The organism is Archangium violaceum Cb vi76 (assembly GCF_000733295.1).
GTDB lineage: Bacteria > Myxococcota > Myxococcia > Myxococcales > Myxococcaceae > Archangium > Archangium violaceum.
Genome location: NZ_JPMI01000378.1, coordinates 113145 through 169780 on the forward strand (window position 1 = coordinate 113145; position 56636 = coordinate 169780).

The window sequence follows — 56636 nt, forward strand, 5'->3', positions numbered from 1 at the left end:
CGGGGCCTCCGGGCCGAGCGCCGGGTCCATGAAGAAGATGACCTCGGCGCGCGGAAGGACGGCATCCACGCCCTTGAGCCAGACAGCGTAGCTGAGGCTGCGCCCGCGCTCGTCCTGGTACGGGGTGAAGGCGGCCACGAAGAGGTCCACACCTTTCTCCTCGTAGAACTTCTCCAGTTGCTGCGTCTGCTCGTCGTAGTCGCGCGCCCGGGTGAAGAGCTCCAGCTTGCGGAAGTCCCCCCAGGCGTTGCTGAGCCGCTCCGGCATGAAGGGCACCCAGCCCGCGGGCGTGAGGCGCATGGCCCGGCCATCCAGCGCGCGCGGGGCCATCACCGCCTTCAGGGTCAGGGCGGCCACCTGGTTCAGTCCGTCCTCGTCCTCGGAGCCGGTGATGAGGAGCAGGTCGCGATGGGGCACGAGCACCACCGGCGTCCCCTTCACCGGGCAGCGGCGCACCACCTCGTCGAGCAGCATGCGCGAGGCCGCGTAGCTGTCCTCCCAGGGGGCCTTGCAGGTGCCGGGAGCGAGCTGCTCGAGGGGCTCGGTGCTGCGCGAGCGCAGGTTCTCCACGGCCATGCCGAGCGCCTGCTCGAAGGAGACGCCCCAGCGCGTCAGCTCGTCGGGCCCGAGGTAGCGCAGGGTGTCCGGTCCGTCGAAGGCCAGCCCCACGCCGAGAAAACCTCCCAACGGTTTCCACACGATGGGCGGCGACTTGCCCGGCGGGCCCTGCATCACCAGCCGGAGCTGCTCGAAGAAGGTGCGGCTGCGCACCACTGGCAGCAGGTTCGGCCGCGCCTCGGCGAGCGTCGCCGGCAGGCCCGGCATGCTCCGCACGCGGGTGATTCGAGTGAAGACCTCGTCCTGCCCCTCTGGCGGCACGGCGTGGTACTCGTCGAAGAAGTTGGCCAGGAACACCGTGGTCCCGTCCTTGTCCCCCAGCCGCAGCAGGAAGCCTTCGGCGTCGTAGTGGATGGGGCGTGTCTCGCCGGAGGCGCGCAGGGCCTCCATGGCCCGCCGGGCGAAGGCATCCCGCTCCGCCTGCTCCTGCTCGGGGGATGTCTCCTCCTGCCCCTCGGCGTGCTCCGAGAGCCGCGCCTCGGTGGCCCGCGCCTCCGGAGTGGACGCGCGCAGGGGCGCCGCGCACCCGCCCAGTGCCACGCTGCCCACGAGCGCCAGCCCCACGAGTCTCCGTGTCGTCCTCATCATCCCTGTCCTTCCTGGTGCTCGTGGCCGAGCGGCCGTGCCGGTGCGCGGGCATCGAGCTCGAGGAGCTCGAAGGACTCCAGGGGCGACTCGCGCATGCCGCCGTCGGTGAAGATGAGCACCGCCTCGCCGGGACCGGTGGGCGGTGGGGTGCCGAGGCTGTACCGGAGCGAGGTGCCGTCGGTGACGAGGTAGCGCAGCACACCGTCCCGGGTGCCCTCGCGGGGCATCGCGAGCAGCTCGCGGGTGCGCTTGTCGCGCGTGTGGCCCACCACCTGGGTGAGGCCGGGCGGGAGCTGGTGCGGGTCGAACCGGCGCCGGGGCGTGGCGGCACGGTGGGCGGCGTCCTGGGGGAGCAGGCTGGGGCGGTGGTAGAAGATGCCGCGTCCCTCGCCGTACGTGGCGCTGCCGGGTTGGTACAGCCCGGGCATGGAGAAGGGCCCCTCCTTCCAGGCCGCCACCGCGGTGTCGAGCGCCCGGTTCAGCGCGTCCGCCACCGTGGGCGCGTGGGCCCATTGGGACTCGGGCAGCCCCACCACGCGCAGGTCCTCGCGCGTGACGCCCGCGTGCAGCACGAGCAGGTGTTCCGCCCCGGCGTGGGCCACCCGGAAGCGCCCGGCACGCAGCAGGTACGCCACCCAGTCGCGCTGCACCTCGCGGAAGTTGCCGAAGTCGCGTGCCGCCAGCTCCACGTTGGGCAGCTCCGGGTAGCGGGTGAGGAAGTCGCGCTCGCGGGCCTCGTCGGTGTCCTCACCCCGATAGATGCCGTCCGCCTCCGCCTGGGCGGCGGCGAAGCGCGCGTCGGTGAAGCCGGCGAGCTCGCCCACGCGCCCCAGGTCGTGGTTGCCCAGCAGCAGCACCGCCTGGTCCGCCGGGTGCGCGGCCATCCACGCCACCAGTTGCAGCGCGCTCCTGGCCACCTCCTCGCGCTCGGTGGGCCTGCCCCAGTCGAAGTGGTCCCCCACCGAGAGCAGCCGCACCTCGGGCCGCAGCCACCCCTCCGGGCCGAGCAGGCCATGACGGTCGAGGATGGCGAGGAAGCGGGTGAAGTCCGCCTGCGGGTCCCCCATGGCGAAACGCCGGGTGCGGTGCTGGCCATCGGGCGGTGTGGAGTGGGGACCACGGCGGACGGCCTCGGCGGCGCGGGCGAGGGCGGACTGGACGAGGGGCGTGCTCACGGCCCCATCCTAGTCCCGCCCGCGAGCCGGTGCCCGGTTGCCCGCCCGGATCAGGAGGCCAGGAAGCACTTGGCGATGAGCGCCGAGCGGCTCTCCACCTGCGCCTTGGCGAGGATGCGGGTGACGTGCACCTCCACGGTCCGCTCCGCGCAGCCCAGGTGCAGGGCGATGGCCTTGTTGGACTCACCGCGCACGAGCCTGCCGAGCACCTCCATCTCCCGGGCCGTGAGTCCCCAGCCGGAGCTGAGCGTGTGCACGCGGGCGAGGGCCTGCTGGGGCTCGTTCTGGATGATGGCCAGGTAGTGCGCGGGGGCGCCGGTGAGGCGCAACGGGGAGAAGGTCAGCTCCGTTCCTATCGGCTCGCCCTTCAGGTGCCTCTTCAGGGCCTCCGCCACCCGTCCGGAGTCCTGCTCGAGCCGGGCCCGCCCCAGGCTGTTGGCGAACGCCACGCGGCCGGTGGACGTCACCACGTACGCCGCCTGGCCCAGCGCCTCCAGTGCCGCCTCGAGCGCCGCGTGGAGCATTCCCCCTTCGCGCAAGCGCGCGTCCAGCGCCAGCCTGCGCTGCATCGACGGAATGAGCTCGCGCAGCAGACGCAGCTCCCGCGAACTGAAGGGCTCCGAGCGCATCGCGCCCACCCACCCCAGCAGGGCCGGTCCTTCACAGACGAGCACGCGCAGGAACATCATCCGTTCCAGTCCGTACTCCTGGAGGACTCCACCCATGGAGGCGCGCACCTGGGCCTGGAGCCGTGCCTGCTCCTCCATGGGGACTCCGAGCGTCTTCCAGAGGGTGAACCGGTCGTCCCTCGGGGGCGCGGGGGGGGCCGTCTCCTCCATCCCGGGCGCGTGGAACTGCAGCTCCCGGTTGCGTTGGGAGGGTTGGGGGTTGGCGGGATTGAAGTACCCCCAGGGATCTCTCCGCGTTCCGACGAAGCCATCCAGTGACGCGTGGGCTACCCGCGGCTCCAGGGAGAAGCCGGAGTAATTCAGGAAGCTCAACTGGTAGCGCTCGGGCCCGATGTCCACGCCATACGCGAGGCTGCGCTCCGCGCGCAGCGCTTCCCGCAGGGCCTCCACCAGGGCGGGCAGGACGTCCACCCCCGGCTCGACAAGGTCGAGCCGGGCCCGCAGGTCCTCTAACAATCGCTGATCCTGCGAATCCAATGGTTCCAAGCTAAAACGGACTATAGGCGGCGCGGCTGGAATGCCAAGAACACCTTTCAATGACGCGAAGAGTTGCACTCGCGGTGGGAGTTTCTAAGGGATTTCCCGCATGGAATTGGGACACGCAGTCGCAGGGCCACGTGACCCGGTTCCGAGGATGTCACAGGCCGGGTCACGTGGCTCGTACGGCTAGCCCGCGGTGATTTCACGCCGGATGAAACGCCGCCGGTCCGCCTCGGGGCGCGAGTAGACGCCCGCCGCCGCGCCAATGAACGTGCCGAGCACGTGGAGCGCGGTCCACCGCCAGAAGCCAAGGCCATACATGAAATAGAGGAGGTCCGGCGTGTCGAAGCCGTAGAAGAAGGCGATGGTGGCCGGCACCGCCACCGATGTCAGGGCCGCCGCCACGAACGCGCGCTTCCACGTCCTGGCGAAGAAGCCTCCGAAGACGCCGCCCAGCATGCCGTTGAGGAAGGGCATCCAGAAGGTGATGAGGCTCACGAACACCATGGTGAAGGTGCCGATGACCTGGCCCCGGTTCTTGAGGACGAGGCCCTCGGTGGGCGTCTCGCGCACCAGGACCTCGTGGTAGCCGGTTTCCTCGATGTCGGGCAGGGGCTCGGCGGCGGTGGTGCGGACCTCACGGCCTCCCAGCAGACCCCGCTCGCACTGGCCGTCCTCGAGGACCTCGCGGCGCGTCTTGGGTTTGGGATTCTGGGGATCGATGAACTCGGACATGCGTGCTCTCCCGGTGGGTGGAGGCGGAAGGCTCCGCCGGTGGTACTGCCGTTGAAGATGTGGCATCCCGGGGCGGGAGACAGGGGAGGCCGCCCCATGGGAGGGCAGGCGGGCGGGCGTGACGGGACTTGGCGGCGGGAGGTTGGCCGGTATGCTGCGCCTCCCTCGTGCCCCTGTCTGGCCGGATGGAGTCTTCATGCGTTCGATGCGTCCCCTGCTGTGCGTTGCCCTGTTGTCCTTCGGTCCTCTGTCGGCCTGCGCGCTGCGCCCGTACTACCGGCAGGTCCTGCCGCCCGACATGTCCGCGATGAAGCCCGCGGCGGCCGCGGGCCAGGGCGAGGCGGTGCTGCTGCGGGTGGTGGAGCCGGGGACGGAGCGGCCCATTCCGGGCTCGCGCGTCATCCTGACCATGAACCGGGGGGCACGCGTGTCGCTGGTGAGTGACCAGGAGGGGCTGGTGCGGATGCCGGTGACGCCGGAGCTGCTCGCGGAGAATCCGCTGGTGGAGGTGGTGCTGCCCCCGGGAGTGCAAGGCTACGCGTTCCAGCCGGTGAAGCAGGAGCCCGAGGCCGCACCCGCGGGCGAGTCGGTGCCGCAGCCGACCCAGGATTGATGTAGGCTCCGCGTCCATGCGTCATGCGTGGATTGCCGGATGCCTGCTGCTGCTCACCGCCTGTTCGAACAAGGTCACGGACAGCGCGGTGGCCCTCACGGTCAAGTACCCGGGCTACACCCCCTTGTGCCTTCGGGTGACCGCCCTGGATGCGGCGGCCCCGGAGCGCCGGAGTGAGGAGCTCATCCTCCAAGCCAAGCTGGCCACGGACGAGGACCGGACGCTCGTCCTCGCCGTGTACCGGGAGAAGAGCTGGAGTCCGCAGCTGCAGGCCGAGGTGGCCTCCTACGACACGGCGGACTGCTCGGGCGAGGCCATCGAGACGCGCCAGCTGGCCTCGGCGGTGACGCTGCCCGCCAAGGGCTCCGTGCCGGCGGCGCTCGAACTTCTGGCGCGGGATGTGGACAAGGACGGTCATCCCGCCCGCGTGCCGGGGGACAGCGCCATCCGGGGCTCGGACTGCGACGATGGCAAGGACACCGTGCACCCGGGCGCCACGGCGGTGTGCGACGGGGCGGCCAACCTCGCCACGGACTGGAACTGCGACGGCAAGCTGGACTGCAACGGCGGAGGTTGCACGGGCGATGAGATGTGCGGCTCGGGCTTCTGCGTGGAGGGGATCTGCTGCAACAGCGCCTGCGATGCGCCGCCGTCGCAGTGCCAGGGCGTGGGGGTGTGCAGCACGGGCACCTGCGCGTATCCCGTCAACACCGGCGCTTCCTGTGATGACGGGAGCCAGTGCACCAGCGGCGATACGTGCAATGCCAGCGGGACGTGCACGGGCACGCCAGCGGTGATGTGCAACACGCCGCCGGGTCAGTGCCACGCGGCGGCGGGTACCTGTGTGCCCTCGACGGGCGAGTGCGAGTACGCGCCTCTCCCCGCCACGGCCTCCTGCGACGATGGGAAGGCGTGCACCCTCGATAACAAGTGCGATGGCAACGGGACGTGCGGGGCGGGCACGCCGAAGACGTGCAACACGCCGCCGGGTCAGTGCCGAGAGGGGACCGGCACCTGCGAGGAGCCGACGGGCGACTGCAACTACGCGCTCAAGCCCGCCGATTCGGACTGCGAGGATGGGAGCCTGTGCACCCTCGGCGACAAGTGCGATGTCAGCGGGACATGCATGGCGGGCACGCCGAAGACGTGCGACATGCCGCCGAGTCAGTGCCATGTGGGCACGTGCGAGCCCTCTTCGGGCTCGTGCAACTACTCGCCCAAGCCTCCGGCTACGGCCTGTGAGGACGGCAAGGACTGCACGTCGGACGCGTGCGATGGCATGGGGACCTGCGTCAGCACGCTCAACTGCTCTCCTCCGAGCATCTGCAAGAAGGCCCTCGAAATGTGTACCGGTGATGGCAAGTGCCAGTTCGAGGTGGACTCCACGCAGGTGGGGAAGATCTGCCGCGAGGGAGGAAGGTCGGGAACGTGCCAGGCGGATGGGGAGTGCCAGCCGCTCCAGTTCAGCTACACCGTCACGAACAACTTCGACCCGGTGGCCATCTCGTCCGAGACCATTGCCGACCTGGACATCACGTGTGGTGCCACCTTCGACTCCTCGGGGACGCCGACGTGGACGTTCGCTCCGGACTGCAGCTTCACGCCGCCCACGCATGTGGTGACGGGTGCCGACGTCGTGGTGATTCCGGTCCGGAACCTCACCGTGAGTCTCCCCCTGCGCGTGGTGGGCTCGAGGCCGGTCGTTCTGGCGGTGTATGGCGATGCCACGCTGGGCAACGAGGTCCTGGCCCACTCGGCGCGTGCCGAGTCGCGGCGAGGGGCGGGGAGCGGGGTGGAGTGCACGGGACGGATGGGCGGCGCGGGAGAGCTCAGCGGTGATGATGGAGGAGGCGGCGGAGGAGGCGGCCTCGCGACGACTGGAGGCCTGGGAGGCGCCAACGACGGTGGCAACGGGCCGGGCTCGAGGGGGAGCGCTCTGTCGACGAGTGGTTTCGTTCCGCTGGTGGGAGGCTGCCAGGGTGGAACGGGCGGCGGTATCGCGGACACGGCCCCGGGTGTGGGAGGCCAGGGCGGTGGGGCGTTGCAGCTCTCCGTGGCGGGCACGCTGACGCTGAAGAGCCTGGTGAGCGTGAGTGGCGCAGGAGGAGGCGGTGGTGATTCCAACACCGTCAACAACGCGGTGGGCGGTGGCGGTGGCGGTAGTGGTGGAATGCTGGTGCTCGAGGCCGGGACTCTCGTGATCGAGGACTCCGCGCGGGTCACCGCGAATGGCGGCTCGGGCGGTGAAGGTTCCGATGCCCAGGGCGGAACGCGGTCTCCGGGCGTCGCGGGAATGGATGGGAGTCTCGTGGACGCCTCCACGGTGGCGGGCGGTGACGGCGGCGCGGCCAACGGAGGTGGGGGAGGCTTCGGTGCGGCGGGAATGTTTGGTCCTGGCGATGGTATCGCGGGGACGGGCTCTGGCGGCACGCATGGCGCCGGAGGCGGTGGCGGTGGTGCCGCCGGCCGCATCCTCCTGCGTAGCGTGAGTTGCCCCTCCATTCCCTCGGGAGCCATCATCAGCCCGATGACATCTCCCACCTGCCCTTGAGGGGCGGGCCACCGCGAATCCTGGAGCGGCCCGTCCGCCGGGCCTATGGTGTGGAGCGTCTCCCCAAGGAACGGAGCGCTCCACATGAAGAAGCTTCTCATCGCCGCGTTGTGGGTGGTGCCCGGCGTGGCGTCCGCGCAGTTCGACGAGGCCACGCTCGCGAAGACTCCGGTGAAGTCCTCACCGGTGGCGGGCAACGTGCACATCTTCGAGGGCGCGGGCGGCAACATCGGCGTCTCGGCGGGCCCGGACGGCATCCTCATCGTGGATGACCAGTTCGCCCCGCTGGTGCCGAAGATTCGCGCGGCGCTCGGGAAGCTGACCAGGGGCAAGGACAAGACGCCCGAGTACGTGCTGAACACGCACTGGCACTTCGACCACACGGGCGGCAACGCCCTCTTCGGCCGCGAGGGCACCATCGTGGCCCACAAGCACGTGCGCACGCGGCTGATGAACGGGCTGGAGAGCGCGGCGATGGGCATCAAGATTCCTCCCGCGCCCAAGGAGGCGCTGCCGGTCATCACCTATGACCAGGGCATCTCCATCTTCTTCAACGGCGAGGAGATCCAGGTGACGCACCTGCCGTCGGGCCACACGGATGGCGACAGCATGGTGTACTTCACCCAGTCCAACGTGCTGCACCTGGGAGACCAGTTCACCGGGGACAAGTACCCGTTCATCGACCTGGAGAGCGGTGGCTCGTTGGAGGGCTACCTGCGCAACGTGGAGCGGGTGCTGCGGACGCTGCCGGCCGGGGTGAAGATCATCCCGGGCCACGGTGCGGTGTCGGGGCGCCAGGAGCTCGAGACCTTCGCGCAGATGCTGCGCGACACGGTGGAGCTGGTGAAGGGGAAGCAGGCCGCGGGCAAGACGCTCGAGCAGGTGAAGGCCGAGGGCATGCCCGAGAAGTACAAGAGCTGGGGTGACGGCTTCCTCAAGCCGGAGCAGTGGCTCACGGTCGCGTACCAGAGCCTGAGCGGGCAGAAGCCGGAGCCGGCGAAGAAGCCGGAGGCGCCGAAGAAGTAGGGCGCCCCGCTCCGAGTCCCTGGAGCCGCGGGAGCGTGGGGCCCGGATTGAATCAATCCGCGGGGGCCTCGTCTGAAGGAGCAAGAACGATTGGGAGGATAAGACGATGATGCTCCGGAACGGACTCTTCACCCTGGCTCTCTCCGCACTGCTCCTGGCTCCGGTGGCCGCTCGGGCCGATGACTGGGGCCGGCACGACGCCTCTCCGGTGGGTCAGCCGTCCCAGGGCGGGAAGCACATCCTCCCCGGGGGGAGCTATCGCCCGGCGCCGCCTCCTCCGGCCCATCCCCCGCGCTCGAACCGGCCGCACCAGGCGGGCCGCTATGAGCTCCAAACGGTCCGGAAGTTCGTGCCGGGCCACTACGAGCGGGTCTGGGTCGAGCAGAACTGCAAGTACCGTCCCCGCCGCAACGTGACGAAGTGCGAGGGCGGCCACTACGCGCAGCGCTGGGTGGAGGGCTACTACCAGTCCGTGCAGGAGTGGGTCTGGGTTCCCTCGCACCGGGGTCCCTACGGCCGCGGCTGAGACGCACGCCCGGTGGAAAAGCCACCCGGTTGCGAAGACGCGGTGGAGCCGCGGTCCGGCACCGGACAGGGGAGTCCGGGTCACGGACTGCCCCTGAGGCGGGAGCCGGGGTAGAGTCATGAACGTGTCTTCCCACGAGTCATCCCTCGGCGTCGTCCTGGTGCCCGCGGCCTCGGCCGCACGCGAGCCTCTCGCTCGCGCCGCGGCGCAGGCCGGCCTGCGGGTGGTGGAGACGCCGGAGCAGGCCACCCTCGGTCTGGTGGACCTCACCACGCCGGAGGGTGCCTCCGCCCTCTCCACGCTGCTCACCACGCCCGCGGGAGCCCGGCTCTCGCTGGTGGCCCTGGTGGAGCCGGACGAGGCCTCCTTCTCCGTCCTGGAGTCGCTCAAACCCGCGGAGGTGATGACCGCGGGATGCCAGCCCCACGAGCTCGCCTGGAGGTTGCGGCGCGTGGCCGAGCGCCACCGCGAGCGCCAGGAGCTCATGCGGCGGCAGCAGGACCTGTCGCTCCTGGTCGAGCTCACCGCGGACTACGCCGAGAGCTTCGACGTGGAGGCGCTGCTCCATGACGTCACCCGCCGGCTCGCCGAGCGGCTCGGTGTCAGTCGCGCGGCGCTGGTGATGCTGGACAGGAACGGGGATGGCGCGCGCGTGGTGGCCGCCAGCGACGCTCCCAACCTGGAGGACGTCCGCATCGACCTGGACCGCTACCCGGAGGTGCGCGAGGCGGCGCGCACGGGCAAGCCCGTCGTCGTGGAGGACGCCTCGCACCACCCGCTGCTGGAGGGCGTGCAGAACGAGGTGGCCGCGCGGGGCATCCAGGCGCTCGCGGCGCTGCCCCTGCACATCCGGGGCGAGGTGCGCGGGGTGCTGTTGCTGCGGGCCTCGGGCGGGGACCGGCGCACCTTCGCGCCGGATGAGATCGACTTCCTCAACACGGTGGCGCACGCCACGGCGGTGGCCCTGCGCAACGCCTCGTTGCTGCTGACGGTGCGCGGGCAGACCGAGCGCGAGATGTCGGCGCGCATCGCCGCGGAGGCCAAGGCCGCCTCGCTCGAGACGTACCACCTCTTCTTCGCCAACGTGCGCGAGGGCGTGGCCATCCTCGATGACAAGGCGTGTGTGCTCAGCCTCAACCCCGCGGGCGAGGCCATCCTGGCGACGCCCGCCGAGGGCGCGTATGGCCGCCACCTGGTGGACGTGACGCAGCCGTTGGACGAGTCGGTGCTGATGGAGCTGGTGACGGCGGCCCGGCGCGGCGAGTCGCGCTCGGACGTGGACCTGATGGTGCGCGCGCCCGATGGACGGCGCCTCACGCTGAGCTTCTCGGCGGCACCGCTGGAGGACGGCCGCCGGGCCATCATCCTCTCCTTCCGGGACGTGACGCAGGCGCGCCATCTGGCGGACGAGCTGCGCCACACCAAGGACTTCCTGGAGCGGCTCATCGACTCCTCGGTGGACGCCATCGTCGCCGCGGACATGCAGGGCCGCATCATCCTGTTCAACAAGGGAGCCGAGGCCCTCTTCGGCTACGGCGCTCCGCAGGCGCTGAGCGGCATGTACGTCCACCAGCTCTACCCGGACGGGGTGGCCCATCGCATCATGAAGCAGCTGCGCAGCCTGGAGTACGGTGGGCGGGGCCGGCTGTCGGTATGCCGCCAGGACGTCGTCAACCGCACCGGGCAGATGGTGCCGGTGAACATGACGGCCTCCATCGTCTACGAGGGCGGCCGCGAGGTGGCCAGCGTGGGCATCTTCACGGACCTGCGCGACCGGATGGAGCTGGAGCGCAAGCTGTCGGACGTGGAGACGCGTCTGGAGGAGAGCGAGAAGAACGCGGTCATCGTCGCCCTGGCCGGCACCGCCGCCCACGAGCTCAACCAGCCCCTCACCTCGGTGATGGGCTACGCGGAGCTGCTCAAGCGCCGGCTGAAGGAGGAGGACAGCTCCTACAAACCGGTGGACATCATCTACCGCGAGGCCGAGCGCATGGCGGAGATCGTCCGGAAGATTGGCCGCATCACCCGTTACGAGACGAAAGCCTACATGGGGTCCCAGCAGATAGTGGACCTCGACAAAGCCAGCTCCCATGACGACTGAGTCACGTCGCCTGCCCTTGCCGGAGGTTCCCTCCGCCGAGGCCTTCCGGGCCTTCTTCGAGACGGTGGAGCTGCCCGCGGCGCTCTGCGATACGCGGTTGCACCTGCTGCTGTGCAACAACGCGTTCGCGCGCTTCTGCTTCGACCATGGGCTGACGGTGGAGCAGATGATGGAGGGGCTCGCGGACGCGCGGGTGCCCGAGGACGGAGCGGCGTGTGTGGTGGAGGTGCCGCTGCCGCAGGGGGGCGTGGTGGTGATGGAGCTGGCGCGGCGGGGCGAGTCCGTGTCGGTGGTGGGGCGGCGCGAGTCGGAGCTGATGCGGGGCCAGTTGGTGGTGGTGGAGCAGGCGCTGCTGGAGCAGGCGCGCACGGAGGGGGTGCTGCTGGACCTGGGGCGCAGCGTGGCCGAGGCGGGCAGCGAGGAGGAGCTGGTGGCGTCGGTGGCGCGCGGGGTGAAGGAGCTGTTCCCCGGGCGCTCCTTCTGCATCCGCATCATCGACGCGCGCACCGGCGGGCTGACGAGCCTGTACGCCGAGGGCCGGTTGAAGGAGGGCTCCCGCGAGCCGCTGGTGCTCAAGCGCACGGCGGTGGAGAAGATGCACCTGACGGCGGAGAGCATTCCGGCGGGCAAGGTGGTGGTGGCCGCGCTGGTGCCGTTGCTCTTCGAGAGCAGCACGGGTGGGGTGAGCGCGCCGCTGGTGGCCAGCGGGCAGCTCTACGGCGTCATCAACCTGGAGTACCCGTCCTCGCTGCGCGAGGAGCCGGATCCGATGCAGGACGAGCGGGTGCTGGTGCAGCTGGCCAACCAGGTGGCGGTGGCGGTGAAGAACGCCAAGCTCATCGACGAGCTGACGTTCGTGCGCAAGTACCTGGAGGAGCTGCTGGAGAAGGCGAACGCGCTCATCCTGGTGGCCAACCGGGACAAGAAGGTGGTCGTCTTCAACCAGGCCATCAGCCGCCTCACGGGCTTCAGCAAGGAGGAGGTGCTGGGGCAGGACGTCTTCACGCTGGTGCCCGAGGACGAGCACATGCGGCTGGCCTCGGTGCTGGCGGCGGCGATGCGGGGCGAGGCGGTGCCCAACTTCGAGCTGCGGTTGCGCACGCGCATGGGGGAGGCGCGGGCCTCGTTCGCGACGTCCTCGGCGCTCGCCTCGCAGGGCGAGGTGGAGGGGGTGATGGCCATCGGCCAGGACGTGACGGTGGTGGCGCAGCTGGAGCAGCGGGTCATCCACGCGGAGAAGCTGGCGTCCATGGGGCAGCTGGCCGCGAGCGTGGCGCACGAAATCAACAACCCGATGACGGCGGTGGTGGCGTACTCGGAGTCGCTGCTGCAGCGGGCGATGATGATGGGGAGCGCGGGGGCGGCGGACTCGGAGAAGCTGCGGAAGATATTGGAGAGCGGGCAGCGGATTCTCCGCTTCACCAGGGACCTGACGTCCTACGCGAGGCCGGCGAAGGACAAGGTGGAGCGGGTGCAGCTCAACGCCCTGTTGGACAAGGCGGTGGGCTACTGCGAGCACGTGGTGGCGCAGGCGAAGGTGAAGGTGGAGCGCGACTACGGGGAGCTGCCGCCGTTGCACGCGGTGCCGGCGAACCTGGAGCAGGTATTCGTGAACCTCATCACGAACGCGTGCCACGCGATGAAGCCGGGCGGTCAGGTGTGGCTGCGGACGAGGCGGGAGGGGCGCGAGGCGGTGGTGTGGGTGAAGGACACGGGCAGCGGCATCGAGCCGACGAACCTGTCGCGCATCTTCGAGCCCTTCTTCACGACGAAGATGGAGGGGAACGGGACGGGGCTGGGGTTGTCCATCGTGCAGCGCATCGTGGAGAAGCACGGGGGCAAGCTGAGCGTGGAGAGCGAGCTGGGCCAGGGCACCACCTTCACCGTGCGCCTGCCGCTCGCGGACTGAGCCACCTTCCGCTCAGTTCCCCTCCTCATCATCCAGCTCGCGGGTGAACTCCTCGTTCGTCAGGAGCCCCTTGCGGGCCATGATGCGCATGAGGGCCCAGAACTTGCGTTCCAGCTCCTCGACCCGGTCCACGGGCTCGGCGGGGGCCGACTCGCCGAAGAGCGAGTCCAGGTCGGCGCTGACGTCACCGCTCGAAGGCCTGGCACTGGCTCTGCTCTGTCCGCGCTTGCTCCGCCGCTGCTGCTCGCGCTCCTGGATGAGCTGCTCGAGCGAGACGCGGCGCGTCGTCTCCCCGGGGGGCAGCTCCTCGCCGACGATGATCTCCTCGACATCCTCCTCCTGGGCGTCGGGGAGGGACTCCGGGGCCCGGGTGGGGATGGGGGCCGGGGTCGTGGCGGGGGGAGGCCGGTGGTAGTAGCGCTGGATGGCGGAGCGCACGGCGGACAGCGGCGCCACGCGGGGGCTCACCTTCAGGCCGGTGGTGAACTCCATCTCCTGGAGGCCGGCGGTGTCGAGCGGGTCGGCCATGGCCACCACCAGCAGCCGGCGCCCGCCCACGTTCTCCAGGGCCACGGGGAACAGGTCGTGCTGCTCGCAGAATCGCGAGCGCAGCAGGTGGATGGCGCTCCAGTCCGGGGGCCGGGTGCCCAGGTCGATGACGGGCACACCCAGGGCCTCGCTCAAGGCGTGGGCCAGGGTCTTCTCGGTGATGGCGCCCAGGCACACGAGTGCCGCCCCCAGCCGCTGCCGGGTCCGTTGTTGCGCCTGGAGCGCCACTTCCAATTGGGCCGCGGTGATCGCCCCCCTCTCCAGGAGCAGCTCGCCGATCCGCTTTCGGGCCATGATCCGCGGCCCTTAGCCCCAGCCCCCGGGTCCGTCAAGCAGGCGACGCAGCGCGAAACGAGCCGTCCGTCCGCCACCAGACCAGCCATCCAGCCGATGTCCGATCGCAAAATTCCCGTGGGATTTCAGCAACTAAGAGCACGGAGCGTGCCTTGACACTCCAGGACCGCCGTTCCTAAAGTCCGGCTCCAATTCTGCCATTCCCGGTAAGGGACCCGTGTGGGTATCCGTACGGGAACCAACCGGCTGGCAAGGCCCGCCATGTCGGGCACGCCCCTCTCTGGAGGCCATAAGCGATGAACCTGGGGTTTCTGACGAATCTGACCATCCTCGCGAACGCCGGCGGTCACGGCGCCCAGCGCTCGTTTTTCGAGGAGGTCGCCATGCGCTGGGAGGCGGGTCAGTGGGGTATGTACCCCATCGCCGTCTGCCTGGTGTTCGCGCTGGCCATCATGATCGAGCGCGGCATCATGTTGTTCGGCAAGGCCTCCATCAACAAGGACGCCTTCCTGCGCGGACTCAAGAAGCACATCTACGCCGGTGACCTGGACAAGGCCATCAACTACGTGGCCGGCCAGAAGCAGACGCCGCTCACCCAGGTCATCAAGGCCGGCCTGATGAACGTTCCCAAGGGCGAGGAGGAGGTCCAGGCCGCCCTCGACGAGGCCAGCCTGCGCGAGACCCCGAAGATCGAGGCCCGCACCGGTTACCTCGCCATGCTCGGCAACGCGGCGATGCTCGCGGGGCTTCTCGGGACGGTGTCCGGTCTGATCTCCTGCTTCGAGGCCGTGGCCAACGTGAACCCGGCCGACAAGGCGACCATTCTCGCCAACGGTATTTCCGAAGCCATGAACTGCACCGGCTTCGGTCTGCTCACGGCCATCCCCGCCGTCGTGGCCTTCTCCATCCTGTCGGGCCGCGCCACCGCCATCGTCAACGACATCAACGAGACCAGCGTGGCCGTGCTGAACCTGATCGTGAACAACCGCGACAAGTTCAAGAACGCCACCGTCTCCGCTTCCGCCCGGGACTCTGAAGAGTAATCCCAGGAGTAGAAGTTCACTCCTGCGGGGAACCTGGAATCCGGGCGCGTTGTCGGTGGGTGTGACGCGCGCCCTTCATCGTTGAACGTCGTAGCGTGGGCGGAAGGAGAGTGCCATGGCCGGTGGAATGGATCTCGGGGGAGGTAAAGGCAAGAAGTCACTCGACGTTGCCATCAACCTCACCCCCTTCATCGACCTGATGGCGGTGACCATCAGCTTCCTCATCATGACGGCCGTGTGGACGCAGATCGGCCGGCTCCAGGTGGCGCAGGCCGGAGGCCCCGCCACCGAGGAAGAGCAGAAGCAGGAAGAGCAGACCAAGACGGTCCAGCTCACGCTGTTCGTCACGCCCACCGAGCTGCGGCTCGCGGCGGACCAGAGCGAGTTCCCGGCCATCGAGGCCAAGCGTGGCGCCAACGGCAAGCTGGACCTGGCGCCGCTGATCGCCCGCTTCAAGGAGCTCAAGGCGCAGTTCCCGGATCAGTCGGCCATCACGCTGCAGACCGAGGACAAGGTCCGTTACGAGGACCTGGTGCGCATCATCGACCAATGCATCGGCGCCGGCCTGCCTCAGGTCTCGGTGTCCGCCATCATGGGTTAGGGAAGGCATCCACCATGGCCATCAAGGTTCCCGGCAAGCGCTACGGCAAGCGGCTGCAACACTCCAAGGTGTTCGGCCACGGTGCCCACCACGGCAAGCACGGCGGCAACGCGGACGTGCTGATTACCCCGCTGGTCGACATGTTCGTGATCATCGTGCTCTTCCTCATCGCCAACTTCTCGGCGACGGGCGAGGTGCTGATGATGACCAAGGACATCCAGCTGCCCGAGGCGGTCAACGTCAAGGAAGTGGAGATGCACCCGGTGGTGATGGTGTCCGGAGATCAGGTCTCCATCTCCGGCAACGTCGTGGGCCAGGTGCAGGACCTGGTCAAGGAGGAGTACCTCAACATTCCCGCGCTCGAGGAGAAGCTGCGGGACATGAAGAAGCAGTTCGAGGACCTCCACGCCATGGCCGAGGGCAACACCAACGCCTTCAAGGGTGACGTGAACATCCAGGCCCACAAGGACGTGGAGTTCTCCATCATCAAGCGGGTGATGTTCAGCTGCGCCAGCGCGGGCTACAACAACATCAACTTCGCCACCCTGCAGAAGGGCGAGGCCGGCGCCGAGCCGCCCACGGCCGCCGCCACCCCGTAAACCCTCCGGGCCCTCGAGCCCGAAGTGACCGCGCCCCGCGCTCCGGACTTGTCCGGGCCGGGGCGTTGGTGTTTCCAGGGGATATGCCCATGTACCCGCGCGCCGCGCTCTTCGACCTGGATGGCACCCTGCTGGACTCGCTGCACGACATCGGCGCGGCGATGAACCACGCGCTCACCACCCATGGCCTGCCCGTCCACCCGCTGGCCGACTACCGCCGCTTCGTGGGCGAGGGCGTCCGGGTGCTGGTGGCCCGCGCCGTCCCCCCGGGCCGCGAGGAGCTCCACGAGGCGGTGATGGCCTCCTATAAGGCCTTCTACGACGAGCACTTCCTGGACCACACCCGGCCCTACCCCGGGGTGCGCGAAGTGCTCGCCCGGTTGCAGGGCGAGGGCGTGAAGTTGGCGGTGTTGAGTAACAAGCCCGACGCGGCCACCCGCCGGTTGGTGGAGGCCCTGCTGCCGGACGTGCGCTTTGGCGCCGTCTACGGCGAGCGGAGCGGGGTGCCTCGGAAGCCGGACCCCACGGCGGCGCTCGGGATTGCCGCCGAGCTGGGCGTGGCGCCCGGAGACTGCGCCTTCATTGGCGACACGGCGGTGGACATGGACACCGCGCGCGCCGCCGGCATGTACGGCGTGGGTGTCACCTGGGGCTTCCGGAGCGTGGAGGAGCTCCAGGCCCATGGGGCCCGGGCGCTCGCCCACTCGTCGGACGAGCTGCTCCAGGCCCTCGCGAGCGCGCCCCGCGCCGCTACACGACCTTGACGCGGCGGGGGAAGCCACTGGACAGCTCGGCTCGCTGCTTCTCCTCGGCGCGGCCGTGCGCCGTGGCCGCGGCGATGAAGTGGCACACCCAGCCGAGCAATCCACCGGTGCCCAGCCAGAAGCCCGGCGTGATGATGAGCCAGAAGAGACCCCGGAAGATGTCCCCGTTGTAGAGCTGACCCAGTCCGGGGATGAAGAACGACAGCACGGCGGCGATACCAGGGCGGGACATGTAGCGCGTTGCCTCCTTGTCCTTCTCTACGGAGACCGCCCCGGTCCATTGCATCCCCCCTCGCGCCTCCCTTGCACCTCCAATGACAGGTAGTGAAATCGGAAGTGAAATCCGCCCGCTCATGTGTCGGGTAGGCAAGGGAGCGGGCAGGGGGACCGTTTTCCCCACGTGCCGGGCGGGGTAGCATGATGCGTCAACACCGCTGGTGAGCCAGCGAGTGTACGGGGGGAACCGCCATTCAGCCGCATCCACAGCGCCTCGACCGCTCATCGCCCTTCGGCATGCGGGGTATCACGGAGATGCTCACGCTGGGGAGCGTGTACCTCGCCGCCTGCTGGTTGGGACTGACGCAGGCCACCATCGCCAACGCGGCGAGCCCGGTGTGGCCCGCCACTGGCGTATCGCTCGCGGGCCTGCTCCTCCTGGGGGTGTCCCGTTGGCCGGCCGTCTTCGTGGGCTCTCTCCTCTCCATCCTGTGGTTCGGCTCCGGGGCTCCTCTCGCGGCGACGCTGGCCATGGCCGTGGGCAACACGTTGGAGGCGGTGCTGGGCACGCTGCTGCTCAGGCGCCTGGGTTTCTCTCCCTCGCTCTCGCGGACGCAGGACGTGCTGGCGTTCACCGCCACGGTGGTCTCGTGCCCGCTGGTCAGCGCGCTGATGGGGGCGCTGAGCCTGGGGTTGACGGGTGGAGTGCCCTGGGAGGGCTTCTTCCTCACCGCGTGGGTGTGGTGGCTGGGCAACGTCATGGGCGCCCTCGTGGTGGCGCCGGTGCTGCTGCTGCTCTCCCGTCCGCGCCCGGAGCCGCGCCGGCGCGAGGCGCTGTTGCTGGCGGGGTTCACCCTGGTGGTGGCCTTGTGGTCCTTCAGCGGCTCTCATCGGGGCACCCCGCTGGCCTATGCCCAGGTGTTCCTCTTCTTCCCCCTGGGGGTGTGGGCGGCGCTCCGCTTCGGCTCTCAGGGGGCGGCGCTCTCCACGCTCTTCATCGCGGCGACGTCCATCTGGGGCACCCTCCTCGGCCATGGCGCGTTCTCGCGCGCGGACGGCCGGACGGTGGACCTGCTGGAGCTGCAGTTCTTCCTGGCCATCATCGCCTTCACCGGGCTGCTGCTGGCGGCGTCCCGGGCCGAGCGCAGGAGCGCCAGGGCCCAGCTGGAACTCCTGGCCACCGCCGTGCGCAGCGTGCAGGAGGGCGTGCTCATCTGCGAGCTGCGTCCGGGCGAGGAGCTCCAGCTGGTGTACGCCAACGAGTCCTTCCGCGCCATGGTGGGCTGCTCCCACCAGGAGCTGGCGGGCCGCGAGCCCCGGGAGCTGTGTGGAACCGGTGTGGAGCCGGAGGTGCAGCAGCGGCTGGAGGAGGCACTGCGCGTGCGCGACTTCTTCCGCGGCGAGGTGGTGCTGGCGCACAAGGACGGCTCGCGGGTGTTCAGCGAGGTGCAGCTGTCCCCGGTGCGCAACGCGGAGGGCCAGGTGCTCTACTTCGTGGCCACCTACCGCGACATGACGACGCAGAAGCAGCTCCAGGCGAAGCTGGTGTCCGCCGAGCGCATCGCCGCCGTGGGCACCCTGGCCGCCGGCGTGGGTCATGAGATCAACAATCCGCTCGCCTACCTGATGCTGAACCTGGAGGGAGTGGCGCAGAGTCTGGCCCGGGGGGCAGAGGGGGTCGACGAGGCGCGAGCCAGCCTGGAGAGTGCCCGCGAGGGCGCCGAGCGCATCCGCGTCATCGTGCGCGATTTGAAGGTGTTCAGCCGGCAACAGGGGGAGGAGCGGGCGATGCTGGACGTCAACGAGGTGGTGGTGCCGGCGCTGCGCATGGCGGCCCACGCGGTGCGGCCCCGGGCCCGGCTGGTGGAGGACTTCGGTCAGCCTCCCAAGGTGCTGGGCAGCGAGGCGCGGCTCGGGCAGGTGATGCTCAACCTGCTCGTCAACGCGCTGCAGGCCATCCCCGAGGGGAACCCGGACCACCACGAGGTGCGCGTACGCACCGGCCGCGACGACACGGGCCGCGCCCTGGTGGAGGTGTCCGACACCGGCTGCGGCATGGCTCCGCCCGTGCTGGCACGCATCTTCGACCCGTTCTTCACCACCAAACCCTGGGGGGAGGGTACCGGATTGGGACTCGCCATTTGTCAGCAGATCATCCAGGCCCACGGCGGCGAGCTGCGCGTGAGCAGCGAGGAGGGCAAGGGCTCACGCTTCACCGTGCTGCTGCCCTCCGCCGAGAGCCGGCCCGCGAAGACGCCCCTGCCCGCGGCGCCCACGCCCGTGTCCGCGCTCCCGCCGCGCCGGCGCATCCTCATCATCGACGACGAGCCGCGCCTGGCCCAGTCCATGCGCATGCTCATCGAGCCCTCGCATGACGTGTTCGTCACCACGCGCGGCGCCGAGGCCCTCGCGTGGGTGAACGAGGGCCAGCGTTTCGACCTGGTGCTGTGTGATTTGCAGATGCCGGGGACGACGGGCATGGACGTCTACTCACACCTGTGCGCGCACGTGCCGGAGCTGGCCGAGCGGCTCGTCTTCATCTCTGGCGGGGCCTACACCCAGGCCACGCGCGACTTCGTGCGCTCGGTGCGCAACCGGATATTGGAGAAGCCGGTGCGGCCCGACGAGCTGCTGGCCACCATCGACGAGGCGCTGGCCACCACCTCGGCGGCCTGAGGCTGGCTCAAGAGGTCCGGCTCAAACGCGCAGCCACTTGCGGGCGGTGGGCCCGAAGAAGCGCATCACGCCGGACACCAGGAAGAAGCGCACCGAGCGGCCCAGCACCGCCGCCAGGAAGAAGCGGTCCAGCGGCACGCCCACCATGCCGCTGCCGATGGCCACCACCTTGAAGGGGGTGGGCAGGATGGAGCACAGCAGCGCGAGCGCCCAGAAGTTCTGCCCCAGCAGCTCCCCCAGCGTCGCGTCGATGCCGAAGCGCTGGATGCGCATGTTCATGTCGATTTCCAGGAAGCTGATGGCGCCCTGGCGGAGCAGGTCCCCGAGATAGTACCCGATGAAGCCGCCGAAGAGGCTGGCCACCGTGCCCATCAGCGCGTAGCGCAGCCACTTCTGGGGCTGGGCGAGCACCATGGGCACCAGCAGCGCGAAGGGCGGGATGGGGAACACCGAGCCATCCACCACGGACACCAGCAGCATGGCGGCCACGGCGTGCTTCGTGGAGGACAGCGCCTCCACGCGCAGGTAGAGACGGCGGTACCAGGACAGCTTCTCGGGAGGGGCGGCCACGGTGGGGGTCGAATCGGACATCGCGGCCGCGCACCCTAGCGGAATGGGGCGACTTTACCAGCCTTCCGTCCCAGGGCTGACGCCTGCCTGGCGGCTGGGGATGCACCGCGTTCTCCCGGACGCTATGACCAGGATACGGTGTCTCTGCCATGACCACGGCCCTCGAACGCCTCGCGCTCACCACCCATGCGGTGAAGGTCTTCCCGCTCCCCTCGGCGGTCCTCTTTCCGCACGCGGCCCTGCCTCTCCACATCTTCGAGCCCCGCTACCGCGCCCTGGTGCGCGATGCGCTCGCCGGGGACAAGGTGATGGCGCTCGCCCAGCTGCAGCCCGGCTGGGAAGGCCAGTACGGCGAGCGGCCTCCCATGCAGCCCATGATGTGTGCCGGGCTCATCATCTGGCACGAGGAGCTGCAGGACGGGCGCTACAACATCCTCCTGCAGGGCGTCAGCCGCGCCCGCCTGCTCGAGGAGCTGCCAGCGGGGGAGCAGCTGTACCGGCAGGTCCGGGTGCAACTGCTGCCGGATGGTGAATACCAGGGGCCCGAGGAGGAGAGGCTCCGCCAGGCCGTCTTCGAGCTGGCCGGGCGGGTCCCCCACTCGTTCGCGGAGAACCTGCTGCCGGTGGTGGCCCGCTCGCAGGGAGGCGCCCTGGCGGACGTGGTGGCCGCCGCCGTCGTCCCGGAGCCGGAGCGGCGCCAGGAGCTGCTGTGCGAGCTGGATGTGCGCACCCGGCTGGTGGCGGTGCTGGATGACGTGGGCGAGCTCATCGCCCGCCTCAGCCCGGTGAAGCCGGTGGGGCCGCTGAACTGAGTCCTTGCGTGCCGCCCCTCGGGGGCGTCTGCTAGCGCTCCACCAACTCGTCAGGGAGGAGCACGTTCCATGCGGCTCGTGAAGATGGGGCTCGCCAGCGTCAACACCACCGTGGGTGCCTTCGGGCGCAACGTGGACAAGGCGCTCGACCTGGCGCGCCGGATGGCCGCCGAGGACGTCACCGTGGGCGTCTTCCAGGAGCAGCTCATCGGCGGCTACCCGCCCGAGGACCTGGTCCAGTGGCAGGGCTTCGTCGACAACCAGTGGCCGCAGCTCGAGCGCTTCGCCCGCGAGACGGGCGCGCTGTCCACCGTGTTCCTCCTGGGTGTCGCCATCAACCACCAGGGCCTGCGCTACAACTGCGCCGCGCTCGTGGCCGGCGGGAAGATTCTGGGCCTGGTGCCCAAGGAGAAGCTGCCCACCTACAACATCTTCTACGAGGGGCGCACCTTCTCCCGCGGCTACCCCGGCATGCGCGAGGAGTTCCGAGGCGTCCCCTTCGGTGACTTCCTCTTCCGCTTCGACTTCGGGCTGATTGCCCCCGAGGTCTGCGAGGACATCTGGAGCCCCGAGGCGCCCATGCGCCGGCGCACCTACTCGGGCGCCGAGCTGGTGGTGAACGTGTCCGCCTCGCCCTTCCGCGTGGGGCACGGGGACACCCGGCGTGAGCTGCTCGCCACCCGCGCGTCGGACCACCAGTGCACCGTCGCCTACTCCAACGCGCTGGGCAGCAACGACGGCATCATTTTCGACGGCGGTGGCTTCATCAACCAGAACGGCAAGCCCGTGCTCGAGGCGCCGCGCTTCCAGGAGGGTTTCGCCTCGGCCGTGGTGGACCTGGACCGCACGCTGCGCCTGCGCGCGGAGAACACCACCTGGCGCAGTGACCGGGAGGCGTGGCTGCGCGAGGGCGGCAAGCTGGTGCCCACCCTCGACTGCACCCCGGCCTTCACCAGCCGGCGTGACAAGCTGCGCTACCCGGTGCCCTCGCACCGCAGCTTCTTCCTCCCCGCTCCGGACACGCGCCGCTCGCCCCGCGAGGCCCTGTGCGAGGACATCCTCGACGCGCTCGCCCTGGGCATTGGCGACTACTTCGAGAAGACGCGCGCCTTCAAGGTCATCGGCATCGCGCTCTCGGGCGGACGTGACTCGCTGCTCACCCTGCTCATCGCCCACCGCTACGCGAAGCGCGTGCGGCCGGACGATCCCGGCAGCCTGCTGCGTGCCTTCTACATGCCCAGCCGCTACTCCAGCGACGCCACCCGCGAGGCCGCGGAGACGATCGCCCGGGAGCTGGGGGTGCCCTTCCTGGTGGTCCCCATCGAGGAGGCCTTCGAGCGTGAGCTGAACATCGCGCGCACCATGCTCGCGGGCGGAGAGGTGACGCCCATCACCGAGCAGAACATCCAGGCCCGCCTGCGCGCCCAGCGCATGTGGAACTGGTCCAACTCCAGTGGCGGCCTGTTCCTGCAGACGGGCAACATGAGCGAGCGCGCCGTGGGCTACACCACCACGGGTGGAGACCTGATGGGGGCGCTGGCCGTCATCGCCAACGTGCCGAAGACGGTCGTCATGTACCTGCTGGACTACCTGCTGGAGCAGACGGGCCACGAGGGCATCCGCAAGGTGCTGGCCAGGCCGGCCGGGCCGGAGCTGGCGCACAACCAGGTGGGCGAGGAGGAGCTGATGCCCTTCCCCATCCTCGATGCCTGCTTCTATCTCTTCGCGGGAGAGAAGCTGGTGCCCTCGGAGATGCAGGTGGCGCTGGAGGCCATGTTCCCCGAGGTGGAGGGCGCGCGGCTGCGCGGCTACGTGGAGAAGTTCATCCGGCTCTTCCTCCAGTCCATCTACAAGTGGGTGCAGGCGCCGCTGTCGCTGCACATCGGCAACCTGGACCTGGACCGCGAGCGCGCGCTGCAACTGCCCGTCGTCACCAGCAGCGATTGGACGAAGGGGTAGGTGCTACGGACAACCCACCTCCTGGAATCAGGATGTCAGGGCGACCTTTAAAGTGGGGGGCTCGTGTTGAAGAGCACCGAGGTGAAGGGGGGTTGAAGTGAAGTTCCTGATCGACACCAATGTCCTGATTCCACTCGAACCTACGGCTCCTGGGCAGGTCGAGGAGATGACGGAGCCCGCGTCGAGGCTTCTCCAGGGGATTGAGGAGGCCGGTTACCAACTTTTCGTCCATCCCGATACGCGAGCCGATATCGGGCGGGATCGCGAGGAGGTGCGTCGGTGCCTTCGAGAAGTGTTGTTCAGGAAATACCTGCCGCTTCCTGATCCTCCCCCGATTCCCGAGGAGTGGGCGCAACTCCTGGGCCGAGCTCCTGTAGGGACGAATGACTGGGTCGATCATCGGCTGCTCGCCACTGTTCGTGCCAATGCGGTCAGCGTCCTGGTGACTGAGGATCGGCGCCTCCATCGGAAGGCCGAGCGAGTAGGGCTCCGGCATCGAGTGGCGACCATTGGTGATGCGCTGGCTCTCGTGCAGGGGCTGCGTGACAAATTCGCGCAGCCTCCGCCAGCCGTCGAATTCACCTACGCCCATAACCTTGAGCTCGAGGACCCGTTCTTCAACAGCCTCCGGGGTGACTACGCTCCGTTCGACAGCTGGCTCCGTAGGTGTCAGGAGCAGCATCGGCGATGTTGGGTGGTCCGTGCGGAGGGGCGCCGGTTGGCAGCGCTCTGCCTCATCAAGGACGAGGAGAATGAGCTGGGGCTTGAGGGCAAGCTCCTCAAGCTCTGTACGTTCAAGGTCGCGCCGGAGCACCGAGGGCGGCGTCTCGGGGAGCTACTGCTCAAGAGCGTCTTCGATTATGCCTCCGTGAACAGGCATGACTTCATCTATGTGACGGCTTTCGAGAAGCAGGGAGAGCTCATCAACCTGTTCGAGGACTTCGGCTTCCATGAGCATGGCAGAACGGGTTCGGGGGAACTCGTGCTCATGAAGCGCCTGCATCCGGCTGCTGAGGATGCAGTGCTGTCTCCACTGGCCTTCCATGTCCGGTATGGCCCTCCTTCCATGCGTCTGGCAGAACCGGCCTTTGTCATCCCCATCGAGCCCCGCTTTCACCACCTGCTTTTTCCTGATGCCGATGACCAATTGGGGCTTCAGACGGGTTTGCACCCTTTCGGAAATGGGCTTCGCAAGGCCTATCTCTGCAAGGCGCAGACCCGGCAGATCGTACCGGGTGCTCCGTTGCTCTTCTACCTCAGCCATTCAAAGCGGGCCGTGACCGTTGTTGGGGTGGCGGAAGAGACACTCGTATCCCGAGATGCGGAGGAAATCGCCAGTACCGTGGGCAAGCGGACGGTCTACCCGATGCATCAAATCGAGGAGTTCTGCTCAAGTGGGGAGGTGCTCGCCATCCTCTTCCGGCAGGCCATGAGAGTCGGGTCCAAACCGATCACCTTGGCCGAATTGGTTCAGCATGGGGTATTGCGTGCTGCCCCTCAATCCATCGTTACTGTCCAACACGGAGGGAGCGAATGGCTCCGTCAACGGCTCGGGCTGTAGTCCTCCTGCCCATCCAGCCCCGATATGCCGAGCCCATCCTCGGGGGACTCAAGCGTGTTGAGTTCCGTAAGCGGGTTTTCCGGCGCGATGTGTCCCATGTCGTCGTCTATTCATCGAGTCCCGTGAAGCAGGTGGTTGGCTTCTTCGAGATACGCGGCATCGATGAGGATTCGCCGGAGCATCTCTGGAGGCGATATTCACGAGAGGGTTGGATCGAGAAAGAGGACTATGACCGCTACTATTCACGTACAGCGCGTGGGGTGGCGATTCAGGTCGGCAAGGTCCATGTGTTCCAAAGACCTTTTCCGCTGGATGAGCTCCAGGCGGATTTGCGCCCACCTCAAAGCTACGCCTATCTCAGCCAACGGATATTCGCCCGACTCCAGAGTCGAAGGTTGAGGGCTGCAAGCAGCACGGCGAAGTGAAGCCAGGGGCTTCGCCACCGGTTCCGTGGCGCGCGAGACTCCTCGTGCTTTGGATGTTGCGCGTGAGTTCGGGTGGAGCAGTGATGGTGGCCCATGCCTTGCCTTGTGGAGCCGTGCGTGCGTGCCGCACGAGTTCCCAAGGAGGCTTCATGCTCAGCGCTCTGAACACGAAGGACGACGTTCTCTCTGTTGGTCTCGGAATTGGCCTGCGGGTGGGCTTCCAGATGATGGGCTGCCTCTGCCTGCTGCTGGACCTGCTCTACCCGTGAGCCGCGAGGCCACCCCCTAATCTGCTCACGCTCTCTGTCCCCGCCATCCCCGGCTCGCCCGGTTGGATGCTTCCCGGTCGAGGTCCCGGCTCACTCCCGGCGGTGGATCCAAGCCTTGCCTCGAATCTTCCCGGTACCGAAGTTCCTGTCAGCCACCCGACGGACGGAGGTTCGGATGAAACTGAAGATTCTGGCTGGGCTCGTGACGGCGCTTCTCTACGGCAACGCTGCCATGGCACAGGACGTGAGTGACACCGACACCAGCAACGACCAGGGACAGACGTCCCCGGACAACATCGGCGGTTCGGGCCTGGATGATCCCAACCAGGAGGACATCCTCATCCTCGACCAGGAGGATGTGGCTCCGGTGCCCGACACCCCCCAGCAGGATGAAGGCGTGGGCGGCTCCGGACTCGAGGACCAGGACGCCTTCGGCGGCTCGGGCCAGGCCGGTCAGCCCATGACGCCTCCCGCACAGCCCATGCAGCCCAAGGCCGGCATCCCCATGCAGGGCCAGGGCGGTATGACCCTCTTCTGCACCCCCGTGCAGCAGGGCCAGTCCACCGGCGGCAGCGGCACCCCCCTCCCGGGCGACGAGCAGTCCTCGCTGCAGCGGGACTACGACGTCCAGACCGGCCAGGTCGATGACGACATCGTGAAGCAGGAGGAGGCCTTCGGCGGCTCCGGCTACGAGGTGAAGGAGGAGGATCAGGGCCAGAAGCAGGGCGACATGCGTGGTCTGTCCGTGCTCGTCGGCGCCGGCATCGAGGGCTACACCGGTGGTCTCGCTCCGGCAATCAACCCCGGCGCCACCGTGGGCGTGATGGCCGGCCTGCGGCCCAGCAAGGTGCTCGGTATCGAGCTCGGCTACAGCGGCGCGGTGAACAACCTGGACACCGACGTGGGCGGCAGCGGCCCGGACATCGTGCGCAACGGCGCCGTGGCCAACCTCACCGTCGGCCTCACCGCCGCTCCCATCCAGCCCTACCTGCTCGGTGGCTTCGGCATGAACTGGTACAACATCCGCAATGGCCTGGGTGCCGGCTTCGTGGATGACACCAGCTCGCGCGTCCCGGTGGGCGTCGGCCTGCGCACCCACATCGGTGACTTCACCGCCGATGCCCGCGTCAACTACAACATCCTCCTCAGCGAGGACTTCGCCCCGGCCGTGGATGACGCCTTCACCACCGGTAGCTACCAGGGCACCATCAACCTCGGCGGCACGTTCTGAGCGCCTTCCGAGCTGACCGTGTGATGGCGGCCTGACAGTCCAGCGGCGCGGTGCCTCGACGAATGGGCATCGCGCCGCGTTTTTCCTTCCGAGAGGGCAGCGAAGGCGCCACCCCCGCGTTATGGTGGCGGCTTTCACGGGAGATGGTGCATGAGCTTGCAGGTGGATGACGTGAAGGTCGGCACGGGCGCCGAGGCGGTCTCTGGCAAGACGGTGACGGTCCACTACGTGGGGACCCTCACCAATGGCTCGAAGTTCGACAGCAGCCGGGATCGCGGTCAGGGCTTCACCTTCCGGCTCGGCGCGGGCCAGGTCATCCAGGGCTGGGACAAGGGCGTGGCCGGCATGAAGGTCGGCGGCGTGCGCAAGCTCACCATCCCCCCCGACATGGGCTACGGCGCCCGCGGCTTCCCGCCCGTCATCCCGCCCAACTCGACCCTTCTTTTCGAAGTGGAACTGCTGGACGTCCGCTAGGAGGCCACCATGGCCACGTTGGAAGTGGGTAAGGAGAACTTCGAGGCCACGGTGTCCAAGCAGGGCATCGTCATGCTCGACTGGTGGGCGGCGTGGTGCGGTCCCTGCCGCGCCTTCGCTCCCATCTACGAGAAGGCCTCCGAGAAGCACCAGGACATCACCTTCGGGAAGATCGACACGGACGCGCAGCCGGAGCTCTCCGGCATGTTCCAGATCCGCTCCATCCCCACGCTGATGATCTTCCGCGACGGCATCCTGCTCTTCGAGCAGGCCGGAGCCCTGCCCGCGCCCGCCCTCGAGGAGTTGCTCTCCAAGGTGCGCGAGCTGGACATGGACGAGGTGCGCCGGGAGATCGAGAAGCGCAAGCAGGAGAAGGAGCCGCGGGCCTGAGATGGTGCCGAGCGCCGTTTTGTTCGACATGGATGGAGTCCTCATCCGCAGCGAGGAGGCCTGGCTGCGGGTGCTGGAGGACGCGGGACGGCGCTTCCGGGGCAGTCCGGTGACGCGCGAGGAGTTCGCGCCCACCTTCGGGCAGGGCACGGCCGAGGACGTGCGCGTCTTCGGCCTGCGCTGCACCCCCGCCGAGCTGGATGCCTTCTACGTGGAGCACCTGCCGGCCCACGCCAGCGGCGTCTGGATCAACCCGGACGCGCACGAGCTGCTGGAGAACCTGGCCGCCCGCGGTCTGCGCCGGGCGCTGGTGACCAACACCGTGACCCCGCTCGCCCGGGCGCTGCTCGGTGCCGCGCGCCTGCTCGACTTCTTCGAAGTGCTGGCGTGCGCGGACCTCGTGGCCCACGCCAAGCCGGCGCCGGACCTGGTGCTGTACGCGCTCGGCCGGCTGGGTCTGCCCCCCGAGGCGGCGGTGATGGTGGGCGACTCGCGCTTCGATCGCGGCGCCGCCGGGGCCGCGGGCGTGCGCTTCGTGGGACTCGGCCTGGACGGCGATGCCCGCATCGAGCGGCTGGGCGACCTGCTGCCCCTCCTGCCTCTCACGGCCACGTCATAAGGGGCCCGGCGTCTCCTGGAGCGCGTTGAGGTAGTCGACGATGGCGTCCACCTCCGCGTCGCCGAGCATCTGCTCGGTGAACGCGGGCATGGCGCCCACGCCCTCGCGAATCTGTGTGCGCATGGCGAAGCCCGGCAGCGGCTTGTTGGCGATGCCCGGACCCAGGCCTCCCGCTCCTCCCGGGTGGCAGCCGTTGCACTCGCGCATGAAGAGCACCTGTCCCTGCTTCTGGCGCTCGGTGAGGTGCAGGGGCGGACCGAAGGGGACTCCCCGGCGCGCGGGGCCGCAGCCGATGGAGGCCAGGGCCGCCAGGGTGGTGAGCGCGAGCAGACAGCCGGTGGCCTTCATGGGCCCTCCTTCTTCCCCGTGGGAGTGATGCGCCAGAGCACGCCCGTCTCCCGGTAGGGCTTGATGTCCTCGCCGAGCACCGTCATCACCCCGAAATCGACGACGTAGAGCGCGCCGTTGTCCGCGTCGAAGCGCACGGCGATGGGGCGCTCGAGCCCGCCCGTGCCCAGGTGCGAGCCCGGGCCGCCATTGCCCTTGTCCTTGTTGGCCGCGAAGTCCTGGATGACGCCGTTGGTGACGTCCACCCGCACCACCTTGTAGCCCACCGGCGACATCACCTTGCCCGTGTCGGGCGCCTGGTCGCCGAACTGCGCGACGAAGGCCTGCCCCCGGTGACCGAAGGCGCCGCCCCGCGAGAAGTCCACCCCGTTCGAGGACGAGTGCACGCCGAAGAAGGCCACCGGCTGGGGCGGTGGGGCGGGGTGCTTGGCCAGGAGGAACTGGGGCGGGTGCTCCGCGCCGGAGGGCTTGAACCACTCCTGGTTGACGGGGCGCCCTCCCACGAAGTCCGGGAAGCCGTACCAGCGTCCGGGCTCCACCGCCCACAGGTAGTCCCCGGCGCCGAAGATGGGGCGGCTGCCGCGCTCGTCGTGGCCGTTCTCCGTGACGTAGAGCTGGCCCTCCGGAGAGAAGGCGAGGCCGTACGGGTTGCGGAAGCCCCACGCCACCAGTTCCGGCGCGGTGGCACCGGGCGCGAGCCGGAAGACGGCGCCAGAGCAGGGCACCCGGCTGCGGATGACCTGGTCCGGTGTCGTGGCCGTGCCGAAGGGGACGAAAGCTCCCGTGGTGACCGTGTCGTCCGGGTCGGGCGTGCGCGGGTCGGCGCTGGTGAAGTTGAGACCGCGCAGGATGACGTCGCGACAGGGGATGTCGTGGAACTCGGAGGCCCGCGCCATCCAGTTGATGCTCTCCGCGTTCGCGCTGTCCGGTCCCACCACGCCCGCGTTCGTCGCGGTGCCCACGGAGAAGTAGAGCGCTCCGTCCGGCCCTGCCGCTGGCCCATTGGTGTGGTGATCTCCCAGGCTGGGCAGGCCGGAGACGATGGGCGTGAGTGTCCCGTCCGGCGTGATGCGGACGATGCGTCCGCCTCCCTCGGTGCCACCCTCGGCGACGTAGAAGGCGCCCTGGTGGAAGGTCACGCCCGTCCACGGCGGATGTCCACCCGTGGCCACCACCGTGTGGCCGCCGTCGGGATTGATGCGCAACAGGCGCGGCTCGGCGAAGTCCTCGCCGTAGGAGTAGCCCGCCTCGATGACGTAGGGCGTGCCCTGGTCATCGAAGGTGACCCCGGTGGGGTAGGTGAGGCCGGTGGCGATGGGGTCGATGCGGTAGCCCTCGGGCACCGCGATGGCGGCCGGATCGATGCGCCGGGGCGGTTTGAACTCCTTCCGCGTCTTGTCTCCCGCGGTGAGGTGGAAGCAGCCGCCGAGCAGCAGCGCACAGGTCACGAGGGCCGAACGTCGGAGGAGGTCGGAGCGCATGAGCGGCGCTCGACGGTAGGGAACCCCGCCTGGCCCGGACAGCGCATTCCGGCGCCAGGGTCACGTGCGAAACATTGCCGGGGTGCGGCGGGCCCAAGCCCGTGGAGTCAGTTCTCGCAGGGGTGCTCTTGCGGCAAGACACGGGACGCCTCCCGGGCGCGCGGCGTGCCAACTGGTCCAACAGTCGGACCAGTTGCTGCTCGTCGTGGCCGGACCCCCCCTGTCAGGACCTCCCCCTGCTGCCCCAGCCATCCGAAGAAAGTCCGTGCAGGGGTCTGTCCTCAGCTCAAGAGCAGGAGGGTCCTCTCCGGGCACGGTCTCGCCAAAGTTGTCCAACTGTTGGACAAGTTCGCGAAGAGCGCGACCGGGAGGCGGGCTGGACGCGAGAACGTGACTTGCGTCTACGGTGCGGACACTCGTCCGCCTGAAAAGACGTTGTCCCCCTTACGGCGCTCGATGAGCACGGCGAGCCCGAGCAGGCCCAGCGTCCCCAGGGAGATGATGGCCCCGAGCCGCTGGCCGGGCGTGTGGTACGTGAAGGTGACCCGGTGGACACCCGCCGGGACGAGCACCCCGCGCACCAGCACATTGGCCGGAAGGATGGGCGTGGGCTGCCCGTCCAGCGTCGCGCTCCACCCGCTGTACCAGGCGTCGTTGAGCACCAGCGCCGCCGGCGCGCGCGCGTCCACCTCGAGCTCCACGGACTCCGGCGCGTAGTGAAGGAAGCGCACCTGGCCGAGCCTCTCGGCACCGGGAGCAGTCTCGGCGGGCCGTGGCGTTTCGGGTGTGCACTCGAGGATGGCCTGCTGGCCGGGCTGGAAGGAGCGTGAACCGAGCTGCGTGCGCGCGGCGTTCTCGTCCGCCACGCACACGGGCGTGGCCAGGTAGGCGCGCGGCAGCACGCGGGGATTGCCGATGAGCAGTGCCTCCATCCGGGGATCCTCGGCGACGACGACGTCCGGATTGCCGCGCATGCGCGCGAAGTCTCGCGCCTCCAGGGAGATGTAGCGCACGTTGTAGAGGCCGAAGAGGCGTCCCATCCAGGTGGCGAACGAGTCGAACGTGGTGAGCAGCCCTCCGAGCCGCCGGGAGTGCGCGGGCAGATAGCTGTTGCCGCTCTCCAGCTTCCAGAGCGCGGTCGTGTTCGGCGCGAGCGTCGAGACGAGCCCGAGGGCGGTGACATCCAGGAGGCTGAGCCCGGGAGGGAGCCGGCTGGGCAGCGGATTGTTCACCGCGCTGAAGACCCGGGGCCGGACCGTGCCCGCGTCCCGCTCCCGTTGCAGGACGACGTCCACCAGTCCCGAGGGCTGCTCCAGCAGGTCCGTGTAGGTCACCTGGTACGTGCCCTCGTTGGCCAGATAGAGGACGGCGAACTGGAGCGTGAGCAGGGCTCCCGTGCGCAGCGTGAGCCGGTGCTCCTGGAGCAGCATCAGGCCCATCAACCCGAGCGAGCCCGCGGCGAGCAGGGAGGCCTGGAGGAAGTTGCCGTGGATGAGCCCGAGGGTGCGCGCGTCGCCGTTCTTCCAGAGGGCGCCCACCACCCCGTCCGAGAAGACGTGCCACCGCCACTCGCCCAGCGCGAGCAGGCCGCACACCAGCGCGAGCCCGAAGCCGGCCAGGGCGAGACGACGGGCCAGGGCGGGCTCCCGGAGGATGCCCTCCAGTCCGGCCCCGGCACCCAGCGCGCAGGCGAACAGGAAGTAGGGGAGCAGCTTCTCCGGGTAGCGGAAGGAGCTCCAGAAGGGCACCCACCGGTAGAACCAGCCATAGAGCGGCAGGTGCAGCGCCAACGACAGCGCCAGGACGAACAGCGCGAGCCCGGCCACCTTCCACGTCAGCGGGTGGCGCCGCCAGGTCCACAGCCCGCTCGCGAGCAGCAGCAGCGCCGGAAGCCCCAGGTGCACCGAGGGGACCCAGAAGGTGCCCATGCCCGACTGGAACAGCTCATCCGCCAGCGGAGAGGAGGCGGCCCGGGCCAGCTCCGGATCAATGAAGAGCGGCCCGAAGGCCAGCTCGAGCAGCCGCAGGGGATGGAAGGAGAAGAGGGTGGCCTGGGTGAAGGTACCCGCGGTGGGCTGGGCGTCCTTCAGGATGCCGAGCACCGGGAGGATCTGCACCGCGGACAACAGCGCGCCGAGCACGATGAGCAGTCCGGCCCGGGGCGCCATGCGCAGCACGTCCGCGCGGCCCGGGCGCAGCAGCACGAGTCCCAGCAGCATGCCGTTGCACAGGGCGAAGCTCTGCGGGTCGCCCCCGAGGAGCACCAGGCACAGCGGAAGGGCGGTGGCGCAGGCGCGGCCCGCGGAGGGCTGGCGCAGGAAGCGCTCGGCACCCCAGAGGGCCCAGGGGAACGTGGCGGCCGCCATGAGGTAGAGCAGGTTGTTGCTGATGCCCACCATGTAGCCGCACAGCGCGTAGGTGAGCCCCGAGAGCAGCGCGGCGCCTCGTCCCATGCCCCACAGCCGGGCGAACAGGTACGTGCCTCCCAGGGCCGCCACGTAGGACAGCAGGGTGACGAGCTTGAGCGCCGAGCCCAACGGCAGCAGCAGGTAGAGCAGGTTGGCCGGGTGGAAGGCCCCGGAGATGAGCATGCCCGTGTAGGGCTGCCCCATCCCGTCGTACGGGTACCAGCCCGGGAACTGGAACTGGGAGACACGCTCGGCCCAGTACTGCTTCAGCGGGTAGTAGACCCGGAGGATGTCTCGCGCGATGAAGACCTCGTCGGTGAGGCTCGCCCGGTGGAAGTAGAGCAGCGGCAGGACGACGATGGCCGCCACCACCGCGAGACGGATTCTGGCCTGCTGGGAGAGGGGCATGTGCTCGGGGCCGCACCTTACACTCCCCTTCGCCAGCGGGCTGGTATCGTCCGGCCCCCCATGTCACGCGACACCCGGGCCACAGCCCTCGCCTTCTCCGCTCTCGGGCTCCTGCTCGTCCTCCACACGCTGCCCTTCTTCCCGATGCGCGTGGATGATGCCTTCATCCTGCTGCGCTACGCGGAGAACCTCGCGGCGGGCCACGGCCCCGTCTTCAACGTGGGCGAGCGCGTGGAGGGTTTCACCAGCCCCGCCATGGTGGTGCTCGAGGCGGCCCTGCTTCGCCTGGGCGTGGAGCCGCTCCTGGCGGTGAAGGTGCTCGGGGTCGTGTGCGGGCTCGTGCTGGTGGGGGTCAGCATGGCGCTGGCCCGGGAGCTGAGCGGCTCGCGGGCGGCCGGGGTGCTCGCGGGGCTGCTGGTGGCGCTGCACACGGGCGTCGCGGTGGCGTGCGTCAATGGACTCGAGACCGCTCCCTTCGCCGCCTTCGTCGCGCTCGGGCTGTTCTTCCACGTGCGGGCCCGTTCGCCCCGTGACGAGGGGCTGGCCGGTCTGGCGCTCGCCCTGGCCATCCTCTTCCGTCCCGAGGGAGGACTGCCGCTCGCGTTCATCGGCGTGAGCGCGCTGTGGCGCTGGCGCCGTGAGCCCGACCGCTGGCGCCGCTGGGTGGCCCTCGCCCTGCCCACCCTGGTGCTCGTGGTGCCCGCCGCCGCCTACAAGGCCGCCTGGTTCGGCTCGCTCACCCCCAACACGTTGCTGGCCAAGGTGCCGCGTGACCCGACGGGCCGCCTCGCCTCCGGCCTGGACTACCTCGCGGACTACGGCCTGGCGCATTACGGGTACCTCGCGCTGCTCGGCTCGTGGGTGCTCGCCTTCAAGGGGGACCCGCGCTTCCGGTTGCTCGCCCTGCTCTTCACCGTGTGGGCCGCGTACATCGCCTCCGTGGGCGGGGACTGGATTCCCCACTTCCGCTTCCTCGTCCCGCTGGTGCCCATCGCCGCCGTGGCGACCGCCACCGCCCTCGTGCTGCTCTGGCGGTTGCTCGGCGAGCGGATGCGTGAGGGCTCGCGGACTCCGGCCCGGGTGGGTCTCGTGCTGCTCGTGGCCGCGGCCCTGCTGCCTCCCGCGGTGCTCCAGGGGCGGGAGGTGTTCACGCAGGTGCGGATCGACACCGGCGCCTCGGTCCTGGCGCGCGAGCCGCTCGGCACCTGGCTCTCGTCCGTGGGCGGGCCGGGCGCCTCGGTGGCGATGCTCGATGTGGGGGCCGTGGCCTATGGCAACGCGCTGCGTGTCATCGACACGGGGGGCCTGACGGATGCGCGGATCGCCCGGGTGATCAACGCCAGCCGGGGGACCTACCAGGGCCACCTCTTCTTCCCGGACACCGCCGGCTCCCGGGAGATCGCCCGGGTGGTGCTCGGCGACAAGCCCTCGTTCGTGGTGCTGCGCCTCAATGGCGAGCTGCCCTGGATTCTCGAGGAGCGGCTGCGGGGCGAGGACGGCGGGCCCCTGCCCCTGCGCGCGGCCTACCAGCAGGACCGGGCTCTCTTCGAGGCCCCGAACTTCGCCGACGAGTACGAGTTCCTCTGCGGCCAGCCCTCGGACCCCAGCACCGAGGGGTGGATCTGGCACTACAACGTCTTCGTCCGGAAGGGACTCCCGCTCGCCCGGCGTCCCCGCCCCGATGCCCAGGGCGCCACGCGCTGCTTCTGAGTGCTCCGTGCCGTGCCGGGATGAGGGGACCCTGACTTGACTTGAGCGGTCACCGGTTGAAAGGATACCGTTGGAGTCGAGTGGGGCGGCGTTGCCCGGAGAGGCAGGACGGAGATGGGGAAGGGGAAGAAGCCAGCGACCTATGAGGACATCGAGGCGCTGCCGGTGGGGTGGGTGGGGGAGATCATCGAGGATGAGCTGGTGGCCTCGCCGAGGCCGGCGATGGGACATGGCCGGGTCACATCGGTGCTCGGTGTGGAATTGGGTGGCCCCTTCGATCTGGGGCGGGGCGGGCCCGGTGGGTGGTGGATCTTCTTCGAACCAGAGATCCACTTTGGCCGGAATGTGCTGGTGCCGGACCTGGCGGGCTGGCGCCGTGAGCGCTTGCCGAAGCCGCCTGCTCGCAATGAGCCCTTCATGAAGGTGGCGCCGGATTGGTTGTGCGAGGTGCTCTCTCCGTCCACCGAGTCCATGGATCGCGCGCGCAAGCTGCCGCTCTACCACCGCGAGGGGGTGAGCCACGTGTGGCTGGTGGATCCGCTCGCCCGCACCCTGGAGGTGCTCCGCCGCGAGGCCAGGGGCTGGCTGCTCGTGGCGACGCACACGGGGGATGAGCGGGTACGTGCCGAGCCCTTCGAGGCGGTGGAGTTCGGGTTGGAGCTGCTCTGGCTCCCCGAGGGACCGGCCGGGCGGTGAACAGTCGAAGCCTCCCCGCGTTCCATGCGGGTGCCGTTCTGGGGCAGGCTTGTGTCCATGGCGTTGGAACGGGTCCGGTCCTGGTGGCGCGGCGAGACGGCACAGCCCCTGCGTCCCGTGGTGGAGTGGCTGGGCCGCTACCCGCTGCTGGTGGCGCTCCAGTTGCTGCCCGTCTGCATCGTCTGGGGCGGGTTCGAGTCGATGGGGCTGCCGCGCCTCTTCCTCCATGACGTGCCCCGGGTGACGTTCGTCGCGGGCTTCATGGCGGCGATGTTGTTGGGGCAGTTGTGCTTCGTCGGCTTCCTGCTGGACGCGGACGAGCAGTGGGCCCTGGCGCCCCGGCGGGGCAAGCCGGGGGGAGTTCCGCCCTCCGTCCGCTGGTACTTCTTCCGCACGGGCACCTATCCCGCCTGGCTGGTGGTGCTCAGCATCCCGTGCCTCATCGACCGGCAATTCGCCTTCCTCTTCGGCGTCCTGTCCGCCCTGGGCGTCACGTTGCTGCTCACGCGCGGCGCCGAGTGGTTGCAGCGCTGGTGTGAGTCGGACCGGCAGCGCCATGCGTGGCTGCGGTGGATAGAGGCGACGTTCTTCCGCAGGCGCTCGACGCTCATCGTGGTGCTGCACGTGCTCCAGGCAGGGCTGCTCGCCGTCTTCCTGCTGGGCTACCTGCTGGTGGCCGCGCACGTGGCCTTCACGGGCAACCACGGGTGGGTGTCACCGGCCGTGGTCATCTGCGTGGCGATCGGCCTGGTCGGTGCCCTCTACGGCGCCGTCCGCTTCTTCTTCCCCGAGCGGCACATGGGCGCGTTGCTCGTCTCGGGCGTCCTGGTGGTGTTCGCCGGGAGGGGTTGCGCGGACGTCTCCTCCTACGACGAGCTGTCCCTGCCCCAGCCGCCCGCGTACGCGGGAACGAGCCTCGCGTCTCCCCGCGACGCGGGGCTGTTGGGCGACGAGGCGGTGCTGGACGCGTGGCTGGCGCGCATGCGGGCGGAGCCCCCTCCCGGCGCGGTGTGGCCCGCCCAGGGCGAGGTGCAGCTCGCCTCGGGGCAGGCGGTGCCTCGTTGTGAGCCGGGGCCGAGGCCTCGGCTGGCCCTGGTGTCGACGAGCGGAGGCGGCATCCGCGCCGCGGCGTGGACGGCGCACGTGCTCTCCAGGCTGCAGGGGCCGGAGGGCGTGCCGGGCTTCCACCGTTACGTGCGCCTCGTCACCGGAGCCTCGGGTGGCATGGTGGGGGCGGGCACCTGGGTGGCGGGCCTCTATCCCGGAGGCATGGCGGACCCGAGCGTGCTGCCCACGATGATGCAGAAGGACAGCCTGTCGTCGGCGGCCATCGCGCTGATGCTGCCCTTCGGCGAGGGCCGCGGCCGGGCGCTGGAGAGCGCCTGGGGGCGGCACACGGACGGCCTGCTGAGCCGCACCTTCGGAGACCTGCGCCAGGGCGAGGCGGAGGGCTGGCTGCCCTCGCTGGTGTACTCGCCGATGCTGGTGGAGGACGGGCGGCGGTTGCTGGTGAGCAACCTGGATCTGTCGGCGCTGACGTCCTCGGAGGCGAGCTCGCTGGTGGTGGAGCGCAACGGCGACGAGCCCCGCGAGAAGGCGCTGTCCCGGCTGTCCCTCTCGGGGGTGCAGCTCTTCCAGCTCTTCCCCCTCAAGCAGCGGGCCTTCCCGGTGGCGGCCGCGGCGCGGATGAGCGCGTCCTTCCCCTACGTCAGCCCGGCGAGCGCGCTGCCCACCTCGCCGCGCGTGCGCGTGGTGGACGCGGGCTACTACGACAACTACGGGGTGGACCTGGCGGTGCAGTGGCTGCACGCCCATCGCGAGTGGGTGCGCGAGTGCACCTCGGGGGTGGTGCTCATCCAGATTCGCGATCACCTCGGCAACGGCCGGCGCACGAAGCTGCAGGTTGCCCCCGAGGACGGGCTGCTGGGTGGGCTGACGTCACCCCTGGAGGCGGTGCTGCGGGCGCGGGAGTCCAGCATGTCCTTCCGCAACGACGCGCTGCTGAGCCTGGTGCAGGACGAGCTCAACGTGAGCGAGCCGTGCTTCTTCACCACCGCCATCTTCGAGCTCGGCGAGACGGCCCCGTTGAGCTGGGCCCTGACGGATCACGACGTGACGAGGCTGGAGCACGCGGCGGCCAGCCCCGCGCTGCGCGAGCGGGTCTCCGCGGTGCGCGAGTGGCTCACCGCGGGCCCGGAAACACAGCAACGGGCCCGCGAACACGGGCTGTGTCCTGGCGGCCGCGAGCTGTGAGCGCCCCTCAGACGCCGGGGATGACGGGGCGCAGCGCCGCGGCGAACTCCTCCTCGCCCTCGTAGACGGGGTGCCGCACCCACGTGCGCGCCTCCACTCCGCCGCGCAGCAGCTGCGCGCCCGTCTCGTGCTCCAGCGTCCACTCCGGCACGTCTCCCACCAGGTACTCCACGCCCCACGGCGAGGCGCACTCCTCCCAGTCCTCCTGGGGAAGGTTGCCCCACGGGTAGCGCCGCCCGTCCGTTCCTCGTGCCGCCATCTCCCACTCGTCCGCACTTGGGAGGCGGATGTGCGCATTCTCGATCTTCGAGAGCTCCTCGCACAGCCGCTCGGCCTCCTTGAAGGAGCCGAGCCACACCTGCTCGTGGTCAAGCTCGACACGGGTGGGTTGTGGGTTACCCACCCACTTGGCCAGACGTCGGTCCACGGGGATTTGAGCCACGAAGAAGCCGGGGGACGTCACCCGGCGCACGGGGTTGGCGCCCAGCAGGTGCTCCACGGGGGCAATCCACCGCAGCGGCAGCCCCGAGCGCTCCAGGTAGAAGCGGCCGTCCTGCTGCACCACGCCGGGCGGCAGCTGCCGGGGCATCTTGCCCATGCTCAGGGCGGTGGTGAGCGAGTACAGCAGCATGGAAGCCGGGTCCGACACCTCCAGCTCCCCGGCCAGCAGCTTCCACAGCGGCTTGAGAGGGTCCCTCCCCGGCACGCTGTCCCCTGGGTGACGGCGCTCCTGGAGGTATCGGATGACCCCCTGCCAGAGCGCCTCGAGGAAACGGCGCTCGCGCGGCTCGTCCACCTCCTGCAACAGGGTGGGCAGATCCGAGGACTGGAGGGCGGGCAGCACGTCACGGGCCCGCAACCGGGCGGTCGCCAGCACCGCCGTCATGCGCACTTCCAGGTCGGAATCCTTCAGGGCGGCGCGCAGCACCTCGTCGAACCGGGGGTTGGGGCCCTGCTCCAGCATCAGCCAGCGCAGTGCCTGCCGGCGCTCCTCGAGCGTGGACAGACCCCGGGACACGACCGTGTTTTCCCGGGCCTCGCCGGACTCCTGGGAAGGCCCTGGGTATGGACGGACCCCCAGCTCCTGGGGCGCGGTGGACAGTCCCCGGCCCACCAGTGATTGCACCCGGAGGACGTACGGGCCGATGACCAGCTCGTCCTCGAATTTCAGCACGCAGGGGTGGGCCACGGGCCTCCCGTTGAGCCAGGTTCCGTTCTTCGAGCCTTCGTCCAACACGATGGTGGCTCCCTCGATGGCGACCAGTCTGCAGTGGGTGCGGGAGACGCTCCCATTGTCGAGCACGAGATCGTTCGCTGGGTCCCTCCCGATGGCGATTTCGCGCGATGCCAGGGTGCCCGTCTTCATGCTGCTCTCTCCGATGAGCCCGACAGTGATGTTGAACACGCGTGCTCCTCTGGGTGGAGGGTGTCCAAATCTCCAAGCACGATGTGTGCCAACGGTAGGGCTTTTACGGACTACCCCGTACATCCGGGCCTTTCGGGGCCCGACGGCGCCCCCTATACCCCGAGTCGCCCCCCGGTGCCTGTCAAAACTGCTATCAATCGTGACAGTGATGTCGCACGGGAGGGCTGATGACGAGTGGTGATGGCGAGTCGCCCCCCACCCCGGGCCGGCCCTCGCGCAGCAGGACCTGGCAGGCGATTCCGTCGACGCGTCGACAGGACGAGGAGTCCGACGTCGACACCCGCAACGAGCGGTTGATGCGCGAGCCCCAGGTCCGGGAGGACGGCGCGGAGGAGCCTCGGGAGTGGGAGGTGCCCTATCGGGAGCCCCGGGCGCTGCTCGTGCAGCGCGAGGGGGTCGAGGATCTGACGGTGCCGCTGTACCCGGACCGCTCGTACGTCTTCGGGCGGGCGCCCGAGTCCACCGTCGTCTTCCCGAATGACGCGGTGTCGCGGCAGCACGGGCGGCTGTCCTTCCGCGAGGACCAGCGCTGGGTGTACCGGGAGCTCAACTCGAAGAATGGGAGTTTTCTCGGGCGCCAGGAGGAGCAGGGCGTGGTGGACCCCCGCCTGCACTTCCAGCGGGTGGGCCCCTCGCGCGACCAGGTGCTCGAGGCCGGGGACGTGGTGCTGCTGGGCAATGGCAAGAGCCGCATCACCCTGCTGGCGGAGGTGCCGCCAGAGGTGGAGGCCGGTCCCCGTCCGAGGAAGCAGGTGTCCTCCGTCACGATGCAACTGGAGCGCTCCATCGAGCGCTGTGCCCGCCACCACCTGCCGGTGTTCCTGCTGGGCAAGTCGGGCACGGGCAAGACGTTCATCGCGCGGGAGATCCACAGCCGCAGCGGTGTGGAGGGCAACTTCGTCATCCTCAACTGTGGCCGGCTGCCGCAGGACACCAACGCGCTCACCAGCGAGCTGCTCGGGCACGTGAAGGGCGCGTACACCGGTGCGTCGCTCTCGCGCGTGGGCAAGCTCTACAGCGCCAACGGGGGCACGCTCTTCCTGGACGAGGTGGAGTTCCTCTCCAGCCTCGCGCAGGACTTCCTCGTGGACGTGCTGGAGGGCACGGGCAGCCTCGCGCCGCTGGGCGCCCCCGCGGACTTCCGCGAGCCCCCGCCGCGCTTCCGGCTCATCTCCGCCTCCAAGGTGCCGCTGCGGCAGACGGCGCTGCGGCCGGACCTCACGCAGCGGCTCGCCACGGGGGACTTCATCATCCTCCCCACGCTCGAGGAACGGCACGAGGACATTCCCCACCTGGTGGAGATCTTCCTGCACCGGCTGCGGGTGGAGCAGCAGTACGACGCCGAGCTCACCCGCGAGGCCATCGCCTTCCTGCAGAAGGCGCGCTGGCCGGGACAGATTCGCGAGCTGGAGTCGACGGTGCGCACGGTGGTGGCCCGCGAGGCGGCGCAGCAGGAGCTGGAGGGACTCGCGCGCCACCGGACGCTCGTCACGCTGGAGTCGGTGAGGAGCTACCTGCAGCAGCGGGAGCTGGGCTTCGGAGGCCCGCTCTCCGAGCCCGCGCAGGAGGAAAAGCGGCCCTCGAAGGAAGGGCTCGCCTCCGTGCGCAAGCGCCCGAGCGACCTGACGGGCGAGGACATCCGGCGCGCCCTGGAGAAGCACGAGGGCAACAAGACGCGGGCCTCCGTGGAGCTGCGCGTCGCGCTCAACACCCTCAAGGCGCGGATGAAGGCGCTCGGCATCGAGTAACGAAGCGGGGCAACAGGACCGGCAGCCGCTGGAGGTGGGCCCAATCGAGGAAGGGCTCCCGGTGCGCGGGCCGGGCCGGCGGGAGGGGCTCCGCGTGGAGGTGTGTCCGCCCGGTGGTGCAGCGGCCCACGAGGGACTGGACGCGCAGCACGCAGTGGCCCACGACGAGCTCGTCGTGGAAGGAGATGAACGTGGGGTGGGTGAGGGGCTCGCCATTGAGCCAGGTGCCATTGCTCGAGCCCTCGTCCATCACCACGGCCCCGCCCTCGACGGCCACCAGCCGGCAGTGCACGCGCGAGACGAGCTCGTCCTCGAGCACCAGGTCGTTCTCCGCCGCGCGGCCGATGCTGACCTCGCGTGAGGCCAGGGTCCCCGTGTGCCTGTCACTCGTTCCGACACGCCCGACAGTGATGACGAACATGATGTGCCCTCCGGGTGGATGGGGCCCTTGCTGAGCACGGCCCGTGCCGGGCCTCGCGCGAGGACGGATTCCGAGTCGTTTCAAGGACTTGCGCCCTGTCGCCGCGGGGGATGGGGGGACCCGTCGGCATGGGGTCGTCAAAGCTGCTATCAACTCTGATGGCAATCAGCCGAAGGGGGGCCGTATGACGACCCGGGAGAGGCGTGGAGAGGGGCAGGGTGGGGAGCAGGAGGAGGCGCAGGGTGGATCGCCGAACGGCCCCTCGCTGGAGAAGACCAGCGTCTCCATCCGGGCGATCCCGGACTCCGCGTCGGACCTGGCCAGCACGAGTGATGGCCGGTTGAGGACGTTGGGGCCATCGGCTCCCGAGCAGGAGGTGGAGCAGGCGCCCTACCGCGAGCCGCGGGCCCTGCGGGTCCAGCGCGAGGGCACCGAGGATCTGCTCGTCCCGCTGTACCCGGATCGCTCGTACGTCTTCGGGCGGGCGCCCGAGTCCACGGTCGTCTTTCCGCACGACGCGGTGTCGCGGCAGCACGGGCGGCTGTCGTTCCGCGAGGACCACCGCTGGGTGTACCGGGATCTCAACTCGCGCAACCACAGCTTCCTGGGCCGCAGCGACGCCCAGGTGGAGGGCGACGAGCGCAGACACTTCCAGGAGATCCGCGCCTCGAGGGACCAGGTGCTGGAGGCCGGGGACGTGGTGCTGCTGGGCAATGGCAGGAGCCGCATCATCCTCCTGGAGGAGGTGCCGCACGGACTGGTGGCGGGCTCGCGCTCGCAGCAGGGGCAATCGCCCGAGACGGTCCGGCTCGAGCGCGCCATCAACGTCTGTGCCCGGCATCAGCTCCCGGTGTTCCTGCTGGGGAAGTCGGGCACGGGGAAGACCTATATCGCGCGGGAGATCCACAGCCGCGGCCGGCTCGAGGGCAACTTCGTCATCCTCAACTGCGGCCGGCTGCCCCAGGACATCAACGCGCTCACCAGCGAGCTGCTCGGACACGTGAAGGGCGCGTTCACGGATGCGTCCTACGCGCGGGTGGGCAAGCTCTACAGCGCCAACCGCGGCACGCTCTTCCTGGATGAGGTGGAGTTCCTGCCGCGCCTCGCGCAGGACTTCCTGGTGGACGTGCTGGAGGGCACGGGCAACTTCGCGCCGCTGGGGGCTCCCGCGGACTTCCGCGAGCCCCCGCCGCGCTTCCGGCTCATCTCCGCCTCCAAGGTGGCGCTCCAGCAGACCGGACTGCGGCCGGACCTCACGCAGCGGCTCGCCACGGGGGATGTCATCATCCTCCCCACGCTCGAGGAACGGCGCGAGGACATCCCGAGCCTGGTGGAGACCTTCCTGCACCGGCTGAAGGTGGAGCAGCAGTACGACGCCGAGCTCACCAGCGATGCCATCGCCTATCTGCAGAAGGCGAACTGGCCGGGGCAGATCCGCGAGCTGGAGTCGACGGTGAGGACGGTGGTGGCCCGTGAGGTGGCACTGCGGTCATTGGAAGGGATTGAGCACCGGAGGACCGTCATCACGCTGGAGGCGGTGAAGACCTATCTGCTGCAACGGCAGGTGGGCTTCGAGGGCGAGGGTTCCGCGCCTATGGCCCGGGTGACCTTGGAGGTGCCAGCGACCGCGTTGCGCAAGCGGCCCGCGGACCTGACCGCGGAGGAGCTCCGGGAGGCATTGGCGAAGCATCAGGGCAACAAGACCCGAGCCGCCCAGGAACTGGGCATCGCGGTCAACACGCTCAAGGCCCGGATGAAGGCGTTCGGTATCGAGTGAGGGACGCAGTGGGCCGCTGGGCACATGGGCTGACTCGCGCCCATTTCCCCTCGCCCTCCGGGAGAGGGACGGGGTGAGGGTGCCACGGATGCCGGGTTGAACCCACTGTCCACGCCGTGGGTCACGGGTTGAAGAACGGGCCCAGGCACCCTCACCCCCACCCTCTCCCGAGGGGAGAGGGAGTATTAGCGCACCACCACCCGGTTCCGTCCCGCTTGCTTCGCCTGGACGCACGCCGCCTCCGCCGCGTCCAACAGGTTGCCGTAGGGCTCTCCAGGCTTCAGCCCCGCGACTCCCACCGACACCGTGATGTGGAAGCCGCCTGTCTGCGAGCGGAACCCCTTGTCCGCGAGCCGCCGGCGCAATCCCTCCGCCAGTCTCTCTCCCACGTACGGCGCAACCGCGTAGAGGCTCGCCGCGAAGGCATCCCCCTCCATCCGGCCAATCGGCCCCCGTCCGTCCAGTTCCGCCGCGAGCTCGTCCACCAACCCGCTCAGCGCCGCGTCCATCGCCTCACGGCCGTGCGCGTCGTTGCCCTCCTGCGTCTCGTCCACGTCCACCCAGAGCAACGTCAGCGGCATCCGCGCCAGGTTCGCGTCCGACACCGCCTTCGCGAGCAACGACTCGAAGTAGGGGCGCAGGTATGCCCCCGTGCTCGGACAGATTTGTGGGGCGCGGTCGCTCATCGGCGAGTGGTCTCAGCCCGCCTTGCGCGAGGCCGCCTTCGTCTTCGCGTGCGCCTTGTCGAATCCCTCGTAGAAGCGCACCGCGTGGTCTCCCACCTTCTGGATGTGCTGGTTGTTCAGGTACGCCGTCACCGGCGCCGCCACGAACGGCATCGCCCGCCCCAACGTCTGCAGGCCCCCCTTCTTCAACAGCACCTCGGCCACCTTCCCCAACACCCTCGGCCCCGAGCGCTGCACCGGTCCCACTCCCGTCGAGTACCCGTACAGGTCCAACAGCTCGTTGCGCGCCCGCTCGCTCTTCAGGTTCACCTTGTACAGCGTGGCCAGGTCCACCAGCAGCACCAGCTGCAACCACGCCATCACCGTCAGGTCCGCCGGCAGCCCCAGCAGCCCGAACGCCCCGAACACCCCGCCCGTCATGCTCGCCACGTGCTTCTTCTCGTCGATGAGGCGCTGCGCCCGCTCGCGTACCCCCGCCGAGGGATAGCGCTGCTCCAGCTCCAACACCCGCTTGCGCGCCCGGGGCACCTCCTGCTGCACCAGGTCCGACAGCTTCGTGTCCGCCAGCTTCTTCAGCTCCGCGGGCGTCAGCTGCTTCACCTTGTCCGCGATGGGGTCATAGAAGGCCATTCCGTCTCTCCTCCCCTCAGTAACCCCGCTCGGCGAGGTAAAGGTCCACCAACGCGCCCTCTTCGTACCAGGCGTGACGCATCTCCGCGTTGAACCAGCGCGAGTCCGGCTTCGCCGTCCGCACCTCGAGCTTCACCCGGTTGGGCGCCGTGTCGATGATCGCCGCCCGCGCCTTGCACCCCGCGCCCGGCTCGTCACCATAGCCACCCTCCAGGCAGACCTCGTCACCCACCGACAGCCGGCGCGTGTACTCGGTGGCCAGGTACTTCGCCTCGTCACAGTTGCCCCGCACCGACGAGCGCCCGTGCTGCTCGCACCGGTCCTTCACCGGCGAGCGCACCAGGGGGATCGCTCCCACGAGCGGATCCTCGTCATTGGGGTTGGGCCGGAAGGCTTCCTTGTCGGTGATACAGCCCGCCAGCACCCACAGCAGGCCTCCGCATGCCCAGGTCCACTTCATCGCTTGCTCGCCTCCGGGGCGGCCATACCGCCCGTCATGGACGCACGAGCATGGCAAGCCCGCGCCGGAGCGTAAAGCGGTGGGAGACGCCGAGCGTCCAGCGCCGTTCAGGCGATGCGGCGTGCCGGGCCCGGAATCTCCTCCGTCCGCCCGGGCACGATGCGGTTCTTCTCGTCCACGAAGACGACCGTGGGCTTCCAGTGGCGCGCCTCGTGCTCCTCCACCTCGGCGAAGGTGGCCAGGATGACCAGGTCCCCCGGCTTGTTGAGGTGCGCCGCGGCGCCATTGATGCAGATGACGCCGCTGCCCGCCTCACCCTCCAGCGCGTACGTCTCCAGCCGCGTGCCCTGCGTCACGTTCCACACCGCCACCTTCTCGAAGGGCAGGATGTCGGCGGCACGCAGCAGGTGGCTGTCGATGGTGACCGAGCCCTCGTAATCCAGGTCGGCCTGGGTGACGGTCGCTCGGTGGATCTTCGACTTGAAGAGGATTCGGCGCATGGGGGGTCCGGAAGAATGCCGCGCAACCGTAACGGCTGACGTGCCGGGGGACAACCTTCAATGGCTCGTCCGCCCGTCCGCCCCCTCGCCCACCCCGCTAACGCCGGAAATTCAGGAGTTGGGAGACGTCCAGGGGCACGTTCTGGCCACCCGATACCAGCTTGCCATCCCACTTCACCTGCGCGTTGCCTCCCGAGCGCAGCGCGTTGGCCGCATTGGCCGCGCTCAGGAAGTTGATGGTGAGGGGGAGGGTGATCTGCTTCGTGCCGCCGGGCTCCAGCATGCCCAGGTCACCGGTGTTGAGGTTGCCCACACTGGCGCCGGCCACCTTCAGGCCACCGCTGATGCCGGCCACCGGGAGCGGGAAGGTGTTGCGGTTCTTCACCGTGAGGGGGAACTCCACCGTGGCGCCCTGCAGGGTGACGTTGGAGATGCGCGGAGCCTCGAACTGCACCTGGGGAATCTTGGGGATCTCGAAGACGCCCTCGTGCTCCAGGGGGAACTTCAGCACGCCGATGGGCGTCTGGATGCCGATGCTGCCCTGGGCCTTGTAGCGGGCGCTGTCCTTGTTGAGGAACGTGGTCACCACCGGGGCGATGTCCGCGAACTTCACGTTGGCGGGGAAGGTGAGCTCGGACTTGCCCTTGGCCGCGATGTTGAGGCCCTTGGGGGGAGTGCCCGCCACCACCTGCTTGTCCTCGACGAAGAAGGCGTAGTCGATGGAGGCCAGGGACAGCCCCAGCGGGTTGGGGTTGTCGAGCTGATAGACGAGGTCCACGGTGGCGTCGGAGAGCGAGGCCTTGGACAGCCGCGCCGTCTTGAAGGTGAGGCGGGGCTTCTGGAAGGCGTTCTTCAGCATCTTCTGCATCGAGGCGCAGCCAGCGAGCAGGACGAGGCCGAGGGTGGCGACGAGGAGGAGGGGTCGGTTCTTCAGGTTCATGGTCATGAGCATGTCAGCGGACGGACGAGCCGCCGAGCCATTCAAACCGGCTCGTGGAGCGGGCCGCCACTCTCCGTGCGACATGCAGGGGGCCCGGGAGGAGTGGTAAGTCTGGCGCCGTGAGAATGCGAGAACCTGGTTCCCGACTCCTACCCGCCCTCCTGTGTGCCCTGTTGTCCCTGCCCGCCTGTACCCGGAGTGCGGGTGCGGAGCCCGCGCGCAAGGTGGTCCTCGAGCCCTGCAGGCTGGAGGGCGTGGGACGGCAGGCCCTGTGTGGCACCCACGAGGTGTGGGAGGACCGCGCCGCGAAGAAGGGGCGGAAGGTGCCGCTGAAGGTGGTGGTGGTGCCGGCGCTCGCGGCGTCGCCGGAGCCGGACCCGCTGGTGCTGCTGGCCGGAGGCCCCGGACAGGGCGCCGCGAAGCTGGCCGGACACATGGTGCCCGTGCTGGAGCGCATCCAGCGCAACCGGGACCTGCTCTTCGTGGACCAGCGGGGAACCGGAGACTCGCGGCCGCTCGCGTGTGAGCCGGTGCCTCCCGATGCGCCGCTGGCCCAACAGTTCGACAGCACCTACCGCGAGGAGGACTTCCGCAAGTGCCTGGCGGGCTACGACGCGGACGTGCGGCACTACACCACGCCCGTCGCCATGGACGACCTGGACGAGGTGCGCGAGGCGCTCGGCTACCAGAAGCTGAACCTGTACGGCGTCTCCTACGGCACGCGAGCCGCGCTGGTGTACATGCGCCAGCACCCGGAGCACGTGCGCACGGCCATCCTCGAGGGCGTGGCGCCCATGTCGCTGCTGCTGCCCCTCTACGTCGCGCGGGACGGCCAGCGTGCCCTGGAGCTCCTCTTCACCCACTGCGAGCAGGACGCCGAGTGCAAGAAGCGCTACCCGGACCTGCGGGGCCGCTTCGAGGCGCTGCTGGCGCAACTGCAACAGGCCCCGGTGCACACGAAGGTGGAGCACCCGCTCACCGGCGTGCCCGAGGAGCTCACCCTCACCCGGGAAGGCTTCACCGGGATACTGCGCGGGCTGCTCTACATGCCCGAGGCGGCGTCGCTGGTGCCGCTGGTGCTGGACCGGGCCACGCAGGGGGACTGGCGGCCGCTCGTCGCCATCCACCACGGCATGAGCAGCGGCATCTCCGGCAACATGAGCCAGGGGATGTTCCTCTCGGTGGTGTGCGCGGAGGATGCGCCCCACATCACCTCCGAGGCCATCTCCCGCGAGTCGAAGGACACGTGGCTGGGCGAGGTGGGGGTGAGCACCATGCTGAAGCCCTGCGCCTTCTGGCCGAAGGGAGAGCTGCCCAAGGACTACCGCGAGCCGGTGAAGTCGGACGCGCCGGTGCTGCTGCTCTCCGGAGAGTTGGATCCGGTGACGCCGCCCTCGTGGGGCGACGACGCGAAGAAGACGCTGACGCACAGCCTGCACGTGACGCTGCCCGGCGTGGGACACGGGACGAGCTCCATCGGGTGCGCCCGCACGCTGATGGCGGACTTCGTGAACCGCGGAAGCGTGGAGGGGCTCGAGTCGAAGTGCGGCGAGGGCCTCAAGCGTCCCCCCTTCTTCACCTCCTTCGCTGGCCCGGTGCCCTGACATGATCGAAGTGACGAACCTGCACAAGCGCTTCGGCGCGGTGACGGCGGTGGAGGACGTGAGCTTCCGCGCCGAGGACGGCGTGGTGACGGGACTGCTCGGGCCCAACGGCGCGGGCAAGACGACCACGCTGCGGATGCTCTACACGCTCATCCGCCCGGACAGGGGCAGCGCGAAGGTGGACGGGCTGGAGGTGGCGGACCAGCCGCTGGAGGTGCGCCGGTCCATCGGCGTGCTGCCGGACGCGCGAGGCCTCTACCCGCGCCTGACGGCCCGCGAGCACATCGAATACGCGGGCTCGCTGCACGGCCTGTCGGGCGCCACGCTGGACAAGCGCATCGGCGAGCTGGTGGAGCTGCTGGACATGAAGGAGATAGAGCACCGGCGCACCGAGGGCTTCAGCCAGGGCGAGCGCATGAAGGTGGCGCTGGCGAGGGCGCTGGTGCACGGGCCTCGCAACGTGCTGCTGGACGAGCCCACCAACGGCCTGGACGTGATGAGCACGCGCGCGGTGCGCACGCTCATCCGCCGGTTGAAGGAGCAAGGGCACTGCGTGGTGTTCTCCAGCCACGTGATGCAGGAAGTGGCGGCGTTGTGTGACCGCATCGTGGTGGTGGCGAAGGGGCGGGTGGTGGCGGATGGAACCCCGGACGAGCTGCGCACGCGCACGGGGAAGGACAGCCTGGAGGAGGCTTTCGTGACGGTCATCGGCAGTGACCAGGGGTTGATGCAGTGAAGACGCTCCTGACGGCGGTCTTCCGCAAGGAGATGAGGGACCATCTGCGCGACCGGCGCTCGGTGTCGAGCGTGCTGGGCGGCTCGCTGATGGGGCCCATCCTCTTCGCGGTGATGTTCACGGTGCTGGCCTCGTGGAACCGGCAGGACAAGCCGCTGGAGCTGCCCGTGGTGGGGCGGGCCCACGCGCCGAGCCTGATGGCGTTCCTGGAGCGCTACGGCGTGCAGCTGTCCGACGCTCCGGCCGATTACGAGTCCCGCATCCAGGCGGGCACGCTGGACGCGGTGCTCATCATCCCCGAGGACTACGGGAAGGACTTCTCGGCGGGACGCTCGGCGAAGGTGCAGCTGGTGATGGACAACTCGCGCAACAAGGCGCGCTTCACCATCCGGCGGGCGCAGTCGCTGCTGAGCCAGTACGCGGGAGTGCTGGGCACCCAGCGGCTGATGGCGCGCGGCGTGGCGCCGGAGCTGGCCTCGCCGGTACGGGTGGAGGAGGTGGACCTGGCCACGCCGGAGCGGCTGGCGGCGAGCATCCTCAACATGATTCCGCTCTTCCTGGTCATCTCCTGCTTCATGGGCGGGTTGAACGTGGCCATCGACACCATGGCGGGCGAACGGGAGCGCGGCTCGCTGGAGCCGCTGCTGCTCAACCCGGTGCAGCGCGGGACGCTGGTGGTGGGCAAGTGGCTGGCCACCACGGTGTTCTCCTGCACCATGGTGGTGGTGGTGGCGGTGGCGTTCGTGCTGGTGGCCAAGCGGGTGCCGCTGCAGGACCTGGGCGTGAAGGTGAGCCTGGACGCGGTGGCCGCGGCGGGCATGGTGGGCGCGGTGCTGCCCCTGTCCCTGCTCGCGTCGGCGATGCAGATGCTGGTGGCGACGTTCGCCCGCTCGTTCAAGGAGGCGCAGACGTACCTCCAACTGCTCATGATGCTGCCCATGATTCCGGGCATGATGCTGGCGCTGTCTCCCATCGAGAGCCAGACGTGGATGTTCATGGTGCCGGTGCTGGGCCAGGAGCTGCTGGTCTCGGAGCTGATGCGCGGCGAGCCGTTGGGCATGCTGCCGTTCGTGCTGAGCACGGTGGGATGCGTGGCGCTGGCGGCGGCGTGCCTGGCGGCCATCTCCCGGCTGTTGAGCGACGAGAAGATCGTCTTCGGCCGCTCCTGAGCCGTTGCTCCCATTCGAAAGACACAGCCGCCACCAGACGGTGTTCCGCCTGGTGGCGACTGGAATCGGGCGTGGCTGTCCGGGGCCTACTCCACCACGACGGTCTTCGCGAGCTGGAGGATGGGGAATCCACCGCCACCACCGCAGCCGCGGCCGATGATGGGACCCGTCCGGACGGTGGACAACAGACCACCACGAATCGTCGTCTTGATCTTCATGTGTTCGCTCCGTGTGAGTGATGCCTTTCACATGGAATGAGTGGCCGAAACGGCGTTTGTGACTTCAATTCCCCACGAAGGAGCAGTGCGTGGTGGCCTCCGTGGTCTCGATGGCGATGCCCATTTCCTCCCGGAATACGTCCATCAGGTAGGGCAGCACGCCGAAGGTGCCCACGCGCAGGCGGTGCTGGAGCGCGAGGTCCTCGCTGGTGAGCTTCCGCTCCGGGTGGGGCCGCTGGAGCAACGCATTGACCTGGCGTTGGACACCGTCCAGTGCCCGGAGCACTGGCCGCTCGATGGCCAGGAATTCGGCGATGGCGTCCGCCACGGTGTCGAGGACGTCTCTCCGGGTCCCTGACAATGCGCCCGCGCGCGCGTGGAGCAGCTCCCGGAGCAGCGTGCGGGTCCTCGCATCCATCCCGTCCCTCGCGGGCGTGAACACGTCCCGCAGGCGGACCAGCGTGTCCTCCCGGAATCCCCGCATGCCGCGCTGGGCCCGGTCGAACATCTCGATGTAACGGGCCTCGGCCCAGTCCCGCTGCGCCGCCTGCTCCAGGCGGGTGGGCAGGAGGGTGTCCCAGTCCCGCTCGATACGCTCGCGCAGCCGGCTCAGGACGCTCCCCGGCTCGTCCTCCACCGGGAGCAGGGCCTCGCGAATCACCTCGTAGGCGCGGCACATGTAGCTCCAGAGATTGAACTGGAGCGCATAGAGCTGGAGCCCGAGCTGCCCGTAGTCCACCGCCGCGGGGATGTCCGCGTTCCACTCCGGCACCGCGGGAGGCGCACCCGTCACGGGCTTGCCCTCCATCAGCGTCGCGAAGAGCTCATCCACCATGGGCTGGGGACCCGCGCAGACACCCCGGCCCGAGACGAAGAAGTTCCCGTACTCGACGAAGCGGTACAGCTCGGCCGGGGTGATGGGGGTGTCGTACGGCATCGGCCGCTCCGGGAGGAACAGCAGATAGGCCAGCACCATCCTCACGCCGTCCGTTACCCGGAAGATGGAGGACAGCACCGGCTCCAGCGTGCCGTTGGGCACGGGCGCGTTCCCTCGCATCAGCAACAGGGTGGGCAGCGCCAGCACGTCGCAGGCCAGGGCGTGGAGGTCTCCCATCCGCCAGCGCCCGTCCGGGAGCAGCGGGTAGCGCCGCAGGAACTCCTCTCGGACATCGAGCAGCCCCTGCATCATCGGCTTCCAGTACCGCGTCATCGCCTTGAGCGCCGTCATGTTCATCAGCGCCTCGTTGCGATAGCGGCTGCCCGGGTACTGGCACATGCGCCACTCCGTCGGAATCTTCATGCGCATGGCGTCGGGGAAGACGTTCATCTCCCCCACGTGGCGCCCCTCCGCATCCAGCGCCGGGTGGGCGACGCGATGCACCGAGAGCACCGTCTCCAGATAGCCCAGCTCCAGCGGCCGTCCCGTCAGCCGCTCCATGACCTGGGGGCAATCCGGGTTCCACCACAGCGGCTCGGTGGGAGCGTCCCGCTGTGCCTCGCTCTCCATCAACCTCCGATGGAACTCACTCTCGGTGGGCGGTTTCCCCGGGGGCTCGCGCGTGAGGAACTCCTCGGCCAACAGGGCCTCGAGCAGCCGCTTCACGCGCTCCCAGGCGTAGGGCTCCCCCGTGCTCCACGCCGTGGCGCTGCCCGCCATGAACTGGTCCTGTTGGATCAGCGTCTCCCCGAAGGCGAACAGGTCCGGCTCATCGAAGGACACCTCGTTGTAGCCGAAGTGGATGAGCAGCTCCTTCCCGCCCTCTTCGTTGGTCACGTACTCGCTCGTGAAGCGGCGCCGCAGGGGCACGTACAACATCTCGTGCGGATCCAACGGCACGGCTTCCCGCTCTGGCTCCTGCTCCAGTGGGGACTCCAGCGACATGGCTTCCTGATTCATGCGGGTGCTCCTCGTGTGGAGTGAGCCCGGGGCCTCGACCTTGTGATGACTGTTTCCGCCGTCTGGCCCGCCTGGAGTCCGAGCGGGCTGCCCCGTCACGAGCGGGGGCGTCTCTCACGAACCCGGCGGTGGGGGCTCCATCCTCGCGGTGCCGATCGGACTGCTCAATCAAGCACGAGGGTGGGGGGGAGCTCATGAGAGCCCTCCGCGGGGTTCTCCATGAACGTTGAAGGCTTGTTCCCACGCACATGGCGGACGCTGCTGCGACGGCGAGGCAAGCCGGCGCTCTGGCTGCTGCCGGTGGGGCTGATCGCGGTCTGGGGCATCTGGTTCTTCCATGCGCGAGTCACCGTGTACGAGCGCAGCGTTCAGGCGCGGCTGGAGCTCCATCGCGAGGTGTATGCGATCGACGCCCCCGTGGATGGGCGGGTGGTGGGAACGCAGGTGGAGCTCCACCGCTCCGTGCACGCGGGAGATGTCCTCGTCGAGCTGGCGCATGACGAGCAGGAGCGCCAGGTGGCGGAGGCGGAGGCCGCGCTTCAAGGACTGGGGCCGCAACTGGAGGCCGCTCGCGCGGAGCTGGAGGCCGAGCAACAAGGGCTGGTGGAGCAGAAGGGGCAGCGAGTCGCGGGGGTGGCGGAGGCGCGGGCCCGGCTCACCGATGCCAGGGTGGTGACGCGCCGGGCCCAGAAGGAAGCGGCCAGCTTCGAGCGACTCTTCGAGCGGGGCGTGGTGAGCGAGATGGAGTGGAACCGGGTCCGCACGGAGCTGGAGCGCTCCCAGGCCGCCGAGCAGGCCGCCCGGGCCACCCTGACGCGGGTACGGTCCGAGGGCACCATACAGTCCACCGACCGGCGCACCCGCCTCGCCTCGTTGCGCGGGGAGATTGCCCGGCTCGAGTCGGAGGAGCGTGTCGCGCGCGCCACCCTGGAGCGCCTGCGCGATGAGCTGGAGCGCCGGGTGATTCGAGCGCCAGCGGAGGGCATCCTCGGCGAGACGCGCTCCGTGCGAGTGGGTGCGCAGCTCGAGGAGGGGGACCCCATCGCCACGGTCGTCGCGGGCGGGCCCGTTCGCATCGTCGCGCAGTTCTCCCCCGAGGCGCTGGGGCGCATCCGCGCGGGCCAAAGGGCGCGCATGCGGCTGGGGGGATTCTCCTGGACGGAGTTCGGAATGATCGAGTCCTCGGTGGTGGCGGTGGCCAGTGAGGCGCGCGACGGCCTGGTACGCGTCGAGCTGTCGGTGGATGAGCTGCCGAGGGGCATCCCACTCGAGCATGGCCTGCCGGGCACCATCGAGGTCGAGGTGGGCGAGGCCACGCCCCTGCGGCTCGTGCTCCGCTCCATGGGGCAGGGGCTCGATGGGCCGGACCGGGCCGAGCAGCCGACGGCCTCGCGGCCGAAGGGCGGGAGCTGAAACCATGGCGGGTACACCACGTCTCCTCATTCCGGAAGTCATCCAGACATCGGCCATGGACTGCGGCCCCGCGGCCCTCAAGTCCCTGCTCGATGGCTTCGGCGTGCCCATCAGCTACGGCCGGCTCCGCGAGGCCTGCCAGACCGATGTCGACGGCACCTCCATCGACGTCATCGAGGAGCTGGCCGTCACGCTGGGGTTGGCAGCGGAGCAGTCCATGCTCCCCCGGGACCATCTGTTCCTCGACGAGACCCGAGCCCTGCCAGCCATCGTGGTGGTGAGCCTCCCGAATGGCAGCCTGCACTTCCTGGTGGTCTGGAAGAAGTGGGGCCCCTTCGTCCAGGTCATGGATCCGGCCCGGGGGCGGCGGTGGATGTCCGTGACCGAGCTGATGGACCAGCTCTTCATCCACGCGATGCCCGTGTCCGCCGAGGGGTTCCGCGAGTGGGCCGCCACGGACGAGCTTCTCGGTGGACTGCGCCGCGGGTTGTCGTCGATCGTCGGCGGGCCCCGCGCGGAGCGGTTGATCGCCGAGGCCCTCGCGGACCCCACCTGGAAGAGCATCGCCTGCCTGGATGCGACGGCGCGCCTGGTGCGGACGCTCGTGGAGGGCGGCGGCGTGCAGCGGGGCGAGACCGCGGTGGCGTTCCTCGAACACCTCCTGCGCGAGGTGCGCATCGCCCTGGACGAGGGCCGTGCCCAGGAGCTCATCCCCTTCACCTACTGGACGGCCCTGGGACGGCCGGACGCCGAGCAGCTCACCATGCGTGGCGCCGTGTGCGTCAAGGTCAGTGGGCTGCGCGGAGAGCGCGGCAAGGATGACCCGCCGCTGCCTCCCGAGCTCGATGCCGCCTTGCGCGAGGCTCCCACCCATCCGTTGCGCGAGCTGGTGGGCCTGCTGCGCCGGGATGGGATGCTCGCGCCCGCGGTGCTCGCCGCCATCGGTGTCTCCGCCGCGGTGGGCGGCTTCCTGGAGGCCCTCCTGCTGCGTGGGGTCATCGACGCGGGGCGGTATCTCACCAACTCGGAGCAGCGCCTCGCTGGCGTCGTGACGCTGATCGCCTTGCTGGGCGTGCTGCTCCTGCTCGAGCTGCCGCTGTCACTCGGGACGCTCCACCTGGGCCGGCGGCTGGAGCTGCGTCTCCGGCTCTCGTTCCTCGACAAGATTCCGCGCCTGGGAGACCGCTACTTCCGCAGCCGGCTCGTCTCGGACATGGCGCAGCGCTGTCATGGCATCCACCAGGTGCGCTCCGTGCCGACCCTCGCCGTCACGCTGCTTCGCGCCACCGCCGAGCTGCTCGTGACGCTCGCGGGGTTGATGTGGCTGGCACCGCGAACCTCTCCGTTGATCGTCCTCGCGGGAGGCATGGCGGTCGCAGTCCCCCTGCTCGCGCAGCGCTCGTTGCTCGATGCCGACCGACGGATGCGCGACTTCGACGGGGTGCTCTCGGGCTACTACCTCGATGCCTTGCGTGGGTCCGTGGCGCTGCGGGCCCACCGGGCCGGGCCCACGCTCCGCCGCGCCCAGGAGGAGCCGCTTCACGAGTTCATCTCCGCCGCCCGGACCCTGCTGCGCCGGGGCATCACCGCCGAGACGTTCGCCTCGTTCGCCGCCACCGGAGGCTCGGTGGGCATCGTCATGCATGCGCTCTCGCGAGGGCTGCCGCCCGGCGCGGTGCTGCTGCTCGTCTACTGGGCTCTCGCCCTGGTGTCGCTGGGCCGGCAGATCGCCGAGGGGCTGCGCCAGTACCCCGCCGCGTCGTCGCTCACCGCCCGCCTCATGGAGCCGCTGCTCGCTCCGGACGAGGTGGACAAGTCCGTCGCGCTGGCCACGCGGCCCCGGACGGAGCGGCCGGCGGAGGCGGCTCGGGGCGTGGCCTTCTCCCTGCGTCAGGTGGACGTGAGGGCCGCGGGCCACACGCTCCTGCACGGCATCAACCTCTCGGTCCGGCCCGGTGAGCACATCGCCATCGTGGGGCCCTCGGGCGCGGGAAAGTCCTCGCTGGTGGGCCTCCTCCTGGGCTGGCACCGGCCGTCCGGTGGACACGTGGAGGTGGATGGCGAGCCACTGGAGGGCGAGGCCCTGTGGCGGCTGCGGCGGGAGACGGCGTGGTTGGAGCCGGAGGTGTCGCTCTGGAACAAGCCGCTCGTGGACAACCTCACCTATGGTGCCGACCCGGCCGAGGTGCTGCCCCGCGTGGGACAGGCACTGCACCAGGCGGACCTCGTCGAGCTGCTCGACAAGCTGCCCGATGGGCTCCAGACGCGGCTGGGCGAGGGCGGCGGCTTGCTGTCGGGGGGCGAGGGGCAGCGGGTACGTCTGGCCCGGGCGCTGCTCCGGCCCGGGGTGCGGCTGGTCATCTTCGACGAGCCCTTCCGCGGGCTGGAGCGGGACCGCCGCACGGCGCTGCTGGAGCGGGCGCGGCGGGCGTTCGAGGGAGCCACGGTGCTGTGCATCATGCACGACATCGCCGAGACGCTCTCGTTCGACCGCGTGCTGGTCATCCAGGACGGACAGCTCGTGGAGGACGACGCGCCCCGGACGCTCGCGGCGCGCGAGGACTCGCACTACCGCGCCCTGCTGGACGAGGAGGCGTCGATCCAACGCGAGCTGTCCGGCCGGGATGGATGGAGGCGGCTCGTCCTGGCGCAGGGCGTGCTCACCGAGCGGCGTGGGAAGGAGCGGGTACATGGCGAGTGATCTGGAAAGGGTGGCCTGGCCGTTGGAGCGCGCGGGCGAGGCCATGGAGGCGTTGGCGAGAGCGGCGCGGATGCCACTGCCCAACCCGTTGCCCACCCTCTCGCGCGCGGTGCCCGCGGAGCAGAGCCGCATCGGCGAGTGGATGGACGGAGTGGCCCAGGCGTTGGGGCTCGAGCTTCAGCCGCACTACACGCGCCACGGAGAGGTCGAGCAGGCCCTGGGCCGCGCGGCCCCGGCGCTCGTGGAGATGACGGGGGCCCGCGTGGTCGCGCTGCTCCGCGTGTCGTCCTCGGGTCAGAGGGCTCGGGTCATCGCCCCGGATGAGACGGTGCACGAGGTTCCGCTCTCCTCACTGACCGACGCCGCGCAGGCGCGCGTCGAGCACATCCATGGCCCCGTGGTCGATCATGTCCTGAAGCAGACCGGACTGGAGGAGCCCCATCGGGCCCTGGCCCGGAAGGCGCTGCTGGGAGCGCAGCTCGCCAACATCTACCTCTTCGCCGCGCGCACGCTCCGGTTGCCCCCGGGCGCCGGCATGCGCCATCACCTGCGGGAGTTGAAGGCCGGACGGCGGCTGCTGTTGCTCTTCGTGGCGGCGGCGCTCGTCCAGGTGTGTGTGCTCTCCAGTTGGTGGTTGATCGGCCGGGGCGCGTTCGAGGGGCAATTGGACCCGGGGTGGCTCTGGGCCTGGGCCCTCATGGGGTTGACGCTGGTGCCGCTCCAGGCGGCGCTGGCCTGGGTGCAGGGCTCCCTGGCGATGCAACTCTCCGCGCTGATGCGCAGGCAGTTGCTGGCGGGAGCGCTCGCGCTGCCCGTGGACGTGTCCCGCCGCGGTGGCATCGGCGAGTTCGTGGGGAGGACCTTCGAGAGCGCGGGGCTGGAGCAGTTGGTGCTGACGGGCGGTTTCGCCAGCCTGCTGGCGGTGGTCGACCTGGTGCTGGCG

The 56636-nt window shown here is 69.5% G+C and carries 49 protein-coding genes (2 of these 49 cut by a window edge); 30 read left to right on the top strand and 19 right to left on the bottom strand.

Annotation, left to right across the window (positions count from 1 at the left end):
- From Q664_RS46655 to Q664_RS53690, 4 genes are all read right to left on the bottom strand, one after another.
- Positions 1-1206, bottom strand: partial view of a DUF1444 family protein gene (locus Q664_RS46655; protein WP_043412385.1) — the 5' portion only. Its footprint begins 171 nt before the window's first position; 1206 of the gene's 1377 nt are visible here — the first part of the coding sequence; its start codon is at positions 1204-1206; the stop codon falls past the left edge of the window.
- Entirely contained in the window at positions 1203-2381 is a 1179-nt protein-coding gene (locus tag Q664_RS46660; RefSeq protein ID WP_043412386.1) for a metallophosphoesterase, read from the bottom strand. The genes Q664_RS46655 and Q664_RS46660 overlap by 4 nt, the downstream gene beginning before the upstream one ends.
- A 50-nt stretch (positions 2382-2431) precedes the next feature.
- Complete coding sequence (locus tag Q664_RS46665) at positions 2432-3556, bottom strand: helix-turn-helix transcriptional regulator (protein WP_043412388.1); 1125 nt, start codon at positions 3554-3556, stop codon at positions 2432-2434.
- Between the two features lie 180 nt (positions 3557-3736).
- Positions 3737-4285, bottom strand: a complete 549-nt coding sequence (locus tag Q664_RS53690; protein WP_052519564.1) for a hypothetical protein — start codon at positions 4283-4285, stop codon at positions 3737-3739.
- A gap of 196 nt (positions 4286-4481) precedes the next feature.
- Between Q664_RS53690 and Q664_RS46675 the strand changes: the two genes are divergently transcribed.
- The 6 genes from Q664_RS46675 (at position 4482) to Q664_RS46700 (ending at position 13011) form a co-directional block, all read left to right on the top strand.
- Positions 4482-4898 carry a hypothetical protein gene (locus Q664_RS46675; RefSeq protein WP_152622759.1) on the top strand — a complete coding sequence of 139 codons (417 nt, stop codon included), beginning with the start codon at positions 4482-4484 and terminating at the stop codon, positions 4896-4898.
- Between the two features lie 16 nt (positions 4899-4914).
- Positions 4915-7449: a putative metal-binding motif-containing protein gene (locus Q664_RS53695; protein ID WP_052519566.1), complete on the top strand. Its 2535-nt coding sequence runs from the start codon at positions 4915-4917 to the stop codon at positions 7447-7449.
- An 84-nt stretch (positions 7450-7533) separates the two neighbouring features.
- Positions 7534-8475 (top strand): MBL fold metallo-hydrolase, encoded by a 942-nt coding sequence (locus tag Q664_RS46685; RefSeq protein WP_052519567.1) that lies wholly within the window; start codon positions 7534-7536, stop codon positions 8473-8475.
- Between the two features lie 106 nt (positions 8476-8581).
- Positions 8582-9001 carry a hypothetical protein gene (locus tag Q664_RS46690; RefSeq protein WP_052519568.1) on the top strand — a complete coding sequence of 140 codons (420 nt, stop codon included), beginning with the start codon at positions 8582-8584 and terminating at the stop codon, positions 8999-9001.
- Positions 9002-9119: 118 nt separating this feature from the next.
- Positions 9120-11102 (top strand): PAS domain S-box protein, encoded by a 1983-nt coding sequence (locus Q664_RS46695; protein WP_084610925.1) that lies wholly within the window; start codon positions 9120-9122, stop codon positions 11100-11102.
- Positions 11092-13011, top strand: coding sequence for a GAF domain-containing sensor histidine kinase (locus Q664_RS46700; protein ID WP_043412389.1), 1920 nt, complete (start codon positions 11092-11094; stop codon positions 13009-13011). The genes Q664_RS46695 and Q664_RS46700 overlap by 11 nt, the downstream gene beginning before the upstream one ends.
- A 12-nt stretch (positions 13012-13023) precedes the next feature.
- Here Q664_RS46700 and Q664_RS46705 read toward each other — a convergent pair whose 3' ends face one another.
- The gene (locus Q664_RS46705) at positions 13024-13854 is read right to left on the bottom strand and encodes a GspE/PulE/PilB domain-containing protein (RefSeq protein ID WP_043412393.1); all 831 of its coding nucleotides are present in this window, start codon (positions 13852-13854) and stop codon (positions 13024-13026) included.
- Between the two features lie 296 nt (positions 13855-14150).
- On the opposite strand from Q664_RS46705, the gene Q664_RS46710 reads away from it, so the two are divergent.
- From Q664_RS46710 to Q664_RS46725, 4 genes are all read left to right on the top strand, one after another.
- Complete coding sequence (locus tag Q664_RS46710) at positions 14151-14897, top strand: MotA/TolQ/ExbB proton channel family protein (protein ID WP_084610926.1); 747 nt, start codon at positions 14151-14153, stop codon at positions 14895-14897.
- A gap of 115 nt (positions 14898-15012) precedes the next feature.
- Positions 15013-15498, top strand: coding sequence for a biopolymer transporter ExbD (locus Q664_RS46715; RefSeq protein WP_043412395.1), 486 nt, complete (start codon positions 15013-15015; stop codon positions 15496-15498).
- 14 nt (positions 15499-15512) lie between these two features.
- A complete protein-coding gene (locus tag Q664_RS46720) occupies positions 15513-16097 on the top strand; it encodes an ExbD/TolR family protein (RefSeq protein WP_043412397.1) in 585 nt (194 codons plus the stop codon).
- A gap of 89 nt (positions 16098-16186) precedes the next feature.
- Positions 16187-16861, top strand: coding sequence for an HAD family hydrolase (locus Q664_RS46725; RefSeq protein WP_043412399.1), 675 nt, complete (start codon positions 16187-16189; stop codon positions 16859-16861).
- Here Q664_RS46725 and Q664_RS46730 read toward each other — a convergent pair.
- Positions 16848-17093, bottom strand: a complete 246-nt coding sequence (locus Q664_RS46730; RefSeq protein WP_043412631.1) for a hypothetical protein — start codon at positions 17091-17093, stop codon at positions 16848-16850. The genes Q664_RS46725 and Q664_RS46730 overlap by 14 nt on opposite strands.
- 281 nt (positions 17094-17374) lie before the next feature.
- On the opposite strand from Q664_RS46730, the gene espC reads away from it, so the two are divergent.
- Positions 17375-19753, top strand: a complete 2379-nt coding sequence (gene espC, locus Q664_RS46735; protein ID WP_043412402.1) for a serine histidine kinase EspC — start codon at positions 17375-17377, stop codon at positions 19751-19753.
- Positions 19754-19774: 21 nt separating this feature from the next.
- Here espC and Q664_RS46740 read toward each other — a convergent pair whose 3' ends face one another.
- On the bottom strand, positions 19775-20344 hold the full coding sequence (locus tag Q664_RS46740; RefSeq protein ID WP_043412404.1) for a YqaA family protein: 570 nt from the start codon (positions 20342-20344) through the stop codon (positions 19775-19777).
- Positions 20345-20472: 128 nt separating this feature from the next.
- On the opposite strand from Q664_RS46740, the gene Q664_RS46745 reads away from it, so the two are divergent.
- The 8 genes from Q664_RS46745 to Q664_RS46775 all read left to right on the top strand — a co-directional run bounded on the left by Q664_RS46745 (position 20473) and on the right by Q664_RS46775 (position 28063).
- Positions 20473-21135, top strand: coding sequence for an LON peptidase substrate-binding domain-containing protein (locus tag Q664_RS46745; protein WP_043412407.1), 663 nt, complete (start codon positions 20473-20475; stop codon positions 21133-21135).
- 69 nt (positions 21136-21204) lie between these two features.
- Positions 21205-23094, top strand: coding sequence for an NAD(+) synthase (gene nadE, locus Q664_RS46750; protein ID WP_043412410.1), 1890 nt, complete (start codon positions 21205-21207; stop codon positions 23092-23094).
- 97 nt (positions 23095-23191) lie between these two features.
- Positions 23192-24655: a GNAT family N-acetyltransferase gene (locus Q664_RS46755; protein ID WP_043412412.1), complete on the top strand. Its 1464-nt coding sequence runs from the start codon at positions 23192-23194 to the stop codon at positions 24653-24655.
- Positions 24656-24777: 122 nt separating this feature from the next.
- Positions 24778-25080 (top strand): hypothetical protein, encoded by a 303-nt coding sequence (locus Q664_RS58595; RefSeq protein WP_152622760.1) that lies wholly within the window; start codon positions 24778-24780, stop codon positions 25078-25080.
- A gap of 444 nt (positions 25081-25524) precedes the next feature.
- Positions 25525-26580, top strand: coding sequence for an outer membrane protein (locus Q664_RS61885; protein WP_235217153.1), 1056 nt, complete (start codon positions 25525-25527; stop codon positions 26578-26580).
- A 150-nt stretch (positions 26581-26730) separates the two neighbouring features.
- Positions 26731-27054, top strand: coding sequence for an FKBP-type peptidyl-prolyl cis-trans isomerase (locus tag Q664_RS46765; RefSeq protein ID WP_043412416.1), 324 nt, complete (start codon positions 26731-26733; stop codon positions 27052-27054).
- A 9-nt stretch (positions 27055-27063) separates the two neighbouring features.
- Positions 27064-27444, top strand: a complete 381-nt coding sequence (gene trxA, locus Q664_RS46770; protein ID WP_043412418.1) for a thioredoxin — start codon at positions 27064-27066, stop codon at positions 27442-27444.
- Between the two features lies 1 nt (position 27445).
- Positions 27446-28063 carry an HAD family hydrolase gene (locus Q664_RS46775; RefSeq protein ID WP_268811461.1) on the top strand — a complete coding sequence of 206 codons (618 nt, stop codon included), beginning with the start codon at positions 27446-27448 and terminating at the stop codon, positions 28061-28063.
- Here the strand turns inward: Q664_RS46775 and Q664_RS46780 are convergent.
- The 3 genes from Q664_RS46780 to Q664_RS46790 form a co-directional block, all read right to left on the bottom strand.
- Positions 28058-28411: a c-type cytochrome gene (locus Q664_RS46780; RefSeq protein WP_043412421.1), complete on the bottom strand. Its 354-nt coding sequence runs from the start codon at positions 28409-28411 to the stop codon at positions 28058-28060. The genes Q664_RS46775 and Q664_RS46780 overlap by 6 nt on opposite strands.
- Entirely contained in the window at positions 28408-29892 is a 1485-nt protein-coding gene (locus Q664_RS46785; RefSeq protein ID WP_052519569.1) for a PQQ-dependent sugar dehydrogenase, read from the bottom strand. The genes Q664_RS46780 and Q664_RS46785 overlap by 4 nt, the downstream gene beginning before the upstream one ends.
- 401 nt (positions 29893-30293) lie before the next feature.
- Positions 30294-32708 (bottom strand): YfhO family protein, encoded by a 2415-nt coding sequence (locus Q664_RS46790; protein ID WP_043412424.1) that lies wholly within the window; start codon positions 32706-32708, stop codon positions 30294-30296.
- A gap of 60 nt (positions 32709-32768) precedes the next feature.
- Here Q664_RS46790 and Q664_RS46795 point away from each other — a divergent pair, with 60 nt between their 5' ends.
- The 3 genes from Q664_RS46795 (at position 32769) to Q664_RS46805 (ending at position 37367) form a co-directional block, all read left to right on the top strand.
- The gene (locus Q664_RS46795) at positions 32769-34418 is read left to right on the top strand and encodes a glycosyltransferase family 39 protein (RefSeq protein ID WP_043412426.1); all 1650 of its coding nucleotides are present in this window, start codon (positions 32769-32771) and stop codon (positions 34416-34418) included.
- 114 nt (positions 34419-34532) lie between these two features.
- Positions 34533-35114 (top strand): Uma2 family endonuclease, encoded by a 582-nt coding sequence (locus Q664_RS46800; RefSeq protein ID WP_043412429.1) that lies wholly within the window; start codon positions 34533-34535, stop codon positions 35112-35114.
- Between the two features lie 57 nt (positions 35115-35171).
- Entirely contained in the window at positions 35172-37367 is a 2196-nt protein-coding gene (locus tag Q664_RS46805; protein WP_160174654.1) for a patatin-like phospholipase family protein, read from the top strand.
- 7 nt (positions 37368-37374) lie between these two features.
- Here the strand turns inward: Q664_RS46805 and Q664_RS46810 are convergent, their stop codons facing one another.
- Positions 37375-38772, bottom strand: a complete 1398-nt coding sequence (locus Q664_RS46810; protein ID WP_043412433.1) for an FHA domain-containing protein — start codon at positions 38770-38772, stop codon at positions 37375-37377.
- Between the two features lie 188 nt (positions 38773-38960).
- Between Q664_RS46810 and Q664_RS46815 the strand changes: the two genes are divergently transcribed.
- Positions 38961-40541 (top strand): sigma-54-dependent Fis family transcriptional regulator, encoded by a 1581-nt coding sequence (locus tag Q664_RS46815; RefSeq protein ID WP_235217154.1) that lies wholly within the window; start codon positions 38961-38963, stop codon positions 40539-40541.
- On the opposite strand, the gene Q664_RS53700 is transcribed toward Q664_RS46815, so the two are convergent.
- Entirely contained in the window at positions 40507-40962 is a 456-nt protein-coding gene (locus Q664_RS53700) for an FHA domain-containing protein (RefSeq protein WP_052519570.1), read from the bottom strand. The genes Q664_RS46815 and Q664_RS53700 overlap by 35 nt on opposite strands.
- A 184-nt stretch (positions 40963-41146) precedes the next feature.
- Between Q664_RS53700 and Q664_RS55830 the strand changes: the two genes are divergently transcribed.
- Positions 41147-42739, top strand: coding sequence for a sigma-54-dependent Fis family transcriptional regulator (locus tag Q664_RS55830; protein WP_084610930.1), 1593 nt, complete (start codon positions 41147-41149; stop codon positions 42737-42739).
- 185 nt (positions 42740-42924) lie between these two features.
- Here the strand turns inward: Q664_RS55830 and Q664_RS46830 are convergent, their stop codons facing one another.
- The 5 genes from Q664_RS46830 to Q664_RS46850 form a co-directional block, all read right to left on the bottom strand.
- Positions 42925-43425: a GGDEF domain-containing protein gene (locus Q664_RS46830; protein ID WP_052519571.1), complete on the bottom strand. Its 501-nt coding sequence runs from the start codon at positions 43423-43425 to the stop codon at positions 42925-42927.
- A gap of 12 nt (positions 43426-43437) precedes the next feature.
- Positions 43438-44055, bottom strand: coding sequence for an EcsC family protein (locus tag Q664_RS46835; protein ID WP_043412435.1), 618 nt, complete (start codon positions 44053-44055; stop codon positions 43438-43440).
- Between the two features lie 16 nt (positions 44056-44071).
- Positions 44072-44515: a hypothetical protein gene (locus tag Q664_RS46840; RefSeq protein ID WP_043412437.1), complete on the bottom strand. Its 444-nt coding sequence runs from the start codon at positions 44513-44515 to the stop codon at positions 44072-44074.
- 107 nt (positions 44516-44622) lie between these two features.
- Positions 44623-45015, bottom strand: coding sequence for an aspartate 1-decarboxylase (panD, locus tag Q664_RS46845; RefSeq protein ID WP_043412439.1), 393 nt, complete (start codon positions 45013-45015; stop codon positions 44623-44625).
- Positions 45016-45112: 97 nt separating this feature from the next.
- Positions 45113-45955: an LEA/WHy family protein gene (locus Q664_RS46850; RefSeq protein ID WP_043412654.1), complete on the bottom strand. Its 843-nt coding sequence runs from the start codon at positions 45953-45955 to the stop codon at positions 45113-45115.
- A gap of 125 nt (positions 45956-46080) precedes the next feature.
- Here Q664_RS46850 and Q664_RS46855 point away from each other — a divergent pair, with 125 nt between their 5' ends.
- Genes Q664_RS46855 through Q664_RS46865 form a run of 3 tightly spaced genes read left to right on the top strand, consistent with a single transcriptional unit; the run spans position 46081 to position 49464 of the window.
- On the top strand, positions 46081-47559 hold the full coding sequence (locus Q664_RS46855) for an alpha/beta hydrolase (RefSeq protein ID WP_052519572.1): 1479 nt from the start codon (positions 46081-46083) through the stop codon (positions 47557-47559).
- A 1-nt stretch (position 47560) separates the two neighbouring features.
- Positions 47561-48295 (top strand): ABC transporter ATP-binding protein, encoded by a 735-nt coding sequence (locus tag Q664_RS46860; protein WP_043412441.1) that lies wholly within the window; start codon positions 47561-47563, stop codon positions 48293-48295.
- On the top strand, positions 48292-49464 hold the full coding sequence (locus Q664_RS46865) for an ABC transporter permease (RefSeq protein WP_043412444.1): 1173 nt from the start codon (positions 48292-48294) through the stop codon (positions 49462-49464). The genes Q664_RS46860 and Q664_RS46865 overlap by 4 nt, the downstream gene beginning before the upstream one ends.
- An 86-nt stretch (positions 49465-49550) precedes the next feature.
- Here the strand turns inward: Q664_RS46865 and Q664_RS62495 are convergent, their stop codons facing one another.
- Positions 49551-49682: a hypothetical protein gene (locus tag Q664_RS62495; protein ID WP_268811462.1), complete on the bottom strand. Its 132-nt coding sequence runs from the start codon at positions 49680-49682 to the stop codon at positions 49551-49553.
- A 64-nt stretch (positions 49683-49746) separates the two neighbouring features.
- Positions 49747-51579, bottom strand: coding sequence for a hypothetical protein (locus tag Q664_RS46870; protein ID WP_043412446.1), 1833 nt, complete (start codon positions 51577-51579; stop codon positions 49747-49749).
- A 219-nt stretch (positions 51580-51798) separates the two neighbouring features.
- Here Q664_RS46870 and Q664_RS62500 point away from each other — a divergent pair, with 219 nt between their 5' ends.
- The 3 genes in view from Q664_RS62500 to Q664_RS46885 are tightly spaced (at most 4 nt apart) and all read left to right on the top strand, a layout consistent with a single transcriptional unit that may run on beyond the window.
- Positions 51799-52992, top strand: a complete 1194-nt coding sequence (locus Q664_RS62500; protein ID WP_052519573.1) for an HlyD family secretion protein — start codon at positions 51799-51801, stop codon at positions 52990-52992.
- A gap of 4 nt (positions 52993-52996) precedes the next feature.
- Positions 52997-55693 (top strand): ATP-binding cassette domain-containing protein, encoded by a 2697-nt coding sequence (locus Q664_RS46880; protein ID WP_160174655.1) that lies wholly within the window; start codon positions 52997-52999, stop codon positions 55691-55693.
- Positions 55683-56636: the 5' portion of an ATP-binding cassette domain-containing protein gene (locus tag Q664_RS46885; RefSeq protein WP_052519575.1), read on the top strand. Its footprint extends 1173 nt past the window's final position; only the first 954 of its 2127 coding nucleotides appear in the window; the start codon lies at positions 55683-55685; its stop codon lies off the right edge, out of view. Before Q664_RS46880 ends, Q664_RS46885 begins: the two co-directional genes overlap by 11 nt.

Coding starts and splice junctions, on each gene's coding strand:
- espC (WP_043412402.1), top strand. CDS start 17,375: ATGCGGGGTATCACGGAGATGCTCACGCTGGGGAGCGTGTACCTCGCC.
- Q664_RS46745 (WP_043412407.1), top strand. CDS start 20,473: ATGACCACGGCCCTCGAACGCCTCGCGCTCACCACCCATGCGGTGAAG.
- Q664_RS46850 (WP_043412654.1), bottom strand. CDS start 45,955: ATGAACCTGAAGAACCGACCCCTCCTCCTCGTCGCCACCCTCGGCCTC.
- Q664_RS53690 (WP_052519564.1), bottom strand. CDS start 4,285: ATGTCCGAGTTCATCGATCCCCAGAATCCCAAACCCAAGACGCGCCGC.
- Q664_RS46800 (WP_043412429.1), top strand. CDS start 34,533: ATGGGGAAGGGGAAGAAGCCAGCGACCTATGAGGACATCGAGGCGCTG.
- Q664_RS46730 (WP_043412631.1), bottom strand. CDS start 17,093: ATGTCCCGCCCTGGTATCGCCGCCGTGCTGTCGTTCTTCATCCCCGGA.
- Q664_RS46765 (WP_043412416.1), top strand. CDS start 26,731: ATGAGCTTGCAGGTGGATGACGTGAAGGTCGGCACGGGCGCCGAGGCG.
- Q664_RS46795 (WP_043412426.1), top strand. CDS start 32,769: ATGTCACGCGACACCCGGGCCACAGCCCTCGCCTTCTCCGCTCTCGGG.
- Q664_RS46705 (WP_043412393.1), bottom strand. CDS start 13,854: ATGGCCCGAAAGCGGATCGGCGAGCTGCTCCTGGAGAGGGGGGCGATC.
- Q664_RS46880 (WP_160174655.1), top strand. CDS start 52,997: ATGGCGGGTACACCACGTCTCCTCATTCCGGAAGTCATCCAGACATCG.
- Q664_RS46685 (WP_052519567.1), top strand. CDS start 7,534: ATGAAGAAGCTTCTCATCGCCGCGTTGTGGGTGGTGCCCGGCGTGGCG.
- Q664_RS46790 (WP_043412424.1), bottom strand. CDS start 32,708: ATGCCCCTCTCCCAGCAGGCCAGAATCCGTCTCGCGGTGGTGGCGGCC.
- Q664_RS46725 (WP_043412399.1), top strand. CDS start 16,187: ATGTACCCGCGCGCCGCGCTCTTCGACCTGGATGGCACCCTGCTGGAC.
- Q664_RS46830 (WP_052519571.1), bottom strand. CDS start 43,425: ATGAGCGACCGCGCCCCACAAATCTGTCCGAGCACGGGGGCATACCTG.
- Q664_RS46775 (WP_268811461.1), top strand. CDS start 27,446: ATGGTGCCGAGCGCCGTTTTGTTCGACATGGATGGAGTCCTCATCCGC.
- Q664_RS46785 (WP_052519569.1), bottom strand. CDS start 29,892: ATGCGCTCCGACCTCCTCCGACGTTCGGCCCTCGTGACCTGTGCGCTG.
- Q664_RS55830 (WP_084610930.1), top strand. CDS start 41,147: ATGACGACCCGGGAGAGGCGTGGAGAGGGGCAGGGTGGGGAGCAGGAG.
- Q664_RS62500 (WP_052519573.1), top strand. CDS start 51,799: ATGAACGTTGAAGGCTTGTTCCCACGCACATGGCGGACGCTGCTGCGA.
- Q664_RS46715 (WP_043412395.1), top strand. CDS start 15,013: ATGGCCGGTGGAATGGATCTCGGGGGAGGTAAAGGCAAGAAGTCACTC.
- Q664_RS61885 (WP_235217153.1), top strand. CDS start 25,525: ATGAAACTGAAGATTCTGGCTGGGCTCGTGACGGCGCTTCTCTACGGC.
- trxA (WP_043412418.1), top strand. CDS start 27,064: ATGGCCACGTTGGAAGTGGGTAAGGAGAACTTCGAGGCCACGGTGTCC.
- Q664_RS46780 (WP_043412421.1), bottom strand. CDS start 28,411: ATGAAGGCCACCGGCTGTCTGCTCGCGCTCACCACCCTGGCGGCCCTG.
- Q664_RS46805 (WP_160174654.1), top strand. CDS start 35,172: ATGGCGTTGGAACGGGTCCGGTCCTGGTGGCGCGGCGAGACGGCACAG.
- Q664_RS46700 (WP_043412389.1), top strand. CDS start 11,092: ATGACGACTGAGTCACGTCGCCTGCCCTTGCCGGAGGTTCCCTCCGCC.
- nadE (WP_043412410.1), top strand. CDS start 21,205: ATGCGGCTCGTGAAGATGGGGCTCGCCAGCGTCAACACCACCGTGGGT.
- Q664_RS46675 (WP_152622759.1), top strand. CDS start 4,482: ATGCGTTCGATGCGTCCCCTGCTGTGCGTTGCCCTGTTGTCCTTCGGT.
- Q664_RS46835 (WP_043412435.1), bottom strand. CDS start 44,055: ATGGCCTTCTATGACCCCATCGCGGACAAGGTGAAGCAGCTGACGCCC.
- Q664_RS53700 (WP_052519570.1), bottom strand. CDS start 40,962: ATGTTCGTCATCACTGTCGGGCGTGTCGGAACGAGTGACAGGCACACG.
- Q664_RS46840 (WP_043412437.1), bottom strand. CDS start 44,515: ATGAAGTGGACCTGGGCATGCGGAGGCCTGCTGTGGGTGCTGGCGGGC.
- Q664_RS46860 (WP_043412441.1), top strand. CDS start 47,561: ATGATCGAAGTGACGAACCTGCACAAGCGCTTCGGCGCGGTGACGGCG.
- Q664_RS46690 (WP_052519568.1), top strand. CDS start 8,582: ATGATGCTCCGGAACGGACTCTTCACCCTGGCTCTCTCCGCACTGCTC.
- Q664_RS46855 (WP_052519572.1), top strand. CDS start 46,081: ATGCGAGAACCTGGTTCCCGACTCCTACCCGCCCTCCTGTGTGCCCTG.
- Q664_RS46710 (WP_084610926.1), top strand. CDS start 14,151: ATGAACCTGGGGTTTCTGACGAATCTGACCATCCTCGCGAACGCCGGC.
- Q664_RS53695 (WP_052519566.1), top strand. CDS start 4,915: ATGCGTCATGCGTGGATTGCCGGATGCCTGCTGCTGCTCACCGCCTGT.
- Q664_RS46695 (WP_084610925.1), top strand. CDS start 9,120: ATGAACGTGTCTTCCCACGAGTCATCCCTCGGCGTCGTCCTGGTGCCC.
- Q664_RS46720 (WP_043412397.1), top strand. CDS start 15,513: ATGGCCATCAAGGTTCCCGGCAAGCGCTACGGCAAGCGGCTGCAACAC.
- Q664_RS46815 (WP_235217154.1), top strand. CDS start 38,961: ATGACGAGTGGTGATGGCGAGTCGCCCCCCACCCCGGGCCGGCCCTCG.
- Q664_RS46740 (WP_043412404.1), bottom strand. CDS start 20,344: ATGTCCGATTCGACCCCCACCGTGGCCGCCCCTCCCGAGAAGCTGTCC.
- Q664_RS46870 (WP_043412446.1), bottom strand. CDS start 51,579: ATGAATCAGGAAGCCATGTCGCTGGAGTCCCCACTGGAGCAGGAGCCA.
- Q664_RS62495 (WP_268811462.1), bottom strand. CDS start 49,682: ATGAAGATCAAGACGACGATTCGTGGTGGTCTGTTGTCCACCGTCCGG.
- panD (WP_043412439.1), bottom strand. CDS start 45,015: ATGCGCCGAATCCTCTTCAAGTCGAAGATCCACCGAGCGACCGTCACC.